The sequence below is a fragment of the Herpetosiphon sp. genome (genome assembly GCF_003512625.1).
Classification (GTDB): Bacteria; Chloroflexota; Chloroflexia; order Chloroflexales; family Herpetosiphonaceae; genus Herpetosiphon; species Herpetosiphon aurantiacus.
The window spans coordinates 347-58,017 of the sequence record NZ_DOPT01000103.1; the positions used below are offsets into that span (position 1 = coordinate 347).

Consider the following 57,671-nt stretch of genomic DNA (forward strand, 5'->3'; position numbering starts at 1 on the left):
AGTCGGGACATCGGTCGCTGTTGGTTCTGGCGTGTTGGTTGCGGTCGGTTCTGGCGTATTCGTCAGGGTTGGTTCGGGTGTATTGGTTGCTGCAGGAGCATCAAACACGATTGGGCTAGTACCATTAGCAAACTCGGTTGCGTTATCGTAGCTATCACCATCAGGGTTACCACTAGCACCATCATCACCAACTGAACTCAATGGATCTAAGCCATAATTTACTTCCCAGCCATCCGGCAAGCTGTCGTTATCACTATCGCTATCATTTGGATTGGTGTTGTTGGCAAATTCACCAGCATTACTCAAACCATCGTTATCAGGGTCGCCAGCGGCTCCATCATCACCAACTGAGCTCAATGGATCAAGGCTGTTGACAACTTCCCAACCATCGGGCAAGCCATCATTATCACTATCACTATCATTTGGATCAGTTCCAGCTGCGGCTTCCTGGCCATCGTTCAAACCGTCGTTATCACTGTCGGCATCTTGAGGATCGGTGTTGTTGGCAAATTCAGTAGCGTTGGTCGAACCATCACTATCAGGATCGCCAGCGGCTCCATTATTACCAACACTGCTCAATGGGTCGAGGCTGTTGGCAACTTCCCAACCATCGGGCAAGCCATCATTATCGCTATCACTGTCATTCGGATTTGTTCCAGCAGCGGCTTCCTGGCCATCGTTCAAACCGTCGTTATCGCTGTCGGCATCTTGGGGATTCGTGCCATTTTGATATTCTTGTAAGTTGGTCGAGCCATCATTGTCAGGATCACCATTGGCTCCATTGCCTTCGGTTGTACTGGTTGGATTAAGATTATTGCTGATTTCCCAGCCATCAGGCAAGCCATCACCATCGGTATCAGCATTATTGGGGTTGGTTCCCAAACCAGCCTCTTGACCATCAGTCAGGCCATCGTTATCGCTATCAGCATCGTTGGGATCAGTGCCATTTTGATATTCTTGCAAGTTGGTCGAGCCATCGTTATCAGGGTCGCCAGCGGCTCCATCATCACCAACACTACTCAATGGATCGAGGCTGTTGACGACTTCCCAACCATCGGGCAAACCATCGTTATCGCTATCACTATCATTCGGATTTGTGCCCGCGCTAATTTCAGCACCATCGTTCAGGCCATCGTTATCGCTGTCAGAATCCTGGGGATTGGTATTGTTGGCAAATTCAGCGCTATTATCCAAACCATCATTATCTGGATCACCAGCAGCATCGTTTGGATTTAGCGGATCAAGCCCGTTGCTCACTTCCCAACCATCTGGCAAGCCATCATTATCAGTATCGCTGTCGTTTGGATTCGTACCAGCAGCGGCTTCTTGACCATCATTCAAGCCGTCATTATCGCTGTCGGTATCGTTCGGATTAGTGCTGTTGGCGAATTCAGCGGCGTTGTTTGAACCGTCATTATCAGGATCACCTGTTGCGCCATCATCACCAACACTGCTCAATGGGTCAAGGCTGTTGGCGACTTCCCATGCATCAGGCAAGCCATCATTATCAGTATCGCTGTCATTTGGATCAGTTCCGGCAGCGGCTTCTTGACCATCATTCAAGCCGTCATTATCGCTGTCGGCATCGTTTGGATCAGTATTGCTAGCAAATTCAGCGGCATTGTTTGAACCGTCATTATCAGGATCGCCTGCGGCTCCATCATCACCAACGCTGCTCAATGGGTCAAGGCTGTTGGCTACTTCCCAACCATCGGGCAAACCATCGTTATCGCTGTCGGCATCATTTGGATCAGTTCCGGCAGCGGCTTCTGGACCATCGTTCAAGCCATCGTTATCGCTGTCGGCATCATTTGGATTGGTGCCTGCGGCAAACTCAGCGGCGTTGTTTGAGCCATCACCATCAGGATCGCCAGCGGCTCCATCATCACCAACGCTGCTCAATGGGTCAAGGCCGTTGGCTACTTCCCAGCCATCGGGCAAGCCATCATTATCAGTATCACTGTCGTTTGGATCAGTTCCAGCAGCGGTTTCTTGACCATCATTCAAGCCGTCATTATCGCTGTCGGCATCGTTTGGATCAGTATTGCTAGCAAATTCAGCGGCATTGTTTGAACCGTCATTATCAGGATCGCCTGCGGCTCCATCATCACCAACACTACTCAATGGGTCAAGGCTGTTGGCTACTTCCCAACCATCGGGCAAACCATCGTTATCGCTGTCACTGTCATTTGGATCAGTTCCGGCAGCGGCTTCTTGACCATCGTTCAAGCCGTCATTATCGCTGTCGGCATCATGAGGGTTGGTGCTATTTTGATATTCTTGCAAGTTGGTCGAGCCATCATTATCGGGGTCACCAGTAGCACCCTGGTTGCCAGTAGCATTCAATGGATTGAGACTATTCGAGACTTCCCAGCCATCGGGCAAGCCATCACCATCGCTATCAGCATTGTTTGGATTTGTCCCCAAAGCAGCTTCAGCGCCATCATTCAAACCGTCATTATCACTATCAGCATCATTTGGATGCGTACCAGCGGCAAATTCAGCAGCATTGTTTGAACCATCGTTATCGGGGTCACCAGCCGCACCATTGTTTCCTGTTGCATCCAATGGATTTAGGCCATGATTGACTTCCCAGCCATCAGGTAGCCCATCGTTATCGCTATCGTTATCCAATGGATTTGTGCCCGCACTATCTTCGGCACCATCATTCAAACCATCGTCATCACTATCAGGATCATTGGGATCGGTGCCATTCTGATATTCATCCAAATTACTGGAGCCATCATTATCGGGATCACCAGTCGCACCAGTCGCACCAGTACCATTGTTTGGATTCAAGCCGTTATCAACTTCCCAACCATCGGGCAAGCCATCATTATCGCTATCTGAATCGTTGGGGTTGGTGCCATTGGTAATTTCTTCACCATCGGTCAAGCCATCATCATCACTATCTGGATCGAGGGGGTTAGTGCCATTGGTAATTTCATCAACATCATTCACCCCATCATTATCGCTATCAGGGCGAAATGTTGTTGCTTCAACTGCATCAATTTGATATGCAGTCAATAAGGAAACAAAGCGCACGTACCGATAGGGAGTAGGACTTTGGGGATAATCAACTGTAGTCGTATAGATAGTACCAAGTGATAAACCAACAATATCTAATGATGACGAGGCAATCACTTGGCGGCTAGCATTCAGAAACTGAACGTTCGCTGCCAACTGCACGCCAATCCCGCCATAGTGCACCACTAGATCGCCAGTACCTTCTTCATTAGCACCCATATCGAGGGTCAGGTTTTGTCCGAGCAAACCAATCACTGTTGCTACAGTACCATTTGGTGCTCCAACAGAATTAGCAGCATTAACAATTAGACCACTAGTACTCGAATCAACCGCATTAGCGTAGGGAGTCTCTCCAGCAGCAGCGGCAGAGCGAACCATACCAAGGTGAAGAACCACGATTAAGGCAAGTAAAAGTCGCCCATAATTACGCCGAGACCGATCGAAATTCATACGATTGCTCCTCTGAAATGGCTACATGTCGCGTTCAATGATGGTGAAATCTGAGTGTAGTAGGTCTGCTAGCCGCATCACATTCGTTAATCGCTGCATTTGATAGTGATCAATCGCTCCGATTAGGTGGTGCAGCCTAAATGCTGGCTCACTCAAACTTCAAAGCTACGAATATCAATCACATAGACCACAAGACACTACATCAAATCATGGATGCATGCATATCAATCACAAGCTTGTTATCGATCAACATTGATCGTCAATTGGCTGAAAATGCAGCTATATCCTATACCATGCCAATTCAAATTCTGGTAATCTTTAGTCCTATCTCACCCAATAACCATGGTAATAGAGGGGATGGGCTAGTCCCACTAATTGTCTGGGAATATTCCCCTAAAGTGGGATATTCTAACCCTAGAGGGCTAGTTAGTTTTCGCTGCCCAAATCTGGCAAAATAGGGCTTCACAAATCAAAAATATTAAGGTATTTTTAGAATTGAATTGATTTGGGATGGCCTTTCTTAGGGATCGGTCTCAATCAAGATTGATCTAATCAGTTCTGCTATCATTTCAAATACGAGGGAGTATCTATGTCGCAGAAACAACGTTCGTTTCGCACCCGCCTAGCCATGATCGGCGGGCTAGTTACCCTACTCTTGGCTGGTCAGCCCGCTACTACCAAGCCAACCGCTGCCGCCGCTATCTGCGAGGTCACTTACACAATCTCGAATCAGTGGTCTACTGGCTTCACTGCTAATGTGAGTGTTAAGAATCTTGGGATCGGTCTCAATAATTGGCAGGTTGGCTGGACATTCGCGGGCAATCAGGCAATTACCAATCTTTGGAATGGGGTGCTCACCCAAACTGGCGCTCAGGTCAGTGTGTCAAATCCAGCATGGGCCGCCAGTTTACCCAGCAATGGTACTGCCAGCTTTGGTTTCCAAGCTTCGTATACTGGTAGTAATGCGATTCCAAACGCATTTACCTTGAATGGCGTTAGTTGCAACGGCGATCAGCCAAGCCCAATGCCTACAAATACTGCTATTCCGAGCATTCCACCTGCCACCAACACCCCTAATCCGCCAACCAATACGCCAATTGCTACCACAACCGGAACCCCTCGCCCAACCAATACGCCAACCAGCGTCATTCCAACGGTCACGAATACACCTCGCCCAACCAATACTCCAGTTCCAACCACGGTCAATCCAACGGCTACGAGTACCCCAACTGGTAATAACAATAATGATGATTGGCTCCACACCAATGGCAATCAAATTGTTGATAGCGCAGGTCGCCCAGTTTGGTTAACTGGAGTCAATTGGTTTGGCTTCAATGCAACTGAGCGGGTGTTTCATGGCTTGTGGTCGGCCAATTTGACCAGCATGATGCAAAGCATTTCGCAACGTGGATTGAACATTATTCGCGTACCAATCTCAACTGAATTGATTTTGGAGTGGAAAGCCGGGGTTTTCAAAACACCAAATGTCAACACTTACGCCAATCCTGAATTAGAAGGCTTAACCTCGTTGCAAATATTTGATCGCTTCGTGATGCTTTCAAAGCAATTTGGCATTAAGGTGATGATCGATGTGCATAGCGCCGAAGCCGATAATTCAGGCCATTATGCGCCACTCTGGTACAAAGGTTCGTTTACCAGCGAGCAGTTTTATCAGGCTTGGGAGTGGATTACTGATCGTTACAAAAATGACGATACGGTGATCGCAATGGATATTAAGAATGAGCCACACGGCACGGCCCACGATAATCAAACCAGCAGTCAATTTGCCAAATGGGATAACTCGACCGATATCAACAACTGGAAATACGTTTGCGAAACTGCTAGCAAACGAATTTTGGCGATTAACCCTAATGTCTTGGTGCTATGCGAAGGCAACGAGGTTTATCCAAAGGCCGGCGCAAGCTATACCTCAAGCAACAAAAATGATTACTACTTTACCTGGTGGGGCGGAAATTTACGTGGCGTGCGTGATTATCCGGTCAATCTTGGCAGCAACCAAGATCAATTGGTCTACTCGCCACACGATTACGGCCCGTTGGTCTTCAATCAATCGTGGTTCTACCCTGGTTTTACCAAAGAAACGCTTTACAACGATGTTTGGTATCCTAATTGGTTTTTTATCCATGAAGAAAATATTGCGCCATTGTTTATTGGCGAATGGGGTGGCTTTTTGGATGGTGGCGCAAATGAACAATGGATGAAGGCGTTGCGCGATTTGATCAAAGAGCACTATCTACACCATACCTTCTGGGTACTCAACCCCAATTCTGGCGACACTGGCGGTTTGCTCGGATACGATTGGGCCACTTGGGATGAGGCTAAATATGCCTTGCTCAAGCCAGCCTTGTGGGCAGATCGCAATGGTAAATTTGTCAGCCTCGATCATCAAATTCCGCTCGGTGGCACAGCTACTGGCACAACCATTACCCAATATTATCAACAGGGCAACCAAGCTCCAAGCAATCCCTAATTGATCGATGAGCAACAAAACAAAAGCCTTGACAATTCAAATTGTCAAGGCTTTTCGATTTATGTCAATAAAAATCTAGCGACAACCACAGCTGCTCGCTTGGCTTGAACCACAACAGTTGGTTTTTTCATCGGCTGAGCAGCAGGTTGCTTGTTCTTCGGCTGAGCAGCAGTCGTTGTTCGATTTGGTGGTTTCGGTCGTTGGCATAATCGTTCTCCTTAACATAAATTCAGTTGAAGCAGTATTCAAGCGCTTCTACTATTAAAGACGGCCAATTTGCCAAAGGACGCAGTTATTCGAATTGAATTAATTGGCGATGGGGATGACAACCCAAAACATGGCCCGCAGGATCACGCTCCACCACACAACATTGATCAAACAATACCCGCAACTTTTGACGCGCCCGCTGAACCCGTGATTTTGTGCCCGAAAATGATAAGCCCAACTCGCTACTCAAGGCTTGTTGGCTGATGCCCTCGAAGGCCGTGCGCTGCAAAACCCAACGATCTTGGCTGGGTAAGCGATCCAACATTTGCTGCACACAAGCATCAAAGCCTGCTAAAATTGGTGGTTGCTGGTTGTTTTCGGCTGCCTGCATTTCATCAAGTGGGCTAGTTTCACGCCGCACACGATAATGATCGATTAATTTGCGCCGCGCAATTTGCCAAAGCCAAGCCTCGCTGCGCTCAGAATCCTGCAATTGCGCAGATTTGAGATAGGCCGCTAGAAAAATATCTTGCAACAAATCTTCGACTGCTGCTTGATCGGCTAAACGAGCCTGCAAAAATCGCCGCAATGGCTGCGCTAGGTTTTGCCAAAGGTTAGTCAGATCAAGCTGGTTCATTGCCCCATCGCCCAGCGACAACAACCTGCTGGTTGCTGCATGCGAACTTGAATATGGCGCACCACTCGCGATGCATCCGGCCCAACTCCACGCAACGTAGCCGAGGCAAAATTAGTTTGTTGCTCCAAGCCAACGTAATACAAGCCCTCAACTGTGGTGCTCACACCTGCCCGATGCAAGGGCAAGCCAGCTTGATCAAGCGCATTGAGGCCTTGCAAATAGCTCAAATGAGGTCGATAGCCAGTCGCAAACAATACTATGTCAACTGCTTCGGGCTGTCCATCAGCCCAAACTACACCCGTTGCGCTAAAACGTTCGAACATGGCTCGGCGTTGGGGTTGGTTTTGATTGATTTTTCTGCTGTACAGACCAGTATCGAGGACAATTCCTTGGGTTCGTTGCTGAATCCAACGGCCAACTCGCGTGTTGAGTGCCAGCCGATCAAAACCTGTCAGCCACCACCACCAATGGATATCACGGCCTGCAATCCGTTGGGCTTGAAAGCGAATTGGCTGGCGCGTAGCTAGGGTCACATCGGCAACTTGGGCCAGCTCGATCGCAATTTGAATTGCCGAATTGCCTGCGCCAACCACCACAACCCGTTTGCCCACAAAATCTGCTGAATCGCGATAGCGAGCACTATGTAAAATCTTGCCTTGAAATGCAGCTTGGTTGGGCAATTCGGGCATAAATGGCCGCGCAAACGCTCCAGTTGCGGCAATAATTTGACCCGCATGAAATACTTGTCCCGCACTACTTGTCAGGCGAAAGCCACCATTCTGCGGTTCGATCGTACTAATTGCCGTATTCGTCTGAATCGGTAAATTGAAATGTTCAGCATAGCGCTGCAAATAGGCCACAACAGTATCGCGCTGCGGGTAGCTATCGGCGGGCGCAGGGAAAGCCATGCCTGGCAAACTTGAAAATCGCGCAGGCGAAAACAAGCTCAAACTATCGTAATAGGCGGGCCACGAGCCACCAACGCTGGCTTGAGCCTCGATAATTTGAAATGGAATTTTAGCTTGTTGCAGCCAATAGCCAGCCGCCAAGCCAGCCTGACCAGCCCCAATCACAATCGTTTGATTAGCCATTACTTGCACCTCGAATCAAATAAATTGCCGCTGCGCTGATCAAACACATCAGCAACAGCAAGCCAAACAGCGGTTGATAGCTATGCAACAATCCCACCAACAGGCTAGCCAAAACTGGAGCCAAGGCCCGAGCTGTTGTGGTCAACAATGCCAACGCCCCGCTGATACTGGCATATTGGGCTGTGCCAAAAACATCGGCAACCAATGCTGCTCGTGTCGGGGTCAACGCGCCAGATCCCGCCCCAAACAAGCAAGCAAACAGCAGTAGCCCTGTCACATTGGGCACAAACAGGAAGATGGCAAACGCAGCACTTTGCAGCAAACACAACATCCATGCTAATTGGACTTGGGGCCAACGTCGCCCAACACTTCCAATCACAATTCGGCTGGGAATTTGCGAACCACCCAGCAAGGCCACAGCCAAGGCTTGAATCTCTGGGGCATAGCCTTGGGCTTGAATCGCTGAAATCAAATGCACGCCTAAGGTGAATGTTGCCATCGTGGTCAGGCCAAAAGCCAGCGCCAACCACCAAAATGAGCTTGCTCGAATGGCATTTCCCAACGACATCGAAGGCTGAATCGTGGGATTTGGCGTAACGGTTGCCACTGCCAGCGATCCGCCATCAGGCAATAAGCCCAAATCGGCGGGCTTACCACGCAATACCAAGCCATGCAACGGAATCGTTAGCACTGCCAAAATCGCTGCCAGCCACAGCAACACCTCGCGCCAATTCAGTGTGCCGAGCAATCGCGTAACTAAGGGCACATATACGACGCTGGCCAAGCCACCGCCAACCGTCAAAATTGTCAGGGCATGTTGGCGTTTTTGCTGAAACCACGTTGCCACCACGGCAAACGCTGGCTCATATAAAATTGCCGCCATCGCCAAACCCAAGCCAGCCCAAATCAGATACCAAGCCAAGAGCGATTGAACATTGGCCCATGCCACCACCAAAATTGCCGCCAAACATGAGCCAAGTGTCATCAAACCGCGTGCGCCATGCTGGTCGAGCCAGCGGCCAACGGGCAAAGCCACAATTCCCGAAATAAACAAGGCCAGCGAAAATCCACCCGTAAAATGGGCTTGCGACCAACCCAACTCACGCTGCATCGGGGTCAAGAGCACGCTAAATGCGTAGTAAATCACGCCCCACGAAGTCATCTCGGTAAATCCCAGCATGCTCACAATCCACCAGCCATAAAACGGGCTTCGCCGCATAACCAAAATCCTTCAGCATTGCAAAAACGATGTTAAGCGGCCATTCTACAACTGCAAAAGAATCTCGCTGCGGGTTGGAGTTGTACCACAGCAGGCTTCGCCACCGAATTGGGTTTTGCAAACGCCAGTTTCTGGCAGCACCAACTGCACCTCACGCGCCGCTTGCCAATCGCCAACCAGCGCTGCCACCACCGAGCGTACTTGCTCATAGCCTGTGCGCATGAGGAAGGTTGGAGCGCGACCATAGCTTTTCATGCCCACAATATAGAAATTTGGCTCGGGCTGCTGCAATTCTTCTGCGCCGTGTGGGCGCACCGTGCCGCAACTATGCTCATTTGGATCAATCAAGGGGGCTAAAACCCGTGGACTTTCGACTGCCGCATCAAGATCTAAACGAATTTCACTGAGCATGCTTAAATCTGGGCGAAAACCTGTGGTTGCGATTAATTGATCAAAGCCTGTTAATTGGCGCTCACCTGCCTGCAAGTCAAGTTTGCCTTCAGCCTGAGTAATGCGCTCAATACCAAAGCCTGTAACCAGTTTAAAGCGCCCGCTTGCCACTAATTGCTCAACCCGACCACCTAAAAGGCCGCGTTGGACTAATTGATCATTAGCTCCGCCGCCATATAAAGCTGCATCAACCTGCCCACGCCGCATAATCCAAGTAACGCTGGTTTCAGGTGCTTGCTCAGCCAATTCAGCTAGATCGAGCAAGGCATTGAAGGCTGAATGGCCGCTACCGACGACCGCCACCGAGCGATTGGCATAACGAGCGCGATCATTGCCCAAAATGTCGGGGATGCCATAGTAAATTTGGTTGTTGGCCGCTGTTTCGCCCAAGGCTGGAACCCCTGCCACGCCCAAGGGATTCGGGTTGCGATAGGTTCCTGAAGCATCAATCACTGCTTTGGCATAGATTTGGTGGGTTGCACCAACAGTTTCAATCGTCAGCACAAATGGCGTGGTGGCGCGTCCAGCATTCTTCAATTTATCTAAGCCCAAACGGGTAATGGCCACAACTTTGCTGTTGAACTTTAAATGGAGCTGAATTTGCGGCAATTGAGCTAAAGGCTGCAAATAATCGCGTACTAATTCTGCACCAGTTGGAAATTCGGCCAAATTGGGAGTTTGCCAGCCTGCACCAATCAAAAGCTGCTCCGCCACAGGATCGATATTAAATTCCCAAGCCGAGAATAAGCGTACATGGCCCCAACGCTGCACCGAATCGGCGACCCGTGAGCCTGCCTCAAAAATAATCGGCGTTTCGTTACGGGCCAACAAATGGGCAGCCGCCGCCAAACCAACTGGCCCCGACCCGATCACCGCTACTGGTAATTGCGCAAAATCCATTCAAAGCCCCCTATAAACAGTAAATTGAAAATTTTCAATATAAAACCCGAAAGAAAATCCATCAGGCTGATGGATAGATTGAAAATTTTCGATTGAAATCTGGTAAAAATGCGCTAGCCCTTTTGTGGCTAACGTGCACGAATTGGCTGTTGCAGCAGCATAGCATAGAGATTGAAAAAAATCAATATCGAAAAACAAAGGTAGTTGCAACCACATGCTGATTGCTTCATACCATGGCGCTGTGTATACTACAAACACAACAAATCAGGAGAGAATCAATGAGAATCTATCTTTCAATCAATTCGGTTCCAGAACTTGATGGTTACCCCAAATTACAAAAGCGAATGCTTTGGAGACGTGCTTTAAAAGAAAATCGTTCAAACAAAATAGTTTGGCTTGGCTGTATTCTACTAATAATAGGCATAATTATACCAGACGTGATCTTTCCAGAGTTTGATAGCATTTGGCTAACAATGCTACTAGCACTAACTTTTGGCATAGTAATCGGATATATCAGTGGGCATATTATTGTCGCGGCGATTCGCCCAACTTTAGCCCGCTATCGTCGTGAGCTTGAGCAGGCTACTGCACAAAATGATCATGATTATTTTGTACCACATGCTTAATTAATCTAAATTCTAGTACAGGAATAGCAATGAAAATTTACTGGTCGAATAATTCAGTTCCTGAATTACAAGGCCTTGATAAGCATAAACAGCTTGATTTACGTTTTCGGGCAGTCAAAGCCAATCGCCATAATCCACGTTTATGGCTTGGTTTAGTAGCTGTATTCTCGGTCTATTTAGGAATATTAGCTTTTTTGTTGTATGCTATTCCTTTTTCAGGAATACAGATACTAATTCAAATAACTCTTATGCTTTTATTTCATTTTTGGTTCAATCAATATCTGATTTGGCTTATCCGGCCACATTTACGGTTATATCGTTTAGCATTAGATAAAACTTATTCAAATGATGATGACGATTATTTTGTACCGCCAGCTTATTAAATGAACGAAGCGCATCGGTTAGCCTTCCATTTATCGATGCGCTTCATTCGAACACATATGCTTGATTAGCATTGATAACAATAGCTAATCAACGCCATGGCTATCGCTCAACCGCTGTGCAAGAATCCATTGTAAAACTTCAGCACTTGCATCAACGCCGTTGATCAAGATATCGGCAGTTTCGGCCACCGATGGATGCGATTCGGGATTGATCACACCGATCGCCAAGGCTTGGCAACCGCGTTCACGCGCTGCCGCAATCGAGCGAAAGCCATCGACATCGGTCAGATCGTCGCCCAAAAAGATGGCTGCCTCAAGCTTGTGATCCTCGATCAGCCAGGCTACCGCGCTGCCCTTATGCCAATCAACGGGTGGGCGCACCTCGAAAATCATCAACCCTTCGGTGATGATCAAATTGTGGGCGGCGGCTAGTTCGCTCAAAACCTTGCGCAGCCAAAGCTCAGCCGCCGTTTGATCAGTCGCCAAGCGATAATGTAAGGTGGCCGTGATGCCCTTGGATTCAAGCACAACGCCTTCAGGTAGCTCGTAGCGCTGCATCGCTGCCACAAATTCGCGCACGGCGGCGCTATATGGTTGCGCAGCGGGCACGAGTACCCCACCATCTTGGCCCCAGATTTCCAAGCCATGGTTGCCGATGTAGCGCATCGCTGGCAGTTGCAGCATACGTTGCACATCGCGGGCGGCACGACCAGAAACTGCGGCAACGAGGGGTAAATGCTCAGTCAATTGGCTCAAAGCGGCCCGACATAAAGGATCAACGGTTGCACCATCAGGCGTTGGTGCAATTCGACTGATCGTACCATCAATATCGGTGATTAATCCCAAGCGCTCCGCTTTGATAATTGGCTGCAACCGTTGTTTAAGCGTCGTCGAGAGCAAGGCGCACTCCTTCGATTCGGAACCAGATAAAGCCATGCGGCGCTAGCGACAGAAAATAAGGTGTCGTCGCAATTGCCGGAAATGGCGTTTCACCAATTAATTCCACCAAGCGCATGCCCGCAAACTCAGCCAAATCCAGCTCAACTGGCTGGATAAAGCGCGAAAGATTATTGACAATCAGCACCGTTTGGTCGGCGTAACTGCGCAAATAGGCTAAAACTTTGCGATTTTGCGTTTCGAGAATTTGAATATCGCCACGCCCAAAGACTGAATAACGCTTGCGCACCCGAATTAAGCGCTTCATCCAATTTAATAATGATGATTGCACGCGCTCCTGCGCCTCAACATTGATCGCTTGATAGCCATAAACCGGATCAATAATCACAGGGCTATACAAACGGGCAAAATCGGCAGCCGAAAAACCAGCATTGCGGTCGCCATTCCATTGCATCGGAGTACGCACGCCGTTGCGGTCGCCAAGATAAATATTATCGCCCATGCCAATTTCATCGCCATAATAAATAATTGGCGAGCCTGGCAAACTCAACAGCATGCTATTCATCAATTCCATACGACGACGTGCATTATCCATCAAGGGTGCTAAACGTCGTCGAATCCCAATATTGATTTTCATGCGTGGATCAGCCGCATATTCACGATACATATAATCACGTTCTTCATCAGTGACCATTTCGAGAGTTAATTCATCGTGATTGCGCAGAAAAGTTGCCCATTGGCAGTTTTCAGGAATTTTAGGCGTTTGGCGTACAATATCGATAATTGGCGTACTATCTTCCTTGCGTACAGCCATAAACATGCGTGGCATCACTGGAAAATTAAAGGCCATATGAAATTCATCATCGTTGCCGAAATAATGGCGCACATCATCGGGCCATTGGTTGGCCTCAGCCAGCAGTACACAATGTGGATAGTGTTGATCAACAAATTCACGCATTTTACGCAAAATTACATGAGTTTCAGGCAAATTTTCGCAATTTGTGCCCTCACGTTCGATTAAGTAAGGCACTGCATCAACTCTGAACCCATCAACCCCGCGATCGAGCCAAAAACGCATAATATTGTACATTTCTTCCAAGACTGCGGGATTTTCATAATTCAAATCAGGTTGATGACTGAAGAAACGATGCCAGTAATACGATTCGGAAACTTCATCCCAAGCCCAATTCGAGCGTTCGGTATCGGTGAAAATAATTCGTGCATCGCGGTAACGCTGATTTGTATCACTCCAAACATAATAATCGCGATAGGGCGAGTCTGGTTGGCGTGCCGCTTGAAACCATGGGTGCTGATCCGAGGTGTGATTAACTACAAGGTCAATCATTACCCGCAAGCCACGTGAATGGGCTGCCTCGAAAAATGTAACCACATCTTCCATCGTGCCATAACTAGGATGCACATTACAATAATCTGCAACATCATAGCCATCATCTTTGCCAGGCGATGGATAAAAAGGTAATAACCATAAACAATCAACGCCTAAACTTTGTAAATAATCCAAGCGCGAAATCAAGCCACGGAAATCGCCATTGCCATCGCCATTGCTATCCTGAAAAGCTCGTACATGCAATTCGTAAAAGATTGCATCTTTATACCAATCGTTTTGCATAAAACTCCTTTAGTAGCATATATACTTATAAACTTGATCCTTGTTCAATTGCCCCCGAACGCTTGACATTGGCGGCTTGCAAAAATGTATCGACCCACCAATAAATATCATATTGATTGATCGAATGCCGTAGCTTGCTAATATGTTCAATCCGTTCTAAGCGGGGCATTGTGACCGCATTATAAAGTGCTTGAGCTGTGCCATTAATATCATAGGGATTAACCGTCAATGAGTGTTCGGATAATTGCATTGCCGCCCCAGCAAATTCACTTAAGATCAGTACGCCATCATCAGGCCCACAGACCGCATATTCCTTTGCTACAAGATTCATGCCATCCTTTAATGGTGTGATTAAGGCGGCATGAGCAGCGCGATAATAAGCTAATAATTCTTCGCGTGGTAATGAGCGAAAAATATAATGAATTGGCACCCAACCGATTTTGGTATATTTACCATTAATTTCACTGACTAATTGCTGAATTGTTTGCTTCAAATCGGCGTATTCACTAATATCTTCGCGGCTTGGTACAACAACTTGAGTTAATGAAATTTTTTGTTGTAGCTCAGGATAGGTTTCGAGCAATGCACTAAATGCTTGTAAGCGATCAGGAATCCCTTTGGTATAATCTAAACGGTCAACCCCAAGAATGATTTTACGTTCTGAAAAAGCCTCACGAATCTGGCTATATAAATTATCAACATTTGGCGTATGCGCTGCGGCGCGAAATTCTTGGGGATCAATGCTAATTGGAAAGAAGCCAACTTTGGTAGGATTTCGATCTGCATGCAAAATTAAGGGATACTCACCAGAGCGATCGATCTCAACATCAGGTAATAATGCTTCAACACAAATCAAAAAATTATTCAAATCACGATTAGTCTGAAAACCTAGTAAATCGTATTCCAACAAGCCATTCAGAATTTGCTCGCGCCACGGTAATTTCAGGAAAATATCGATATGCGGAAAGGGAATGTGCAAGAAGAATCCAATATGCGCATCAATTCCCAGCTGGCGCAACTCACAAGCAACATTAATTAATTGATAATCCTGCACCCAAATATAAGTATCATCACGATAATGTTGGGCGATTGTTTCAGCATATTTACGATTAACTTGCTCGTAGGTTGTCCAATAGCTTGGGTCGAAATTACAACGCGACTGCAAATCATGAAATAATGGCCAGATAATCTCATTCGAAAAGCCCAAATAAAATTTTTCCTGTTCCTCTTGGCTCAGGTGAATCGCATGCATGCTATAACCAATCGAATTGGCAGCATGTTCGAGTAATTGATCGACCGTTTGATCCGCCTCATTCGTGCCCGACCAGCCGATCCAGGTTCCACGTGCTTGGCGCAAAATCGGGTCGAGGGCAGTGACCAAGCCACCCGAAGCTGGCTTGATGGTAGGCGTGCCATCGGCTTGTTCGGCAATCGAAATCGGCAGCCGATTCGAGACGATCATCAGTCGATTTGGTAACTCTTGCATGATTTGCCATCCTCCTTAAAAACACAGTTTGATATAAATACACAGCACAATACACAGCAATACATTAGCATTGCAGGCAAATCCAGCACGACGTTGAGCAGATATATAGGTTGTTTAGCAGGGATAGTGCCAAAAGTATACGTTCATTAAATGCTCCAGATAAACGATTTAGCTCATTCAGAAGCGCTATTCAGCAATGTGAGGGGGTAAGAGAGTGCGAGCGATGTTAATGGATGTTCAAAGATCAATGAGGCTATAAGTTGATGCCCTCACCCCCTCTCCCGCCCAGCAGGCGAGGGGGAGCTAATTAATCGTTCTCCCCTCGCCCGCCGCAGTGGGAGAGGGGCTGGGGGTGAGGGAATGTTAGAACTAGTTATTAATGCTATAAATCATTACACCTATAGCCCATAGCCTAAACCCCATTCAAACCGAGAGCCACAGCATTGCCTCGCAACGCCGTGATCACTTCTTCGATCAAGGTTTCGAGTGGCACATCAAGCTCTTGGGCACCACGAATAATATCTTCGCGATTGACGGCGCGGGCAAAAGCTTTATCCTTCATTTTCTTCTTGACTGAACTGACTTCGACGCTATGCACGCTTTTATCGGGGCGCACGAGGGCGACGGCAGTAACAAAGCCCGAAAGCTCATCAACGGCATAGAGCGTTTTTTCCATGGGCGTAATCCGCTCAACATGGCAATAATCGGCATGTGATAAAATAGCCCGACAAATCTCCTCGCTCCAACCAAGTTCACGGAGCACCCGAACTGCTTCCGAAGGATGTTCAGCAGTAGGAGATTGGGCAGCATTCGGAAAACGCTCATAATCGAGATCGTGAATCAAGCCAACCGTTGCCCAAAGCTCGGCATCAACCTGTTGACGTTGCGCCATATGACGCATGGAGGTAGAAACCGCGAGGCAGTGTTTTCGTAAACTTTCGCTTTGCACCCACTCAGCGAGCAAAGCTTCAGCAGCAGCATAACTATTAACCATCGAGATCTCCTAAAAGCAAATTGCCAATAGAAGATTGTACCAAATTTGCGCTTGGGCTAAAAAGCAAAGAACACAGAACCAACGTGTTCTATGTTCTTCTTGTATCCATCGCTCCAGCCATATCCACGCAAATGAAACACGAGGCACTGGAAAACGCATTTGGGGTTATAGATGGGTCATTGGCTTTGGCAGCAAGGGTTATAAGCCTTCGCCGTCCAGCCACGTTTGAACCGCAGCATCATCAGCGCCGGTCTGACCACCTGAGATATAGCGAAAACGTTCGCCATAGCCTTCCATAATTTCGTTGCGCTTTGCTTCGGTATCAGCGTCGGCAGCCGTGTCATCAATGCTGATCACACTACCCGACTCAAGATCGAGATAACAACTAATCGTCGTATCGGCGGTGCGCAAGGCCTCCAGAATTTGTGCGCGGTCAATGGGCGCAGCCATGGTTGAGTCCTCCTAAGGGTTAGTTGAACGTCGTGGTTCAAACATAGCTTAACATACAAACGCGCTCCGAACGGATAATCGAGCGCGGTGGTACGTGCGGCATCGCGATCATACTACAGCACACGGTAGAAGTCAAAAAGAACAGGAAGCGTATGCGACAGCCTGCAATCACGCAGTATATCGATGCTTATTGGGACAAACTTGTTCGTCAACAGCCGGAAGATCAAAAAACCTTAATTGGCTTGCCCCATCAATTTATGGTGCCAACCCACGACCCTACCTTTCAAGAGATGTTTTATTGGGATAGTTTTTTCATTGCGCTGGGGTTGGGTGGCACGCGCTACGAAGCGGTAATCGAGGGCATGGCCGAAAACATGGCCTATCTCTACCAGCGCTTCGGGGTGATTCCTAACGCTAGCCGTTATTATTTTCTTTCGCGCAGCCAACCACCTTTCTGGACTCAATTGATTTGGCTGGCCTACCAAACCAAACAGGCCGCTGGCGATCCTGATAGCGCTGCTTGGTTACAACGCCTGATGGCACTCGCTGAGCAGGAGCATGCCAGTGTTTGGCTGGCTACCACCCATCCGCATCAGCGCCAAGTGCATCGCGGGTTGTCGCGCTATTTCGATATTAACTATTTGGATACCCTGGCCTGTTGCGAAAGTGGCTGGGATCATTCAACCCGCTGCAATGGCCAATGGATGAGCCATTTGCCAGTTGATTTGAATAGCATTTTGTATCTGCGTGAGTGCGATTTTGCCCAAGCCGCCCGTGTGCGCGACGATCACGCGGCTGCCGAGCAATGGCAATCCTGCGCCGATCAACGCGCCGAAACCATGCAAGCAGTTTTTTGGGATGCCGCTAGTGGCTTTTTCTATGATTACAATTATCTCAATGAAGTGGCTGACCTAGATAACCCTTCGTTGGCCGGATTTTACCCCTTGTGGGCTGGTTGGGCGACCGAAGTTCAGGCGGCGCAGGTGGTCGAGCAATGGTTGCCAAGCTTTATGCGAGTTGGTGGTTTGGTGACAACGCTCAAAACCCATGCTAGCTATCAATGGGCTAGCCCCAACGGCTGGGCACCATTGCAATGGATTGTCGTCGAGGGTTTGTTACGCTACGGCTATCAATCCCAAGCGCGTGAGGTCATGCAAGCATGGTGTACGCTCAACGAAACTGTCTTCGAGCGAACCAACGCCATGTGGGAAAAATATAACGTGGTTGACCCAACGGGCGAAGTTGAGGGCGGCAAATATGGCTCGTTGCCAGGCTTTGGCTGGTCGAATGCGGTTTATCTCGATTTCAAGCGCCGCTTAGCCCAACCAACTATCGAACGCTGGAAGCTTGGCGAATAACGCTTAACTAAATCAATCTACTTGATGGTGAGGAGCTTACGAGGGTGGTTTTCCGCTATGAACCACGGAATCGGTGGTTCATGAGTGGATGCTTGATCACCACTCTATGCAATTTAGGGGGTGCAGGGGGATTAAAGCCCCCTGCGTCTCCCGCCTTGAGGCGGGACGGAAGGGTGGTGATCGCCAATGATTGTAAAGAACCAACCCTTTTATAACCTATCGCAGCGTAACTTGATCGATTTAGCCAAGGCCGATAATCAGTTGTTGAATCAAACTAGCCATCGCTTTGAGATCGGCCAACTGAATATGTTCATTGATGACCCGAACGTTGCTATCGGGGCGTTGAATTCCCAAGGCAACGGCTGGCACATTCATCCCAGCGGTAAAAAGGTGTAGCGGCACCGAGAATGGCGCAAGCGGCACAATTTGCGGAGTTGAGCCATAAACCTGTTCAATTGCCGTCGCTAAACTATTGAGTAATGGTGTGCTCAACGCATTCATTGCGGGCGGATAGGCACCCTTGATAATCTCCAAATGCACATCATGGAAATCGGCACTATTGAGGTGCTCACGCAACAAACGGGCAACTTCGGTTGGGCGTTGCTCAGGCACAAGACTGAAATCGAGCAGCACTTCGGCACTGGCAGGGATGGTTGGAGGGGGGCTATGACCGGTATCAACCGTTAATCCGGCAACATTACAGGTTGGGTTGAAGGTTTCAGCCCGAGCCAGACCAGCCCCGGTCATGCCAAATAAAAATTGCGGCATGCCCCAAGCTTTTAGTCGCGTTTCCTCATCGAGCTGCAAGCCACGAGTGAGCTTATTGGCCTCGCGGCTTGGTGGCACAACCGCATCATAAAACCCATCAATCGTCACTTCTTCGCTATCATTTTTAATCCGATTGACCGCCCAAAGGATGCGCCAAGCCGGGTTGGGTACACTGGTCGCCATATCAGCACCGATCGGAATTTTAGCACCCTCAGCTCGCAAGCGTACCAACAAGCGCCCACGAACCCCAGCATACAAGTAGGGCAAACGCGCTTGATCGAGCATGCCACCATAGCCAACTACCAAATCGGCAGTTAAATGATTAGCTTGATCGGCAACCAAATTAGCTAATGATGGGCTACCACTCAGCCCGTCACCTTCAATTAAAAACGTCACACCAACTGGGAGATCGCCAGTTTCGGCCAAAATTTGAGCCACAGCAGCAATTCGCGCAGCTAAATTGCCTTTATCGTTGGCAACGCCACGCCCATAGAGCAGCCCTTCGCGCTCAGCCAAGGTAAACGGCTCATGAAACCAATCACGCCAGACCCCAGCTGGCATCACATCGTAGTGATTAAAAAAGAGCAAGCGTTGAGCGCTTTTGCCAGGCCGATGGGCCAAAATAATCGGTGCACCTTCAGTTGGGTGCACATTGACCTGAAACCCAAGGCCGCGCAATATATCAGCAATCGTCGGCGCAGCCTGTTCCAAGGCTGGGTCATCGCCAGTAACACTTGGTAAGGCTACCAAGGCACGGACATAGTGCAAAATCAGTTCATCGAGAGTGGATAGGGGAGCAACCACGGAGCTTCCTCGCAATCGCACGCCGAACAATATCAAGCGGGTATCTCCATTATAACGGATAACCGCCAAGCCAAAACGACAATCGCTAGCAAACTTTTGGTCTATCTTTGTTCGTCACTATCGAAAATCCGTCAGTTGTAAACCAATTTCTCAGCTATTGCTCTCTACTAAGGGTAAAATCAAGACTAAAGTCCTACTAGCATTTAGATAGCTAGGCTTGATGATTATTTTTACTGGTATTTAATGTTTTGCTGTGAGGATGGCATGATCGATTTTAAAACAGTGGGCTGGCAAAAACTCACTGAAACCACCAAGCAGGTGCACATTCGTCCGCTCGATTCGTTTGGTGAATTAAAGCAAGTGTTGGATTTACGCTATCGCGGCTATGGTCATTTTGCTGCACCCGATCAAGCGCTTGATATGCTCGATTTGGCTGATCATAGTTTAATCCTGGTGGCCGAATTAGCCAATCGCGGCATTGTCGGCACGCTGCGGCTGATCGATGGTGGGCCTGGCAAGATTGAGCTAGAGCAATTTGTGCCGATCACCACGATTCCCCAATTACATCAGCGCTCGTTTGTCGAGGCAACCCGCTTTACGATTCGCCATTGCCGCGAATTATTGGCAGTTAAGCTGCTTTTATGCAAGGCTTTGTGGATGTATGCGCTGCAACAAGGCCATGAACATGTAGTAATTTCTTCGACCCAGCGCTTGGCAAAATTCTATCGGATGTTGATGTTCGAGGATATTGGCTCGGCGGGAATCTATCAACATCCACGCCTTGGCCAAAGCGAACATCGAACGTTTATTTTGCCAGTGCATACGGCTTTAGATCGTTATCGTGAAATGCAACACCCGTTGTATGCGTTTATGCAACAGCCTCAACCGAATATTAGTTTGCGTCCAAGCAATAATCGCTATAATTAATCGCGATACCTTCCAAATTGGAGCAAATCTATGATTCTTTCGGGAACCCGCCCAGCCGTGATTCAGGCTGTTCAAGCAGTCAGTTTACATGGCAGCATCTTTTACGATGTCACGTTTGCCCACGACGACCAACCTGAGCGGTTGATCAAAGCGCGGCTTGGCAGCGAAGTTATGTATGCCAACCCTCAAGCTGGCGATCAGGTAACGATTAGCTACTTGATGAATATGCCAACCCAAGTTAGCAAACGCGACTAAGTTTGAGCGAAGAGCGCGGTAGTAAGGATGAAACACCACTAGCTATAACGGTTCATTAGGTTAACAACTAATTGTCACATGCCCTCAGCCCTTCGCCCGCCCAGCAGACGAGGGGCTGAGGGTAAGCCTTCTCTCCATGCATTGTTGGTCATTCAACCCCGTATAATTGAGGCTTCCTGCGTTTCTTCATCCCTCATAATTGATCCTTCACCCTTGTTAACAACTTACTCATCAAAAGCGGTTGACGCTACTAGGTAACTCAAGTAAGATTCATTCGCGGCTGGCATAGGCCGTACACCACTATCCACGGGAGATCTTTATGGATTTTAGCAGTTTGGCGTGGCTTGCGGTTATTCCCGCTTTAGGCTTTTTAGTTGTTGTTCATGAGTTGGGCCACTATTGGGTTGGCCGCAAAATGGGCATTAAGATCGAAGAATTTGGCATTGGGTTACCGCCACGCGCCAAAGTGTTGTTCGTGCGCAAAGGTATTCCGTTCACGCTGAATTGGCTGCCCCTCGGCGGCTTTGTGCGGTTTGCGGGGGAAGAAGGTGGCTTCGATGACCCCGATAGCCTGGCTTCGGCCTCGCCACGTCGCCGCATTCCAGTGATGGCAGCGGGTGTAATTGCCAACGTGATTACCGCAATCATTATGTTTGCGATCATTTTTGCAATTTGGGGCTACCCCAACCTTGATAAAGTGATGGTCGCTTCAACCGATGAATTTGCCGCAAACGCTGGGTTTCAAGTCGAAGATGTGTTTGTTTCAATTAATGGAACAGCGATTAGTACCGATGAACAGGTGCGGCTGTTGGTTGAAACCAGTGGTGGCGAGCCATTAGATGTCATCGTCCAACGGGCTGGCGCTGAACAAAGCCTGAAGGTCACGCCCCAATATAGCGAAGAAGCGCAACGCTATCGCTTTGGGGTTGGCTTAGGCAATCCACGCGAATCAGTTAATATTTTTCAAGCGATCATCAACGGGTTTACCTATAGTTTTCGGCTATTAGGCGAAATGTTTATGGGCTTTGCGATGTTGATCGGCGGTTTGCTGGGCACGAATGCAGCGCCGGAAGGTGGCTTAGCTGGCCCAGTTGGCATCGCTCGCTTGACGGGCCAAGTTGCTCGCTCGGGCTTGCGCGATTATCTTAATTTTACCGCCTTGCTCAGCCTGAATTTGGCCTTGATCAACATTTTGCCAATTCCAGCACTTGATGGTAGCCGGATTATTTTTGCCTTGATCGAAGCGATTCGCCGCAAGAAGATTCCACCTGAACGCGAAGCAGTTGTGCATGCGGTTGGGATGATGATGTTGCTTGGGTTGATGCTGCTAATTACCGTTTCCGACGTGCGCAATATCATTAGTGGCGAGCCAGCGATTACCATGCCGCCAACCCCAACGCCAATCGTTAGACCATAAAATCATGGCCGAGCGTAAGCCAATTATCCGCGCCAGCGAACTGGGCGAATATGATTTTTGTGCCCGAGCTTGGTGGCTACGCCGTGAGTGTGGCTGGGAAGGGCGTTTTCCTGAACGGCTAGCCCAAGGCGAAGCGGCCCATCAACGCTATGGTCAAGATTTGCAGCAAAGCCAGTGGTTACGCACCGTAGCCATTGGCTTGTTGGTGCTAGCCGCCTTGGCCTTGGTGTTGGCATGATTTGGCTGGCACTTGGTTTGGGCTTGCTGGCGCTCTGGCTCTGGCGACGCAGCAACCAACTGCGAGCTAGCACGGGCCTGCCTTGGCGCACAGTGGTTTATCACGATACCGCCCGCCGTGAATTAACCAAAGCCTTATTTTCAGCCCGTTATCAATTAACCGGCAAGCCCGATTATGTCTTGGCCGATGGCAAGGCTTTGATTCCGGTTGAGGTCAAGCCGCAGCGCCAAGCAACTAGCCCACGCCAAGGCGATATTTTGCAATTGGCCGCCTATTGTTTGTTGCTGGAAGAAGCGACTGGCGTGGCTCCGCGTTATGGTTTGTTGCGCTACGCTCAGCATACCTTCCAAGTCGATTGGACCGATCAACTGTATCAGGCCTTGCTGGAAGCGCTCGACGCGATGCGCGATGACCTTGAGCTAAATGATGTTGAACGTTCGCATGAACAACCATGGCGTTGTCGCGCCTGTGGATTTGGCGACCGCTGCACAGATGCGCTAGAATATGACTAGCACATCCCAAGCTTTTGATAATGACGTTGCTAGCAAGCGTTGTGACAAACTATGAAATTTAAAATTCGCCAACATCCACGCATGAAAGATATTTGTGTCGGTGATGAGGTCGTGTGGAATCCCCAATTGCTCTACGCCAATGTCGAGGAAATTTTTCCGGCAGCGGTCTGTGTTAAACTGGCGATTTTGCAGACGGAGCCAATTCCCAAATTAGAGCTACGCTCACAGCTTTGGCGGGCTGACGATATTGAAAATCTCAGTGTTTGTCGCTGCTGTGGCTCGCGTGAAAATCTAGTCACGCCCTGTCATACAGGCGTGCCTTTTCGGTTGTGCCAACATTGTTACACCTGCCACATTGAGGAGTCTCTGGCATGAGCCAACGTATTTACCGCTTGCAAGTAACTAAGGATCAGCTTGGTTTTGCGGCGGCGCATTTTATTACCATGCGCGGCAAATGTGAGCGGCTGCATGGCCATAATTATCGCGTAACGGTCGAAGTAGAAGGCTTTTTATGCGAAGATCAATATGTGGTAGATTTTGGGGTGTTGAAAAAACACGCCGCCGAAATTGCCCGCACGCTTGATCATCGGGTCTTGTTGGCCGCCGAGAATCCTAAAATCGAGTATAGCCAAAACGAGCAGCATTTAACAGTACGCTACGAAGATAAATATTATGTCTTCCCAATCGCCGAAGTGATTATGCTGCCAATTCAAAATACCACGGCTGAATTGTTGGCAACCTATTTTTGTGCCGAATTGTGCGAACGCCTGCGCCAAGATGGTGTTGATACGCTCAAAATGGTCGGGGTTTGGGTTTCCGAAGGCCCAGGCCAGCAAGCCTTCGCCAGCCGCGAATGGGTACAAAGCTAATGCTGAGGGATACGTTATGGATGGAATGAGCGCTTTGGTGGTGATTATCGGGGCAGTTGGCTTAATTACCCTCTTGATTATGCGCACCAAAACCTATCGCGAACGCTTACGCTTTCAGGCGAGGGCGATGGATCGCCATATGCGAACCACCAATATTCGCGATGACGTGCGCCAAGACATTTTGGATCTGTTGATTCGTGGCGATCGTTTGGCAGCCATCCAATATGCCCACGAACAAACCCACCTCGATTTGTTAGAAGCGCGAACTTTGGTTGATGATATTGAAAAAGCGCTGAAAAAACACGACCAAACCCAAGGAGCCAGCAGCGATGGCCATTGACCTTGCCCCACACAACCCCTATGGTTTAACCGTGCGCAGCGCCGTGCTTGGGCGCTGTGGCGGTTTCGGGGCGGGCACCGATCGCTTGGCGAATCTCAGCAATCTTGGGGCAATTATCACCGATCCGTTGGGCACACGCGATCAAGCTATTCAATTAATTTCAACGACAGGCGGGTTGTTGTATCGCTCATCAACCCGCACCTGGCGACGCGCCCAACGTGACGCAGCCCATTGGCAAACCCTCGATCTACCAGTGTTGCTCTGCTTACAACCTCGTAGCATTCAGGATCTCCAAGAATTGTTGCGCAATTTGCATGAGGGTGAATGGGCGGCGGTGGTACTTGATCTTGAGCAAAGCAGCGAATTAAACCATATGGCGCGTTGGTGTGAGTTGGTGCGCAATCAATGGGAAGCTCCACTATTAATTCAAGTCGCCACCGATCAAATTAGCCAACTGACTGCCATTCCTCAAGCCGTTGATAGTTTGTTGCTTGGTTCGGGGCCACGAGCAAAACATGAGTCGCACTATGGACGCTTGGTTGGCCCAGCCATTGAGCCACTGCTGGGCTGGGGGCTTGAGCGTTTGCGCGAACTCACTGAAAAACCACTGATTTGCAGCGCACCCAGTCTCGCCAGTATCGCCGCTTTGCCTGAAATTGGGGCACAAGCAATTGTATTAGATAGCCTTTTGTGGACAACTACCCCACAACAGTTACCCCAAATTAATCTCTAATCCTTACAATTCGCATAGCTCAAGTGTTTAACCATCGCACGACCTAGGCCAATTGTCCCCCCTACTGCTATTACTTTGCCTACACCAAAAACAACACTATTGCCCCTCATTTCAGCCTATGGCTTAGGGGTAGACTATCTGTATTGAAGTTGTGCTCATTGGAAAGCAACAGCAAAGGTTGCTTTTAGGAGTGGAAGCAGCCTTGGCAAAGGAAGAATTGTATGGCAAACATTTTAGCAATCGATGACAGTGGCTTGATGCAGGCGTTTTGGGTGCGAATTCTGTCGCGTTCACAGCATAATGTGATTACCGTGAGCAGCGGCGACGAGATGCGCGGCGTTTTAGCCACTATGAATCCTCAATTAATCTTCTTGGATCTCTCGTTTCCTGGCGAGAATGGCTTTGAGCTGTTGCAGCACATTCGCAGCTATCAGCATTGCCTTGAAATTCCGGTGATCGCGGTTAGTGGCTATGCTGGTGAAGATACGCGGCAGGCTTGTCGAGAAGCAGGCTTTACCGATTTTTTAGCCAAGCCGTTTTCATTAGCCGAATTGCGGGGCATGCTCGCTCGCTATCTCGACCATGCCACCAATCCACGGGCTTTGGCTCGCTAAACGTGGGTGTGAATCATGCGATTGCGCAGTTGTTTGCGCAATGCTGCAATGCCCAAGGCCAGCACAAAGCAACTGGTTTGGGTCAAAACAATCGTCGCACCTGAGGCCAAATCGAAAAAATAGCTCAAATACATGCCGATGCACCCTGTTAAACCACCAATCAACGTCGATAGCCCAAGCATGCGATGAAAACTATCAGTCAGCAAACGGGCAGTAATTGGTGGAATAACCAAGGCAGCGGCGATTAACGTCACGCCCAAAATTTTCATTGAAACGATTAATGTGGCAGCCAGCATCAATGAAAACAGTGTATCGAGCCAGTTGGTACGAACTCCATAAACTTGGGCTACATCATTATTAAAGGTCATAAACAGTAATTGCTTATAACTGAAGAACACCACCAGCCCAACCATAATGCAAACACCGCCAATCGCCCAAAGATCGTCGCTGGTTACCCCGAGAATATTGCCAAACAACGCGGCATCAAACGAGCGGGTGAAATTGCGGTAGCGACTAATGAGGGCAACTCCAACCGCAAAACTCGCGGTGGTAATAACCCCAATTGCCGCATCAGCATTAATTTTGGTGCGCCGAGCAGTTTGGTTGATTAACACGGCAGCAGCAAAGCCCCATAAGCCCGCGCCCAGATAGAAATTCCAGGCGAGCACAAACGAAACGACTGCGCCGCCAAAAATTGCGTGCGATAATCCATGGCCGATATAGCTCATGCCACGCAACACAATATACACGCCCAACAAGCCACACAAACTGCCAATCAATAAGGCGGCCAAAATGCCATAGCGAAAAAAGCTAAAGCTCAGCGGTTCTAAAAGCTGGTTCAATCGGGTTCTCCATGGCTGGGTTCAGCACTTCACCAATTACTGGGTTGGGAATCAAATCGCGATAGCTATGGCCATGCGGGCGTTGTTGAATTAAGAGCATGCCTTCATGGTGCACCACCACCATCTCACTATGGTAGGTTTGCTCCAAAACGATCGGGGTAAAGACTGCTTCCGGCGTGCCTTGGGCAATAATCGTTTGGTTAAGACAAATAATCCATGGCACATGATTGGCTGCCGAATTCAAATCGTGAGTTGTCATCAAAATCGTCATGCCTTGTTGATTCAAATCGGCCAGCAAATGCAAAATTGTTTCAGCCACCCGTGGATCAATCCCAGTTGTCGGCTCATCGAGCACCAACATGGCGGGCTTGGCAACCAAAGCTCGTGCCAAAAAGACTCGCTGTTGCTGACCACCCGAAAGATTGCGAATATGCTGCTGGGCCAAATGCTCAATTTCAAGCTGGGTCAGCACGGCCTGCACTGCTTGACGTTGATGTTTGCGTAACCATGGCCATGGATTGCCCTGACGCACTAAACCCATAGCCACAACCTGCTCAACCGTCACCGGAAAATTCCAATCGACAGTTTCAAGTTGTGGCACATAGGCAATCGTCGGAACTTGGTTATCAACTGGATGCTTGCCATGGGTCAGAATCTGGCCATGGCTGGGAGCATGCAAGCCCAAAATCAAGCGTAACAGACTGGTTTTGCCAGCGCCGCTTGGCCCGACCAGCGCCGCAAACTGGCCATGGTGCAGATGAATATTAATTTGATCAAGCACCAAACGGTCGGCATAGCGCAACCCAACATCGCGCAACTCAATAATTGGCTGCATCCAAACTACTCCCTATTGTTGTTGAACGACGCTGCTATCGCTGCCAGGAATATTGCTGGTATCGAAATTGGCAATCAAGCTGGGGTCGCCACCCAAATTTTCGGCCATAATCCGCAGATCTTCGGTCAGCAAGCCTAAATATGAGTGATTGGCAGCCCCGACCTCGCCAGGTAAATCGTCGTCGCGCAGGCTATCAATATATTTTACGCCTGTTTCGCGGCCAATTTGCTCTAATACTGGCGATGGAAAAACTTCCGAGCCAAAAATCGCTGGCACTTTTTGCTCACGAATCTGCGTGATCAAATCGGCAACATCTTTGGCCGATGGCTCGGCAAAATCAGCAGGCTGAATTGCCCCAATCACGGTCATGCCATAGTGCGGGGCGAAATAAGCCCATGAATCGTGGTAGGTCAGCAATTTGCGATTTTCAGCCGGGATACTCTCGATCGTTTTTTTAACTGCCAGATCAAAGGCTTCGATGCGGGTTTTGAAGCTGGCATAATTGGCGTTGTAATACTCAGCGTTGCTCGGGTCGCGGCGCACCAAGGCATCACGCACAATTTCGGCGTAGCGCAAGCCATGCAGCGGGTGTGTCCAGAGGTGCGGGTTGGGGCTACCAGCCTCTTTAGGAAACGAGAAATCGTAGACATATTGCTCAGGCGTGATCGTTTGCTCGCCCAGCAAGATAATTTCGGCACTTGGTTGTTTGTTGGCTTCGGCCAATTTGTGGGTTGGTTCCTCTAAATTAAGGCCATTGATAAAGATTAAGTCGGCCTCGGCCAAGGTTTTGGCATCTGAAGGCACTGGCTCGAAGGTGTGGGAATTCACACCCTCAGGCACAATTCCGGTTAGGCTAATTTTATCGCCTGCAATGTTGTAGATAATATTGGTAATTGGCGAAACCGTACTGACGACGTTGAGTTTGGCGGTTTGGCCTTGGGTGGTTGGGGCGGCTTGTTCAGCACCGCAACTTGCCAAGATAAACAGCGAAAGGAAGCTAATAATCCACCAGCGCCGCATAGCGTTATCCATCCTCGACTACATGAATCCAACGAGTATTCTACCATCGATCGTTTGGCTATCTCGGATATACTACTATTCTCTGCAAAAACGCTGCTTCTGAGCGAGCGCTGAAGGTTGTATGATCAGTACGTTTTACAAGGAGTCTTAGGATGGATATTAAACGGGTAACGGTGATTGTTTTGGATGGTGTGGGAATTGGCGAAGCACCTGATGCCGACGAATATGGCGATGTAGGCAGCCACTCGTTGGCCAACACAGCCGCAGCTATCAATGGGCTTGATCTGCCCAATATGGCAGCACTAGGGCTTGGTTGCATTAGCGAAATGCAGGGTGTCGCCTGCCCTGAATCTTTTAGTGGCAGCTATGGCAAAATGCAACCGCTATCAAAAGGCAAAGATACAGTTTCAGGTCACTGGGAGATGATGGGCATCGTCTTGCCAACACCATTTCCGGTGTATCCCGATGGCTTTCCGGCAGCAGTAATTGAGCCATTTAAACAAAAAATTGGGCGTGGCGTGCTGGGCAATAAATCAGCCTCAGGCACTGATATTCTTGAAGAATTAGGCATGGAACACATTCGCACGGGTGATCCAATTGTCTATACCTCAGCTGATAGTGTTTTTCAAATTGCGGCCCATGAAGACGTGATTACTCCCAAAGAGTTGTATGCAATGTGCGAAATCGCGCGTGAGATCTTGGTTGGAGAGCATGCGGTTGGGCGGGTGATTGCGCGGCCATTTATTGGCGATAGTCCCGAAACCTTTAAGCGCACCATTCGCCGCCACGATTATGCCCTGACCCCAGAAACCCCCACCATTTTGGATAAAGTAGTAGCGGCAGGCAAACAAGTCTATTCAGTTGGCAAAATCGATGATATTTTTGGCAATCGCGGCATCAGCGTTTCCAACCATACCGTTGATAATGCGGCCAGTTTAGAGGCAGTGCTTGAATTTCTCGATGTGGATTTTGAAGGGCTGTTGTTTGCCAACTTCATCGAGTTTGATATGATCTATGGCCATCGCAATGATCCGGTTGGCTATGCCAACGCCTTGAAGGCAGTTGATCAGCGTTTGCCTGAGCTACAAGCCAAATTACGGGCGGGCGATCTGGTGGTAATTACCGCCGATCATGGCGTTGACCCAACCACCCCTGGCTCGAACCACAGCCGTGAATATGTTCCGCTATTGGTTTTTGGCCCCGAAGTGCGTAGCGGAGTCAATTTGGGAACTCGTCAGACCCTGAGCGACTTGGCGGCAACGATTGCTGAGATTTTCGGGCTAGAGCAACCACTGCATGGCACAAGTTTCCTCAGTGAACTACAATAATTTAGCATCGATCAAATTGGTCAAATGCAAAAACCTATCTCGCACGAGGTAGGTTTTTTGCGACAACTGGCGTGATACCGTATGACTTCAGATATCTCTAGTGATACCATGCTAGTACATCGTTCATCCAGCAACCATGCTGTGGGTCTAGAAGGAATCGTACTATGCAATTACGTCAACTCGGTAAGTCGGAATTACGGATTCCTAAAGTAGTGATTGGGGGCAATGTATTTGGCTGGACGGTTGATCGCGCCCAAACATTTCGTTTGCTTGATGCCTTTGTTGCTGCAGGGCTTAACACAATTGATACTGCCGATGTTTATTCGGCATGGGTCGAAGGTAACCAAGGTGGCGAATCGGAAACGCTGATTGGAGAATGGATTAAGCAACGCCAGCGTCGCGATGATTTGATTATTCTGAGCAAAGTTGGAGCTGGCACAGGTTTAGCCAAGGCGCATATTGCCCAGGCAATCGATGCCTCATTACAACGGCTTCAAACTGACTATCTTGATTTATATCAAGCGCATGTTGATGATGCCAATACTCCGTTAGATCAAACGCTTAGCGCATTTGCCGAGCTAATCCAACAAGGCAAAATACGCGTGATTGGGGCATCGAACTATAGCGCTGAACGACTACAAGCTGCCTTAGCAATCAGCCAAGAGCTGAATATACCACGCTATGAAAGCCTTCAACCGCTATACAACCTATACGATCGTGAAGCATACGAAGCACAGTTAGAAACAGTTTGCCAAGAAGCAGATTTGGGTGTTATTCCCTATTCAACCTTAGCATCAGGCTTTTTAACCGGCAAATACCGTAGCGAAGCCGATTTGAGCCAAAGCGCCCGTGGTTCGCGAGTGCGGAGCTATCTCAATCCACGTGGCTGGATTATTCTTAAGGCGCTTGATGAGGTGGCGGCTGAAGTTCAAGCGACACCTGGCCAAGTTGCCTTAGCGTGGCAAATTGCCCGTCCTAGCATCACCGCGCCAATTGCTAGTGCCACCAACCTCGATCAAGTCAACGATCTGATTAAGGCGGCCCAACTTGAATTAACCTCAAGCATGATTGATTATTTAAACCAAGCTAGCCAAGCCTAATTAGTTAACTACGCTGCATTGCTAGACTGTCAACAGTTAACGACATGTCTAGCAACAGCACATGCAGTAATTAGCAGCTTTGGCGATATCAATGATTGGCGATCAAGTATTTGCATAAGTGTAGAGTTCAGTGCATAATGCTAGCCATCTGCATTTTAGCGCCGCCTACCTCAATGAACCAACCACAGGTAATTCCAATGACACCCACAATCATTTGGTAGGGTTTGGCATAGCGCTCAAGGAGGACTGGTGAATCGTTTCCTACCACGTTGGGCTGTGTTATTGAGCTTACTCACCTTGGTGATTAGCTTATTTGCGCAGCCATTAGCCACGACAGCTCAAAAAGCTCCACTAACAACTGATTATGCCCCTGCGACGAGCGACAGTGTTGCCCCAGTCGCAACGCCTTCGCATCGCTTGATTATCGAGTTGCAATCGCCAGCATTGGCTGCATGGAGCAAAAACACCAATAAAGCTCGCAACGCCAACCAACGTTTGGATCTGAAGGCGGCTGATGCCCAAACCTACCTGGCGCAACTCGAAGCTGAACAAAATCGCTTCGTAACTGATATGCGCCAAGCCTTGCCTGGAGCCAGCGTCGAACGCTTTGTCAATGAATTTGGCGACCTCGACGAACTGCGCTATAGCGTGGTGTTTAACGGGATGACCGTCAACGTTGGCAATACCAAACGTGATGACGCTCGCAAAATTCTGGAAGCCTTGCCCAATGTCAAGGGTGTCTATCTCGACTTACCACAGCAAGCCGATTTGCATGTAAGCAACACCCTAATTGGTTCGCCAGCCTTGTGGAGCAGCTCGGCAATTGGTGGCCGCAACAACGCTGGAGCAGGCATCAAAATTGCCTCGATGGACGGTGGCGTGCATAAAGATGCCCCTATGTTCAGTGGCACGGGCTACAGCTACCCTGCGGGCTATCCAGCCAATGGTTTGGGTTTGACCCAAAACAACAACGGTAAAATTATCGCCTCACGCACCTACTTCCGCACTTGGGATGGCCCCGCTGATGGCGACCAAAACCCATGGCCAGGCACGAATGGCACACCGCACGGGGTGCACACCGCTGGGATTGCCGCTGGCGATGTCGTAACCGCAACCTTTGGTGGCCTGAATTTGCCATCAACGAGTGGGGTTGCGCCTAAAGCATGGGTTATGAGCTATCGCGTGTTCTATGCCAGCGTCAATGGCATTGGCTCGTTCTACAATGCTGAAGGGATTGCTGCACTCGAAGATATCGTGGCTGATGAGGCTGATGTCGTTAATAACTCATGGGGCGGTGGCCCTGGCAGCATCGGCGGCGAATTCGATGCGCTTGATACAGCCTTGATCAACACCTCAAATGCTGGAATTTTTGTTTCAATGTCGGCAGGCAATGCTGGCCCCAACAAAGGCACCAGCGATCATCCTTCCGATGAATATATTGTGGTGGCGGCCAGCACGACCCAAGCAACCTTTGCTGCTGGGCAGTTGAATGTGACCCAACCAACCCCAATTTCACCAACCTTGCAAACAATTCCGATTGCGGCTGCGAGCTTTGGCGGGCCAATTAATGCCCTTGTTAGCAACAACTACCTGCCTGCTAGCGTGATTTCGCCAACCAATGCGCTTGGCTGTAGCCCATTCGCGCCAACGACCTTTACCGGCAAGATCGCCTTGATTCAACGTGGTACGTGTGAATTCGGGGTTAAAGCGCTGAATGCTCAAAACGGCGGCGCAAGCTTTGTGATTATTTACAACAATGCTGCCAATGGCAACACCTTGATCAACATGGGTGCTGGTGCAGTTGGTGCGCAAGTCACTATTCCGGCAATTATGATTGGCTTTAACCAAGGGACTGGTTTGGTCAATTGGTACGCTCAACATGGCGCTGCGTCAGTTGCCGAAATCAACCCATCGACCTATCTTGCCCCAAGCACTGCCGATGTGATTGCTGGCTTTAGTAGCCGTGGCCCTGGCGTTGGCGATGTGTTGAAACCAGATGTTACCGCACCTGGGGTTAATATTCTTTCCCATGGCTATACACCTGGGGCCAGCGGCGAAGCCCGCCACCTTGGCTATGGCACTGCCTCGGGCACGTCGATGGCTGCGCCACACGTTGCTGGTGCTGCTGCCTTGTTGCGCCAAGCTCATCCCAGCTGGACCAATGACCAAATCAAATCGGCTTTGATGAGCACCTCAAAGTATATTGGGGTGACGGTTGCTGATGGTTCGCCAGCTCAACCCTTGGATATGGGCGCTGGTCGGATCGATTTGAGCAAAGCCAGTGATCCAGGCGTTTTCTTAAGCCCACCAAGCTTGAGCTTTGGTCAAGTATTGACCGGTACAACCAAGTCGATTCTGGTGACGGTGACCAACGCTACCAATGTTGCTGAAACCTACAACATTAGCACCCAATACACGGGCGGCGGTTTTAACAACATTACCCCAATGGCTGGGGTAACACTCGCTTCAAACACCATTGCCGTACCAGCCAATGGTAGTGCCCAATTTACGGTTACCTTCAATAGTATGGCTGGGCGTGGCTATGGCGATAATCAAGGCTTTATTGTGCTTGATGGCCCAAATCACGATGCCCACATGCCTGCATGGGCACGTGTAACCAAGCCAATGGCCAATGTTGATGTGTTGGTGATTGATAACGATGGTAGTGCTTCGCTTGGCGGTGCCTATATCGATGTTACCCGCTACTACACCGAGACCCTTGAAGCAATTGGCTTGACCTATGACGTTTTGGATGCTGATGATTTGGCTGGCAGCGTAACGACCTTCTTGCCACCAGCTGAACAACTCTATCCATACAAGGCGATTCTCTACTTCACTGGCAATTACAACCGCCGCAATGGTGAGTTTACGGTCGCCACACCATTAACCGCCTTGGATATGGATCGCTTGACCGAGTATGCCAACAATGGCGGGACGATCATCGCCATGGGTCAGAATTTGGCGCAAGTGCTCAACTCAACCAGCTCCACCACCGAATCATTCTTCTATAGTACGGTGTTGAGTGGTGAATACGTTCGGGCCAATATCAACTCATCGAATGCGATGACGGTTACATCGCTGATCACTGCCACAACCCAAGCACCACAAGTCTTCCAAACCATGGAGATTGATATTGATGCTAGCGAGACTGCTGGCGGCGGCGCTCGTAACCAAACCAGCGTTGATGCGCTTGAGTCGCTCTATGGTACCGACTTCGATCCCAATCGCGATCCATTAATTCGCTCATTGTTCTCAATCGAAGGCGAAGAAGATGTAACGGCTGGGCGGCTGCATCGTGCCCAACCAAGCCTGGAAACCCCAGGTATCAGCTATCTCGGACGCACCATCTACACCACCTTTGGTTTAGAAGGGGTCAATAACTTGGGTGATACCACCAGCCGTGAAGCGTTGCTCGAAACCTTCTTCAAGGTCTTGTGGGATGATGCAACCAGCATGATCATGCCAACCTCAGTCGGCTCAAAAGTATGGCTCGACGTTGATTTGACCTCGGAATATGATGCTGTGCCAGTTGAATATCGCTGGGACTTCGGCGATGGTTCAGCCTATATGACGGTACCAGCAGGTACTCCGGTGGCTCATAGCTATGCAACACCAGGCCAAGTCTACACTGTTCGGGTGGAAGTAACCGACAGCTATGGCAATAAGACCTTGGCAACCCGCCAAGTTACCGCACCATGGGGTGTCTACTTACCAGTGGTTACCAAAAACTAGCCATTGATCGTTAGTTGATTCCTGCGACAGGCGTTTGGTGTTGTACCAAACGCCTGTCAGTTTTTAGTCCATTAAATAAAAAAAGCCCCGCGACCAATGGCTGAACACTGATCGCGGGGCTTCGCTTAATTATTGGTAATTGGCAACTTCGTCCTTGATCCGCGCGATGAACTCATCGACGCTAATGGAGCCGAGGTCGCCACCAGAGCGTTGACGCACCGCCACAGCTCCCGCTTCCTCTTCTTTATCGCCCACCACCAACATATACGGAATCTTCAGCTTTTGGGCATCGCGAATCTTAGCATTCATCCGGTTGTTGCTGGCATCAACTTCAACCCGCAAGCCTTGAGCATTCAATTTGGCCGCCACCGACTCCGCATAGGCCACATGCCGATCGGTAATTGGCACTAACGTTACTTGAACTGGAGCCAACCAGACCGGAAACGCCCCTGCATATTGTTCGATCAACGTGCCCACAAAGCGCTCGATCGAGCCAAACGGCGCACGGTGAATCATAATTGGCCGATGCTTTTGGCCATCTTCGCCCGTGTACTCAATTTCAAAGCGCTCAGGCAAGTTGTAATCGACCTGCACCGTGCCAAGCTGCCACTGGCGACCAAGCACATCACGGAAGATAAAGTCGAGTTTTGGCCCATAGAATGCTGCTTCGCCTTCGACCACAATATAATTGAGGCCTTTCTTTTCGGCAGCATTGATGATCGCATTTTGAGCTTTTTCCCAGACCTCATCCGAACCGATGTACTTGGGATTGCCCACCTCGCGCAAGCCGACCCGCGCTTGGAAATCCTTCAAGCCCATCGTGCCAAACACGAAGAGAATCAAGTCAACGACTTTCAAAAATTCTGCTTCGAGCTGATCGGGCGTGACGAACAGGTGCGAATCATCGACCGTGAACGAGCGTACCCGCAGCAAACCCGTTAATTCGCCACTATGTTCGTAGCGATACACCGTACCAAATTCGGCCAAGCGCAAGGGCAAATCGCGATACGAACGTGGTTCGCTAGCATAAATTTCAATATGATGCGGGCAGTTCATCGGCTTGAGCAGATAAATTTCGCCCTCTGGATTTTCCGTGTCATCATTTTCAATTTCGCGCATCGGCGGGAAAATGCCATCGCGATAGGTATACCAGTGCCCGCTCGTTTTGTAAAGATCGATCTTGCCCATATGTGGCGTGACGACTGGCAAGTAGCCGCGTTCGATTTGAGCTTGGCGCAAAAATCGCTCCAAAACATCGCGCAAAATTGCACCTTTGGGCAACCACAAAGCCAAGCCAGCCCCAACTTTTTGCGAGAAGGTGAACAAGCCTAATTCGCGGCCAAGCTTGCGGTGATCACGCTTTTTAGCTTCTTCTTGCTGCCACAAATAATGATCAAGCTCCTCTTTTGATGGCCAGACCGTCCCATAAATCCGTTGCAACATTGGGCGTTTTTCATCGCCACGCCAGTATGCGCCCGAAACTCGCAGCAACTTAAAGCCATTCGGCGGAATATCGCCCAAACTTTCGACGTGTGGGCCTTTGCACAAATCTTCAAACGAATCGTGTTTGTAGGTTGAGATGATCGTATCGCTGGCAGCGGCTTTCTCACCATATTCATCCTCGCCCTTCGCCAAGCCTGCGATCAACTCAAGTTTGTAGGGCTGATTCTTAAACAATTCGCGGGCTTCATCTGCTGAAACTTCACGATAAGCAAAGCGATGTTTGGCCTTGATAATTTTGCGCATCTTGGCCTCGATATCTTTGAGATCATCGGGCGTTAATGGCCGTGGCAGATCAAAATCGTAGTAAAAACCATTTTCAACCGGCGGGCCGATCGCAATCTTGCCCTCAGGGAAAATTTCGAGCACAGCTTGGGCCAACACGTGCGCCGTCGAGTGGCGCAAGCGATACAGTGGATCATTATCTGGATTGACTGGTGGCATAAGAAAACTCCTAGAAAGTCAAAAGGCAAAGGTCAAAAGGCAAAATGCCTACGATGTTAATTTTTGGTTATTGACTGATCAGAAGGTTTTATAAAAGCTTTTGACTTTTGCCTTCTGATTTTTGACTTTAATCTTACCAACATGGCATGAGATGGCGTGGTGCTTCTGGTTGGTGGGCCAAATCGCGCTGATAGACCAATTTGAGCATAGCGGCGCGATACTCAGCACTTTCGATCAGTTGCCAACCTTCGGCTAATAATTGCGCATCCATCGCGGCGCGGTCGGGCCATTCGCGAGCCTCGGCAGCACAGGGAGCATCGCCCTGAACTGGGGCATAGGCAATTAAATATTCCAACATTGTTCTGCTCCTTTAAGTGATTAATTGTGGCAGTATCACTTTCGTCCAGAACGATCACCCCCCTTCTTATAAGTCAGAAGGCAAAAATCAAAAGGCAAAATAGGCTAACCTATGTTCTATGCTCTTTGTTCTATGCTCTGTTATTGGGCTTCGACGGTGGCGGTGAGCACGCCTTCGCCGACTTCGATTGCGGTAATTCGTTGGCCATTGGCGGTTAATTGGCTGTTGAGTTTGGTTTCAAGCGTTTGCGCCAATTGCTCAGCATCAAGGAAAAAGCCCAGAGCGCCATCAATTTGGGCATCAACCACATCAATTCGGCCATCGGCGGTTACCTGCACCCCAGCGCTGGCACTCCCAGTCATGCCATAGGCACCAACGGTCGCGCCCAAACGACCTGGCGTAAAACGCACCGTCGCACTATCCAAGGGGCTAATTTCATTGGGATTAGCCTGAATATACTGGTTGATTTCAGTATCGGTCACTTGAACTACGCCTTGAAAACCAGCCGGAATTTCGCTATTGGGGCCGCCAAGTTGCTCATCGAGCTTGCGATCAATTTGCTGTTCGAGTTGGCCGCCCAAGGTATTGCCTGCTTGTTCGCTGAGCATTGGCCGTAAATAAAAATAAACTCCCAACAGGCCACCCAAGGCCAAAAATACAAAAATCGTCAGGGTGGTCAAACAACCAAACAGACAACCGCGGCGGCGTGGTGGCGGTGGTGGTGCATAGCCATAGCCGTAACCCATACAAAACCTCCTGTGGTGCTGTTAAACAAAAAAGCCCCGTCCATCACACATAGGACGAAGGCAAACATAAACCTCGTGGTTCCACCTAATTTCCAAATTAGCAAGCACTAATTTGCTTAAGTTGTCCGTTAGCGGGGACAAAGCGCATCGGTCTACTAGCCATATGGCGTTGGGCGATGAACTCAGAGGGGGTATTGGTTGAATCCGTGCCAGCAACGCTCGCAATCTATGGCGCTGCTTCCCTGATGGTGTGATTCAAACAACATGGCCTCATCACAGTTGGGTTATTGAATTGTGCTAGATGCTACCACACCTTGGCTTGCTTCGTCAATCAGCCGTTTGAATGAGCGTTCATCCAAGCGATCTCCGATAGCCAATAGTCCGATGCTCTTTTGTGGCCTGTAAGCATTGATTGACAACCCCAATTACAAAATGCTATAGTCGCTACGATTGATAGAGAAAATACCACCCCAACACGACCAACCCTCATTCAATCTCGATCTTTTTAATTCCGCTCAAAAAGGAGTCGGGTGTATGTCTGCGACCGTTGTAGAGATTAATTATGCGCAGATGCAACAACTTAGTCAGCGCTTCCAACGTCAAGCTGAGGTAGTAAGCCAGTTACAGCAACAACTCAATCACACTTATCAACAATTACAAAACGATTGGCATGGCGATGCCGCTAAAAGCTTTTTTAATGAAATGCAAACCAGCATCTTTCCAACCTTTGGAAAATTAAAAGAAGTTTTAGTAACAGCGCAACAAGTCACATTAAACGTTAACTCGATTTTACGCGAAGCTGAAACCGAGGCTGCCAACTTGTTCCAAGGAGCATTTGATGGCGGGGCCGCAGCAGGCAACGGCAAAGGTATCTATGAGGCTAATCCTGCTGGAAAAAGCAAATTGGTAACCGACCCAGAGTATCGCAAAATTGAGCAGCCAGCGTTTGCTCAAGATGCTGACGATAGCGCCGATATTGCCATTGATGATGTTAAACAAGGTCAGTTGGGTGATTGCTATTTGATGGCCGGAACCGCAGCAATTGCCAATACGCGCCCTGATATTATTCGCAATGCGATTCGTGATAATGGCGATGGAACCTATACCGTGACGCTGTATCCAGAAGAAGGTGTTTCAGGCTTTTTTGGGATGCGCTCCAAGGTAGAGGTAACTGTAACCAATGAATTTGTTCATTCAAAAGGTAGCGGTGCGCTTGGTTATGCCCAATTAAGCGACGAATTTGAAATTTGGCCAATGCTCGTCGAAAAGGCCTATGCTCAACATAAAGGCGGCTATGCCAATATTGTCAGTGGTAATGCAGGCGAGTTTATGGCAATCCTGACTGGCAACGATTCATCGCATACCGATGTAGAAGATGTTGATTTTGCCGATCTCAAAAGCCGCTTGGACAACGGTGCTGCAATTACTGCCGGAACCCCCGATTCGCTGACGAATAAACCAGCCGGAGTCCATGCCGATCATGCTTATGTCATTAAAAGTATTGATCCAACCAATAAAACCGTTACCTTATATAACCCTTGGGGTTATGATCACCCAACAATTACCTTTGATGAATTTAAAGCCAATTATGAAACCGTATCAATTAATGAAAAGGATTAAGGGTTATGCGGAATGTTGTCCAATGGTTTGTTTTTGCTAGCCTATTAATCGTATTAGGAGCATGTGCTATGAACAGCACCCCGACACCAATTGTTAACCCCGCCCCAATCGAATATCCCCAAACCAAGCCCGATAGCTTAATCTTGGCCTATGGCGTGCCACACGTCCAATTTGCCCAGCATTGGGTTCGGATCGCAAGCTATGATCGAGTGAGCGAATCAATGCTGGTGGAAATTCGCCCTCATCGCGATACAACCGGAGTCGAACAGTCGCTCAAAGTTGGCGATAGCTTAACAATTGGGAATCAGCACTATCGTGTTTTGGCCTTACAAGCGCCTCAGTCAGGCCTGGGCTGGCTCGAAATCGATTCACAGCCACAGCCATAATTGATCCACGAAGGGCATGAAGGACACGAAGCTAAGGATTCCAAACCTAATCAGCTTCGTGGGTCTTCGTGTCCTTCGTGGATCAAAACGGCCCCTAACTAGAAACTTGCCAAGCGTTCACGCAAGGTTGTAGCGGCCAACTCTTGAGCAGCTAAAGCCTCACGCTCTTTTTGCACAACTTCGGGCTTGGCTTTAGCCACAAAATTTTCGTTAGCCAGCTTCGTGCGGCGGCGCTCGACATCGGCCTCGACCCGTTCAAGCTCCTTGTTGAGCCGTTCGCGCTCGGCGGCCAAATCGACCATACCCGCCAATGGCAAGACAACTTCGGCTGGAGCAAATACCAAGGTTGTGGCTTGCTCAGGCCGTTCGCTCAGGCTTTCGCTAATCAGTAGTTTGTCGGGAGCGATCCGCGCCAGGCGGCTGATAATTGCAGTTTGTTCGGTTAACATCGCTGTGGCTGAACCAGCCGCGATCAATGCCTCGATCCATTTAACTGCTTCCACGCCTGTTTCAGTACGCACGTTGCGCACGCCGCGAATGATATTTTGCACCAAGTCCCAATCACGCTCAGCTTGCTCGTTAAGCATGGCAGCATTAATTAAAGGATACTCAGCGATAATCAAGGCTGCTGGAGTTGGCGTGGTTTGCTCGCTATTGTGTAATTTTTGCCAAGCGGCCTCGCTCACAAACGGCATAAATGGGTGCAGCAACCGCAAAGTTCCTTCTAAAACGCTGTAGAGCGTTTCGCGGGTGCGTAATTGCTGTTGTTCATCGCCAGTGTCAATTTGAATTTTGGCGGTTTCAATATACCAATCAGCAAATTCATCCCAGAAAAAGGTTTGGATTTGGCGACCAGCTTCGCCCAAATTGAAGCTGTTCATCAAGCGTTCAACATCGCCCGCTAAGCGATTGAACCGCGAAAGAATCCAGCGATCAGCGACGGTATAGGCTTGGGCATTCAAACGTTCAGCATCAACTTTGCTCTCGGCAGTGCGCGGCAAATCGCCCAACTTCGAAATCACAAAGCGGGTGGCATTCCAGATTTTGTTGGCGAACGAACGCGCCGAATCCAAACGGGTTGGTTGCAGCGCAAAATCTTGGCCTGGCGTTGATGAGGTGGCGAAGGTAAACCGCAGCGCATCAGTGCCATATTGCTCGATCAAATCCATCGGATCAACCTGGTTGCCCAACGATTTTGACATCTTGCGGCCATGTTCATCGCGCACAAGGCCATGCAAATATACCCATTCAAACGGCTCTTTGCCCGTAAGATAAAGCCCCAACATCATCATCCGCGCTACCCAGAAAAACAAAATGTCGTAGCCGGTTTCGAGCAGTGTGGTTGGGTAAAATTGTTTGAAATCAGGATTTTCAACATCGGGCCAGCCCAAAATGCTGAATGGCCACAAGCCCGATGAGAACCACGTATCCAACACATCTTCGTCTTGGCGCAACTCAACCACTTGACCATAATGCGCAGTTGCCGCAGCCATCGCATCAGCAGCATTCAACTCGACAAACATCTGGTTATCGGGGCCGTACCACACCGGAATCCGATGGCCCCACCAGAGTTGGCGGCTGATACACCAATCCTGAATATTTTCCATCCAATGGAAATAGATTTTATTGAAGCGTTCGGGCACGATTTTGGTGCGGCCTTCACGCACGGCGGCCATCGCTGGCTCAGCCAATGGTTGCGTTTTGACAAACCACTGGGTGCTAATTAATGGCTCGATGATTGTATCGCAGCGCTCGCAGCGGCCAATCTTCATCAAGTGCGGCTTGGTTTCAACCAAATTGCCAGTTTCAGTCAAATCGGCGACCAAGCGCTTACGAGCCTCAAAGCGATCAAGCCCAGCGTAACTGCCACCCTCAGAATTGATCGTTGCATCAAGATTCATGGCATTGAGAATCGGCAAGTTATGACGTTGACCAACAATATAGTCATTCGGATCGTGGCCTGGAGTGATTTTGAGCGCACCCGTGCCAAACTCACGCTCAACATAGGTGTCGGCGATAATTGGAATTTGGCGACCCAAAGCTGGCAGCACCACAAATTTGCCCACCAAATCGGCATAGCGCTCATCTTCAGGATGCACCGCGACCGCCACGTCGGCTAGCAAGGTTTCGGGTCGAGTCGTGGCAATCGTAATTGATTGATCGCCCTCGCTGATCCGCCACTCGGTATCGTTGGCATCGTTAGCAACTTTATAGCGAATGTGCCACAAATTGCCTTGCTCTTGCTCATCGCGATAAACCACTTCAAGGTCGGAGATCGCCGAAAGACAGCGCGGACACCAGTTGACCAAGCGCGTGCCCCGATAGATCAAGCCATCGTCGTACAAGCGCTTGAAGGCCACAACAACCGCTTGCGATAGACCTTCGTCGAGGGTAAAGCGTTCGCGCTGCCAATCGACCGATGAGCCGAGGCGACGAATTTGGTTGGTGATTGTGGAATGCGAACGGCCCTTCCATTCCCAAACAGCGTCGAGAAAATCCTCGCGTCCGAGATCGTGGCGAGTTTTGCCAACTTTGGCAAGTTGCTTTTCAACCACATTTTGAGTGGCGATCCCCGCGTGGTCGGTACCTGGAACCCACAACGTTGGTTGGCCGAGCATGCGATGCCAGCGGGTTAAAATATCCTCGATCGTGTTGGTCAAGCCATGACCAGTGTGCAGCACACCAGTCACATTGGGCGGCGGAATCGCAATCACAAATGGGGCTTTCGTATTGGCAGCAGTTGGCTTGAAATAGCCCGCCGCTTCCCACCACTTGTACAAATGTTCCTCAACCTTGGCGGCCTCGTAGGCTTGGCCAAGATCGGCTCCGGCTAAGGCATTGTGTAAATGTTTGTCAGCAGACATTGTTTAAACCTCAAACTAGAAATTAATTAGGACAGCGTAAATTAACGCATTCAGGGCCACGGGCAATATGTTCACTGAAAAACGTGTTGACTGCATCGAGATTAACATTATCGCGCAGCATCAAACGATATTCCCACGCAGTCATTGCCACAGTTGCATCCAAATCGAAGCGTTTTTGCAAAATTGTATGATGTTCGCGTTGATAAAGATTTTCAAAAGTTGCTTCTAATTGGCCAAGCTCATTTGCAGTAATTAATTGTGGGTTATAAAAAATAATCACCGCACCATGCTCTAAGTTATGTACCATTGCCTCATCAGTAATAAAATTATCGTAATGCCCCCATTCTGCTGGCACCATCGCATGATAGCCTGAGGTTGGCGGTAATGTTGGATATTCAACAATACCTTGTACATGATATGGTGGATCAACCTCTGGAATATATTCACCTAGCCACATTTGATCGATCTCAGCCTTTTTAGGCTTAATAGGGGGTTGTTGACTAAATGTTGCTAAAGTAAATGCAGGCACAATTTCAACCCGATCGACCTCACTCGTGCCCCAAATAATGGGATAGACCATCGTTTCACCACGGCGAGTATTTGGCAATGAAGTTTTTTTATTAATGTAATCGATATAGCCCGAACCAGCGCCAATAATTTGATCGTTCGTATCGTAAAACAGCATTGATACCAAGGTTGAAGTAACCACACCACTATCGGTTGCAATCGCGCTAACATGATAAGTTGGGTATTCGTAGCCCCAACTTTCCTGCAAACGCCCACGAAAGGGCATGCCAAACGTGGTTGGAGTAAGCGCCTCAACTTGTGGAATTGGTTGATCAATTGTGATTGGATAGCCCTGGCCTAGGCTAATTTCGACGCTTTTGGCGCGAAAGCTATCCCCAGTAAAAATCCCATCAACAACCACGATTTTTTGCTTGGGCAGCAATAATTCAATCGTATTGGTATTTTTCAGCACTTTATCAAATTGGCTGGTCAAGGTCATGGTATAGGGAATGTTATACAGTGCTTGATCACTGGGATTTTCAATTTCAAAATAGACCATGGCCTGATCGGTCATCGGCACTTGACCAACGCCCGATCGTACAATCGTGAGTTCAACCACGGCTAGCAGCGGTTGTTCGCTAGCGGGCGTTGAGTTGATATCATTTAACAATGGCCAAAATTGTAAACCAAGCAAAAGCAACAAGCCCAAACCACACAAACTTGCTCCAATCAACATTAACATTTTAGGCAACGAACGAGCAGGTTGCGGCATTGGTTGATCCAGTTTCTGGGTTGCTTGGCCCATACTGTAATTGGCTGGCAGCGTGAAACTAGCTTGTGAATCAAATAATGGCTCAGTTTGAATGCTTGATGGCGTAAAATTAGGCGTATCCTGTACAGCAACCAAGGGCGTGGTTGGGCTAGTGCTTGGATCGCTTGGTAGCTCAGTGCTTGGTGCTACGGCAGCAATTGGCTTAATTGGCTTAATCACAGTTGGCGTGGCGGCATCAATTGCGGCAATTCGGCGCAAACACTCGGCCTGTTGGGCTGGATCATTGACGATGCTCGCTAAAATGCGCCAGGCCTCGCGTTCATGCACATTTTGGCGAATCACGGCGGCTAAAAGCTGTTTGGCTCGATTGTGGTCGTTTTGAGCTAAGGCTTGTTCAACCTCGCGCTGCCAGTTGGTTGGTTCCATCACATTCCCTCAAATTGAAATAATTGCCGCTAAAAACAAAAACCCCACGCCCAACAAGGACGAGAGGAAACTCGCGGTACCACCTTGATTATGTTGCGATTGCAACATCACTCATTGGCGCGATAACGGGCGCACCCGAACCAACTTACTTATGTTCAGTTGATCGACTTCCAAGCCACGTTCAATTATTGCTCAACCGAGGGTGCTTTCAGCCGCCGACACCCAATCTCTGGCGGGAACCAATAATTTACTCATCTTGTTCAACGTCGTTTGTAGTTGCTCAAATAATAGCTATGCTTGCGGTTTGTGTCAAGATTGGAACGAGGTTATCGGCTGATGGCTATTGGCTAGAGGAAAATATGGCCCTCACCCCAACCCCTCGCCCACTGCGGCGGGAGAGGGGAGATCAAGGGTTCCGATAGGTGGTTCCCCCTCGCTCGCTCGGCGGGAGAGGGGGCTAGGGGGTGAGGGAACAACATTGGCTCCCAATCTAACAGCCCATAGCCTCTAGCCAAAAGCCTCTAGCCATTGACATGCTGGCTATAAATCTGTAACCTATAACCAGCAACCCACGTACCAACCCCAGCAAACCCGTTGTATGGAGAACAACCATGACCATTGTCCTTGATCAGCGCTCCGATCAATCACTTGCCGTCTACATCGACGGCGATTTGCAGTTTGATAGCCGTGATGAAGGGGTGTACCACGAGCTTTTGGCCTTGCCAGCGCTCGCGCTTGCCCAAGCACGCCGCCCCAAACGCCAACTCCGAGCGTTGATTTGCGGCGGTGGCGATGGCTTCGTTGCCCGTGAATTGCTCAAATCCTCAGCCATCAAGCAGATCGATTTGGTCGATTATGACCCAACCATCCTCGATTTGGCCCAAAACGAATGGCCTGAACTCAATCAGCATGCCTTAACCAACCCACGCCTAAAATTGCATATCTGCGATGCTGTGCAATTTGTCGATCTGGCGGCGCAGGCAGCCGATGAATACGATTTGATTATTTGTGATTTTACAGTGCCACGTGATCAAGCTGGCGCTCGTTTACACAGCATCGACTGGTATCAGCAATTGGCCTATATTTTGCATCCCCAAGGCTTGATTGCGGTCAATGCTGCTTCGCCATCGCAAACGCCAGTCGCTTATTGGATGATGTATAACAGCATTCGCACTGCCGATTTGAACCCAAAGCCTTATCGTTTTGCCTTGCCTTCGTTTACCGAAGCAGGCTACGGCGATGATTGGGGCTTTTTCATTGGTAGTCGTCGCGCGTTACGCCCACGTGAGTTTGATCATTTGGCCTTGGCTGAGCCACGCGAATTTTTGCACGATATCGAGCAACTGAAACGCGCCTTTGCCTTTCCCGCCGCGCTTGCCGAAAAACGCACCACCGCCCAACCAACCAAACTAGCGAGCGATGCGCTGTTGCACAGTTTATTCGCGCCAACCTGGGATGAAGCCAGCGGCACCGATTGGACATCACTCGATTTTGTGCATGATCCAGCGCCGTTGCCCAAACCGCATACTAGCCCAACCCTAGTGCCAAGTGCTGTCCAGCAGGCATTGCAAGCCGATCAAGGGCTTGATGAAAGCCAAGTTTTCGAGCAAGTGGTGCAAGTGATGCCCGCTTTACGAGCCGAACAAACCCGCAGCATGGTACGTGAATTTATCGCCAACCCCTTGCGATTTCTCAATTCGCTGGATTTGCGCAGCTTGGTTGAGGCCTTGTTGCGGCGTAGTCGCGAATTACCACGCAAACTTGTGACCGAATTACGCTTGCTGCGTCGCCATCTGCAACGCACGTGGGAGAATCCCCAATTGTTGCTCAGCCGTGGCCTACGAATCGTCTCGGTAATTGCCTTGGTGATTATTTTGGCCAACTTGCTACACCCCGACACAACCTATGCCAAAGGCGATACCTCACCAGGCTCTGGCGCAACGTCAAGTCAATCGATGGTGCGTACCAATTCGCCCTATGATGTGGTGCAAGCGCCGCCTTCCACGGTGGCTGGGCGCGGTTTCGCAAGCTCGACCTACGGGCGCGGACCGGTCGATGAATATGGAACCTATATTCCAACCACTCGGCGCTATCGCTACTATGGCTCATATTATGGCGGTAGCTCCTATCGCAACTATAACCGTAACCAACGCCCAAGCGAAGATCCTAACGAGGGCGGTGCACTCTATCGGCTGACTCCCGAAACTGATATTTTGGCCAATGGCGAAATCGTCATTATCTTGACCGATCAAGCCTATTTGTTGCTTGCTGACCAAGTAATGACCGTGGTTGATGCCGAAGATGGCTTGCCGATTGTCTTTTTGCAGCGCGACGAAGCCTTGATTTGGCGTACTCATCGTGAGCTTGACCGCCAACGACGCGGGCTTGATGGCAGTGTCAAAGCGAAACAAGATTGGATCGATTGGGTCAGTTGGGCCGGCTTTGTGCCTTGGCGCAACGATGATCAAGCCGAATTGAACAACATTGTGCAAACGCGGGGCACACTCGATCAAGCAATCAAAAGCTTAGGTTCGATTCCGGCCAATCAGCCCGCCATTCGGGTTGCGCCAACTGCTGGGGGATTTCAATTATTCTCCAGTGTCTGGATGAATGCTGAAGGCAGTTTGGCGATTCTCGAACAGCCAGATGGTAGCAAGGCCTATCTCAATAAAACTGGCTGGTTCCGTGATGCGGCACTAACCCAACCGCTTAGCGAGCCATACCCTGATGAGTTTCGCACGAAAGTTCTAGTGCCATTCTTGACCAAGCAGACCACGGAGTATGAGGCAATCAAAAAGCGCATCGAGGCTGATTTGACCAGTGCTAAGAGCGACTTAAGTTTGTTGAATTCAGACAAAACCGAGTACACGTCAATTCAAACGAGCTATGGCCCAAGCGATATTGTTGATTATGGCACGACCGAAATCCGCGTAGATGAAGCCTTGCGCCGTACCAACGACGATATTGCCCGAACCCAACAGCTCATCCAAATCTTGAATGATCAACTAAGTTCGTTGCCCAAGCAAAACGACGCGGCCAAGAAGTTTTTACAGAGCTTGAAATAATGTACGTCGCGATTCTGCCACAACTGAGCGTCAGCAGTGAACTTGGCCAGAAGTGGGAAGCTTTAGTTCAAGCCAATCCCGCTGGTGGCGTGATGCAAAGCTTAGCTTGGGGTCAATTCAAACAACAACGCGGTTTGAATGTTGTGCATTTTGGCCTATTTGCTGCTACTGATCAACTAATTGGTGGCATGCTCTGCACAATTCCAGCGCAGAGTGGGGTTGGCAGCAATTTGATCGCCGCCGATGGGCCAATTTTGCCCTGGCACGATCAAGCGCTTGCCCGCCAAGGGCTGCGTTTATTGCGCGAGGCGGCTGAGCACCATGCCAGCGCTTATGGCGCGGTTGGTTTGCGGATCGAGCCACGGCTTGAACGTCCAGCATCCAATTTGCTACGCGATTGGCGACGTGCACCCGTCGATATGCTGGCCCGTGAAACCCTTTATTTGGATTTGCGGCCTTCCGCCGAGCAATTGTTGGCAGCCATGAAACCCAAAGGCCGCTATAACATTCGCTTAGCGGCGCGACGTGGTGTCACAGTGCGCATCTCGCATGATCTGGCTGATATTCCCTTGTTTTATCGCTTGATGGATGAAGCAGGCGAGCGCGACGATTTCTATGTTGAGCCAATCGACCATTTTAATGATCTGTTGGCGACCTTGGCTCCGCTTGGTTATGCCCATTTGTTGTTTGCCGAGTATGCTGGCCAAACCTTAGGTACGTTATTGTTAATTACCTATGGTCAGCGGGCGGTGTATCAATATGGTGGCATTAGCAACCAATTGCGCGAGCAGATGGCGGGCTACGCCTTGCAATGGGCCGCCATTCAACAAGCCCAACGCTTGGGTTGCACCAGTTACGATTTTTATGGATTTGAACCAACAGGCGATCCGCATCACCCATTTGCAGGCTTTTCGCGCTTCAAGCGAGCCTTTGGTGGGCAAGCAATTGCCTTGATTGGCGCATATGATTATTATTTCACCGAACAACTAGCCGATGTGATTATTCGCGCAGTGCGCGAATTGGCCTAGCTCGTTGTTATGAGGAAACGCCTTTTAGTGCTTCCGAGGAGGCTCAATGAGTCAACCGCCACGTTTTGGCCGGATACCGCCAAACACAGCTCAATTGGTAGCGGGCCTTGCCCAAACCGTTGCAGGCCAAGTTGTAACAGCCTTGCCTAACCATGCAGGCCATGCAACTCGCGCCGCAGCTACCGAAATTATTCTGGGGATTGTGTTGCGCGACTGGCGCGAAAATGAAAACACTTCAGGTTTATTGCCTGATGATGTGGCCGACTTACGTTCATTTGTGCAGCTTGCCGCCACGTTAGCCGGCAACGATCTTGAAAATCAGGGTGCGCCGGTTTTTCGGGCGGTGCTCACTGGCTTGATGGAAGATTGGCTGGCAAATTGGAATGCTCCAGGCGACCCTGGCGCACCTGGCCCATACTAAGCCCCCACTGGTGGATAAATCGCTTTTTTTGAGCTTCAAGGAGCATGCATGTCTGGTGATGAAATTATGACGTTGGTGGGTCGGGTCGCTGCTTCGGTTGGTTGGACGCTCGTCAGTGTCTTGATTTTCTACGGCGGCGCTCGGCTGTACGATTTGCTTGATCCAATTGATTATCGTGAAGAAATTAAACGTGGCAATGTGGCCGCAGCGATTCAATTAGCAGCAGTGACAATTGCCTTAGCCGCAATTGTTATCATGGCAGTGGCAACCTAACATGGATACACAAACCCAACCATTTTGGCAACGCTTCGGCATCCATACGCTTAGTCTTGGCTTGGGTGGGGCTATTGCTAGCCTTGTATCGTTGTTGCTAGGAAACATCATTTTTGGCCGTTCAAGTCGGGTATTAACTGGTGGTATGCCCGTATTTTTGGTCATAATGATGGTCATTGTAGGTTGTGTATCCTACTTTATCATCAAACGTTGGTTTCGTGGTTGTTCTAGCTTTTTGGTGATTGGCGGCTGGTTTCTTGCCCACTTCGTTGTGAATGTGATTGCTGTCGTCTTCTTTGATTCAGATATGTCGATTGTTTCCTACGTAATCACTTGGCTGATTATGGGAGCACTTGGCGCACTGATGTTCAGCAATTCCACCTTTGCTCGGAGCATTGGGATGGTTGGGGCAGGCACCGCAATCGGCGCAGGAGTGTATGCGGCTTCACGCAACAACGAGGTGCTCAAGGCCTCAGGGTACGGGCGGATTCCGCCATCGACCGTGATTTTGCTAACCCAGCATGTTCGCTTTGCCAACGATGCGGTCAATCAACTACCAGCTAATGCCCCTGCTAATATCCGTAAGATCGCAGTCAATGTTGTGCTCGAACACGTGATTCGCGATTGGTGGTCGAACGGCAATAACGAAGGCCTGACTCCCGCCGATGTCAACGATTTGGGCGCGTTTGTCCAACTGGCTTGGTTTGCGGCGCGTGGTCAAAGTCACTTGTTGCAAGCTGAAGCCGTGTTTCGGGCAAGCTTGATCGCATTAATGGACGATTGGTTTAATTCGTGGAATGCCGAAGGAGTTGAAGGCGCACCACGCTGGCAATCCAAATCATGAGCAATTTCATCCAATCGCCAATCTATCCCGCTGCTGGGCGACACCTACTTGCAAATTTAGGTGGCTGCTCAGCAGCAATCCTCAATGATCGCGATTTGCTGCAAACAATTGTGATGCAAGCAGCCAATGCGACCAATGCCACCGTGCTCGAAATTGTTGCCCATCAATTTACGCCTCACGGTGTTACCATCGTGGCCGTGTTAGGCGAAAGTCATGCCTCGCTACATACCTATCCTGAGCATGGAGCGGCCTTCTGGGATTGTTTTACCTGTGGCGAGCAATGCCAACCGGAAGCTTCGTTGGGTGTGCTCGTTCCTGCGCTGCATGCGACAAATGTCCATTCTCAGCTTATAGACCGTACTATCAGCGAAGTCACCCAAACAGCCCCCTCGACAGTGGCTTAACGCTATGTCAAGATCGTACTAGCCTTTAGTTTCCAGCGATCTTAATTTTAGCGAGGAGCCGCCATGCGTACTCAATACCCTACAAACGAAGCCCAACGTCTTGCTGCCCTGCAAAGTTATGGCTTGCTGGCCCGCCCCTATATTCACGAATTCGATGAATTAGCCCGCTTAGCGGCGCTTTTTTGTGCGACACCGATTGCGATTATTTCGTTGATCGATCATAAATATCAATATATCAAAGCGGCTTTTGGCAGCCAACTCAAAACAATTCCGCGTAAATATTCGTGTTGTGCGCAAACGGTAGTTGAGCGTGAGCTGGTTGTTTATGATCAAGCCAGCCTTGAGCGTAGTTTTGGGCATCATCCCTTAGTGCAGCAGGGTTTTCAGTTCTATGCGGGCATGCCGATTATCAATCAACAAGGCTTTGCTCTCGGTTGTATCGCGGTGATCGATCACCAACCTCGCCAACTTAGCTCACAGCAACGTGAAAGTTTACAATTGATCGCTCAGCAATTAAGCCATCAATTTGAGCTGTTTCGTCAAGTTCAGCAATTAACGGCCTTGCCTCATGATGTTTTCCATTCGAGCATCGCCAGTGATCCCCAAGTGCCGAGCAAAACGCCCTTAATTGCTAAAATGAGCCAGCAATTGCATAAACCGCTGCATACGATTATGACCGATAGTCAGCTTTTGGCTGATCAGTTGATCGAAGCGGGAGTAGCCGAGTTGGAGCCAACTGCCCATCACATTCAAGAAACCAGCGCCCAGCTTTTGGCATTAATCGACGATATGATCGATTTGGCCAAGATTGAACATGGCCAACTTGATGTGCATTATGAAGAGGTTTGTCTGGGGCCGTTGATCGATCAATTAAATGTGATTGTTGCGCCATTGATGGTGCGCAATCATAATACGTTTCATGTGCAAATTGGCACACGCCAACGCATTTTTTGGAGTGATAATCGCTTGGTACGTCAAATTTTGGTAAATGTGGTTGGTAATGCTGCCAAATTTACCCACGCTGGCTCAGTGCGCATCGAAGTCAGCGAAGAACAGCGCAACGGTCAGCATTATTTGGCCTTTCATGTGATCGATACAGGCATTGGCATGACTCCTGAGCAACAAGTCCAATTGTTTCAAGAGCAACCGCGTTTGGGAAAAAGCCTGGGCAGCCAACCAAGCACTGGTTTGGGTTTGGCGATTAGCAAACGCTTGGCTTTATTGCTTGGCGGCGATATTACCTTGAGCAGCAATCCTGGGATCGGCAGTCATTTCACGCTTTACCTACCCTTGAAAGCAACCCCGCAAATTACACAGCCGCAGGCCGCTTAATGCTAAACTTGATTGGCAATAAATTTTAGTATTCTTGAGGATTCACCACCCTTCCGTCCCGCCTCAAGGCGGGAAACGCCGGGGGCTTTAATCCCCCGGCACCCCCTCAAGGGCAATCAGTGGCAGTCATTCCTCCACCGATGAACCAGCGTATCCATGGTTCGCAGCAAAAACCGACCCTTGAACGCTACCACCCCGCGCCCGCAGAGCCAGGCGAGGAGGAACCGCCAAACCAAACTCCCCTCGCCCGCCGCCGTGGGAGAGGGGTTGGGGGTGAGGGCATGTAGCGATTAATTGTGCTATACTCGCAAGCGCTGCATCGATTTAGTCCCTCCGTTGCAGAAAAAATCTAACTATACCAATTCAAAGAACAGTGTTGTTCATGGGTGCTGGTTGCGGCATCCCTAGAAAAGGAGCGATTTCGATGCGAGATAGTCTGCCTTCATTTGATGTTGCCAAAAGTGCGACGATGCAGGTGGTTCAGGCCGAGCCATTTAATGCTGGCACACCCTTAGATGAGCTGGCCAGCAGCTACATTCAACCCACCAGCCAATTTTTTGTGCGTACCCATGGCACGATTCCTAGCCTCGACCCTGAAACCACCACAATTCAACTGCAGGGCTTATTGGCTCAACCATTGAGCATCAGCATTGCCGACATTAAGCAACAATTGCCCTATGTTGAGCAGGTTTCGACCTTGCAATGTGCTGGCAACCGCCGCCAAGAGATGCACGCCTACCAGCCAATTTATGGCGAATTGCCCTGGGGGGCCAATGGCTTGAGCACAGCAAATTGGGGTGGTGCACCCTTGCGATCACTGCTAGAGCGCTGCGAGATTGATTCGACTGCCCTGCATTTGGTGTTTGAAAGCTACGATCAGGTTGAGCGCCACGGCCAAACCTTTGGCTATGGCGGCTCGATTCCACTCAACGAGCCGATGATCGAGCATGCCTTGTTGGCCTACACGATGAACGGCACAGCCTTGCCAGCGCTGCATGGTGGCCCGTTACGTTTGGTTATTCCTGGAATTGTTGGTGCTCGCAGCGTCAAATGGTTGCGCTCGATTGAATTCAGTAGCGAGCCATCACACAACTATTTTCAGCGCCGCGCCTATCGTTTGGCCCAAAGCAGCGAGCCTGAAGCTTGGCAAAACGCGCCAATGTTGCACGAATTGCCAGTTAATGCTGTGCTGTATTTGCCGACAGCTGACCAAACCTTGCTGGCAGGCACGATCACCCTAGCGGGCTATGCGATTACTGGGGGCCAAGCGCTGGTTGAACAGGTCGAAATTTCGCTTGATCACGGCCAACATTGGCAACATGCTCGCTTGATCGACCCACCAAGGCTTGGTTGTTGGAGTCGCTGGCAAATCGAGCTAGAACTGACGGCGGGTGAATATCAATGTTGGGTTCGCGCCACCGATTCGCTTGGTCAACAACAACCAGAGCAGCCAGCTTGGAATGTCAAAGGCTATCATCACAACGCAATTCAACGAATCCAACTAAGCGTTTGCTAGATCAGCGATCATCGCTAACGATTTTGTTAGTGATGATCAGCGAAATTGCTGCTCTAAATGCGGTTAAATCAACGGCGTTCCTATCAGCGCGTGGTACTATAGTTGCAGAAGAAAATATGAGCGTCAGCACGGCTGGGTGGAAGACGCAACACGTAGGACGACGAGGAAATCTTTCATGCACGAAACAACACTCGTGTCACGCTCGGCGCAAGGATTGCGCTGCGAGGTCTGTCAATGGCGCTGTCTACTCGCTGATGGTGAATGGGGTCGTTGTGGTGTGCGCCAACGCCAAGATCAAACAATTACAGTTCATAACCATGGTTTAGTGTCAGCAGCCACGATTGGCCCGGTTGAGGATTATGGGTTTCGCCATTTTTTTCCTGGGGCTAGCGTGTTTGCAATTGGAGGTTGGGGCACATCGTTCCCCGCCCATCACGATGCAGCCTATCACGCCCAAATTCCGACTGATCCTGCCAAACAACGTTCGATTGATCCGGAACGGGTGGTGGGATTTTCGCAAGAGCGCATGACGCGTGGGATTGTTTGGGCCTATAACGAGCCAACCATGAACTTTGAGCATGTGCTGGAAACCGCCCGTTTGGCTCGTTCCACCAGCCGCATGACTGGTATGGTAACCAATGGTTATTGGTCAAAAGCGGCGCTCGATCAGCTTGCACCCTATATCGATGGCTTAATGCTAACGGTTTATGGCTTGAGTGATGCCAGTTATCAAGCATTAACCGGAGTTGAACAATGGCAAGGGATTTTTGCGGGAGCCGAGCATGCGGTCAAACGCTGGGGCTGTCATCTTGAAATTACCACGCCAATTGTCACTGGAGTGAATGATAGTAGCGCCGAAATTGAAGGTATTGCCCGCTGGATCAAACGAAAATTCAATGGCCTGATTCCATGGCGGATTATCCCAAGTCGTGATGCTGATACCAATGCTGCGACTTCGGTGCGCAAAGTAGCCCAAGGCTTGGGCTTGCCGTTTGTCTATGGAGCACAGCCCACCGAAACCACGCGTTGCCCCAAATGCGAATGGGCGGTGATCGAGCGCTTCGATGGTCAGCCACGGGTGGTTGGGGTTAACGACAGCCAGTGCGAAAACTGTGGCAGCGAAGTCTACATTCGCTCATCATTATTCAAACGCAACAAATTAAACGACTAAATACGCAGCTAAGGAGCCTGCCAATGCCCAAACAAGCAGCCCTGATTGTGCAAGATCCTTTGGTTGTGCTGGCGCGTCAAGCGGTCAATCGCTTTATTCGCCAAGGCGAGTTGCTGCCTGTGACTGAGCCATTGCCGAGCGATCAACGCCGCAGCCAAGGCGTTTATGTCAGCTTGATCAAAGCTGGGCAGTTACGTGGTTGCGTTGGCAGCGTGCAACCACAACAAGCCTCGTTAGCCAAAGAAGTGATTTATATGGCGGTTGCGGCAGCAGTGCACGACCCGCGATTTAGACCAGTGCAGCTTGATGAGCTTGATCAATTGAGCTACATCGTTGATTTAGTTGAAAACTTGGCTCTGCTGAAAAATAAAGCTGCCCATGATCCGGTGGCTGAGGGCTTGCGAGTGCAACGTGGGCGCAATCAAGGGGTCGTGCTGCCGAATACCACTGGCATTACGACGTTTGAGCAACAACGCCAATTGGCCTATCAACGGGCCGGCCTTGAACTCACTATATCTGCAACGCTTGAACGTTTTCAGGTTAGGCGGATTATTGAGTTATCAGGTAATTATCAGGAAACTATCAGCTTATAACCAAGCCCTGTAATTTGCAGAAATAGCAAAGCAGCATATAATCTAGCAGCCATCACATGGATAGGACGCACCAACATCAATTGTTGATCAGCTTGCTCGGCAAAAGTCATGGGTCTGCTATACACAAACGGCTATTGTGCGCTGCCCAAGCAATCAGCATAATTGAACTGCGCCCAGCAAAATCACCCAAGCTAAACCTAATCGATGGCATATCACTTGCATTCCACAACGCTGTGTGAACCGAGGAATGGATTCAATTCGTTTTTGAACTTTTTATTTGAGGAGCGCCCTAGTATGTTGACTATCGTGTTTTGGGCATTTATGTTGCTCTGCTGTGCTGTGGCTCCGGTCGTGATCGGCTTGCGCAGTTTTAGCGAGCCAGTCGAAGCTCAATACGAAGCAAACCAAGCCTCAAACCAATAAGTACGCAAATTGACCAAATACCCACAGCGGCGTATACTACTGCTACAACCCAATATCGCTGAATGAAGGACGCGGAAGAGTATCCCCACAGGGATCGCCGACGAAGCAAATTACGGGTAGCCAACCCGTTGATGAATCTTTCAGGCTCCAACACCGTGTCTCGACAGCGCTCTGGAGAGCAAGCATTCACTTGCACCGATGGAGTAACTTGCAGCGCAAGGAATCTCTCAGGTCAATGGACAGAGATCAGGCATTTTGTATGTCGTGATCTCTTTTTTATTTAAGCGATTTTGCTCATGTGGCGTTACATTGTCTCAGCCGCCGCCGATGGCGCAACCAATATGGCGATTGATCATGCCTTGGTGCTGCATGCCAATCAATCGCCATACCCAACCCTACGAATCTATCGTTGGCAGCCTGCTTGTCTTTCAATCGGCGCATTTCAACCCTATAGCGATGTTAATGTGGCGGCTTGCCAACAAGCCCAAATCGAGATTGTGCGACGGCCAACTGGTGGTCGTGCGATTTTGCATGATGCTGAATTGACCTACTCGATCACGGCCCCCAACAGCAACCCACTGCTTGGGGGTCGGGTTTTAAAAACCTATCGCACCATCAGCCATGGATTATTGGTTGGTTTGCGCCAACTGGTAAGTACTGTCGATTGGGCTACTAGCACTAGCGATGGGCCAAAATCAGCCGCCTGCTTCGATACTCCCAGCGATTTTGAGATTACGGTAGCTGGGCGTAAATTGGTTGGTAGCGCTCAAACTCGCACGCGGGGCGCAATTTTGCAGCATGGCACGGTGCTATTGCAGGCAGATCGCCAGCAGTTGAGCCAAGTGTTGCATTTACCAACTGAGCTTGATTCAGCAGCGTTGGCCGAGCGTTTGATTGCGCTCGATGAAGCGGCCCAACGCCCCGTGAGCTTTGACGAGGCGCAACAAGCGATTGTTGCAGGCTTTGCTACAGCTTTCAATCTCGAATTCCAACCTGATCAATTGACTGAGCAAGAGCTGGCCACAGCTGAGCGCTTGCGCCATGAACGCTATACCAACCCTGAATGGTTACAACGACGCTAAGTGATTTACGAGGTTTTTTGATGAAACAAACACCACTCAATGCACGCCATCGCGCCCTTGGAGCCAGAATGGTCGAGTTCGGCGGCTGGGACATGCCAGTCCAATATGCGGGCATCATCGCTGAACACAAGGCAACCCGCGAAGGCGCTGGCCTGTTCGATATTAGCCATATGGCGCGATTTTGGGTCACTGGCCCCGATAGCGAACGCTTTATTCAGTTGATCGATACCTTTGATATTAGCAAAACCGCGATCGGCCAATCCGATTATGGGATTATGTGCTACGAAGATGGCGGGATTGTTGACGATATTTTCACCTATCATCTTGGCCCCGACGAATGGATGGTTGTGGCCAACGCTGGCAACGCCGAAAAAGATTGGGCTTGGCTCAATCAACATACTGCTGGCTACGACGTGGTGCTAACTGATCGCTCTCAAGAGTTGGCGATGATCGCATTGCAAGGGCCAAAAGCTGAAAGCCTGTTGGCTCCCTTGACTGATGCTGATGTGGTCAATTTGGCGTTCCATGGCATCACCAAGGCTACAGTTGAGGGCGCTGCTGGTTATATTTCGCGCACTGGCTACACTGGCGAAGATGGCTTCGAATTGTTCTTGCCTGCTGGCGAGATCGAACGAATCTGGGATCGTTTGTTGGAAGTTGGGGCTACGCCGATTGGATTGGGTGCTCGTGATAGCCTGCGTTTCGAGCCAGGTTTGGCGCTTTATGGCCATGAAATTGAGCGCGATATTAATCCTTATGAAGCCAAATTGGGCTGGGTGGTCAAGCTCGATAAAGGCCCATTCATCGGCTCAGAAGCCTTGCACGATATCAAGGCCAATGGTCCAGTCCGCACTCTAGTTGGCTTAGAAATGACTGGCCGCGGGATTGCCCGTCAAGGCTACCCGGTTGTGGCGCTCGATGGCAGTGAATTGGGCGTTGTAACGACTGGCATGCCTAGCCCAAGCTTGGGCAAAAATCTGGCCTATGCCTTGGTTAAGGCTGGTAGCCTCAAAATTGGCGCTGAAGTCGATGTGCTGATTCGCGAAAAGCCAGTGCGGGCAACCGTAGTCAAAACGCCGTTTTACAAAGCACGCTACAAAAAATAGCCTGCTGCTCTTGCATAAAAAGCCGCTTTGCTTGATAGTAGCGCCTAACAATCTATGCTGATTGTGTGCTGTTTTGGCGTTATTGAAGGAGGACCACCGAATGTCCAATGTACCACATGAATTGCTGTATACCAAAGAACACGAATGGGTGCGCATCGAC

General features: G+C 49.5%; 52 protein-coding genes, 1 pseudogene, 1 riboswitch and 1 other annotated feature (1 of these 55 cut by a window edge). Of the genes and pseudogenes, 33 read left to right on the forward strand and 20 right to left on the reverse strand.

The features are described from left to right. Positions 1-3,477 (reverse strand): annotated as a pseudogene (locus tag DEF47_RS23475) (hypothetical protein); the annotation flags it as partial. Between the two features lie 589 nt (positions 3,478-4,066). Here DEF47_RS23475 and DEF47_RS23480 point away from each other — a divergent pair. Then, positions 4,067-5,968 carry a cellulase family glycosylhydrolase gene (locus tag DEF47_RS23480; protein WP_012190359.1) on the forward strand — a complete coding sequence of 634 codons (1,902 nt, stop codon included), beginning with the start codon at positions 4,067-4,069 and terminating at the stop codon, positions 5,966-5,968. A gap of 75 nt (positions 5,969-6,043) precedes the next feature. On the opposite strand, the gene DEF47_RS23485 is transcribed toward DEF47_RS23480, so the two are convergent. The 5 genes from DEF47_RS23485 to DEF47_RS23505 all read right to left on the reverse strand — a co-directional run bounded on the left by DEF47_RS23485 (position 6,044) and on the right by DEF47_RS23505 (position 10,472). Beyond that, the gene (locus DEF47_RS23485; RefSeq protein ID WP_287045365.1) at positions 6,044-6,175 is read right to left on the reverse strand and encodes a hypothetical protein; all 132 of its coding nucleotides are present in this window, start codon (positions 6,173-6,175) and stop codon (positions 6,044-6,046) included. An 85-nt stretch (positions 6,176-6,260) separates the two neighbouring features. Next, entirely contained in the window at positions 6,261-6,812 is a 552-nt protein-coding gene (locus DEF47_RS23490) for a sigma-70 family RNA polymerase sigma factor (protein ID WP_012190360.1), read from the reverse strand. Continuing rightward, entirely contained in the window at positions 6,809-7,903 is a 1,095-nt protein-coding gene (locus DEF47_RS23495) for a flavin-containing monooxygenase (protein WP_012190361.1), read from the reverse strand. Before DEF47_RS23495 ends, DEF47_RS23490 begins: the two co-directional genes overlap by 4 nt. Further along, on the reverse strand, positions 7,896-9,122 hold the full coding sequence (locus tag DEF47_RS23500) for an MFS transporter (RefSeq protein ID WP_012190362.1): 1,227 nt from the start codon (positions 9,120-9,122) through the stop codon (positions 7,896-7,898). Before DEF47_RS23500 ends, DEF47_RS23495 begins: the two co-directional genes overlap by 8 nt. A gap of 45 nt (positions 9,123-9,167) precedes the next feature. After that, complete coding sequence (locus tag DEF47_RS23505) at positions 9,168-10,472, reverse strand: NAD(P)-binding domain-containing protein (protein ID WP_012190363.1); 1,305 nt, start codon at positions 10,470-10,472, stop codon at positions 9,168-9,170. 278 nt (positions 10,473-10,750) lie between these two features. Between DEF47_RS23505 and DEF47_RS23510 the strand changes: the two genes are divergently transcribed. Together DEF47_RS23510 and DEF47_RS23515 are read left to right on the forward strand one after the other, a co-directional pair. After that, positions 10,751-11,098 (forward strand): hypothetical protein, encoded by a 348-nt coding sequence (locus DEF47_RS23510; RefSeq protein ID WP_041304543.1) that lies wholly within the window; start codon positions 10,751-10,753, stop codon positions 11,096-11,098. A 29-nt stretch (positions 11,099-11,127) separates the two neighbouring features. Next, the gene (locus DEF47_RS23515) at positions 11,128-11,481 is read left to right on the forward strand and encodes a hypothetical protein (protein WP_012190365.1); all 354 of its coding nucleotides are present in this window, start codon (positions 11,128-11,130) and stop codon (positions 11,479-11,481) included. An 84-nt stretch (positions 11,482-11,565) separates the two neighbouring features. On the opposite strand, the gene otsB is transcribed toward DEF47_RS23515, so the two are convergent. The 5 genes from otsB to DEF47_RS23540 all read right to left on the reverse strand — a co-directional run bounded on the left by otsB (position 11,566) and on the right by DEF47_RS23540 (position 16,938). Then, the gene (otsB, locus tag DEF47_RS23520; RefSeq protein ID WP_287045366.1) at positions 11,566-12,381 is read right to left on the reverse strand and encodes a trehalose-phosphatase; all 816 of its coding nucleotides are present in this window, start codon (positions 12,379-12,381) and stop codon (positions 11,566-11,568) included. Then, the gene (treS, locus tag DEF47_RS23525) at positions 12,362-14,008 is read right to left on the reverse strand and encodes a maltose alpha-D-glucosyltransferase (RefSeq protein WP_012190367.1); all 1,647 of its coding nucleotides are present in this window, start codon (positions 14,006-14,008) and stop codon (positions 12,362-12,364) included. Before treS ends, otsB begins: the two co-directional genes overlap by 20 nt. A gap of 25 nt (positions 14,009-14,033) precedes the next feature. Continuing rightward, positions 14,034-15,494 (reverse strand): alpha,alpha-trehalose-phosphate synthase (UDP-forming), encoded by a 1,461-nt coding sequence (locus DEF47_RS23530; protein ID WP_012190368.1) that lies wholly within the window; start codon positions 15,492-15,494, stop codon positions 14,034-14,036. Positions 15,495-15,906: 412 nt separating this feature from the next. Further along, on the reverse strand, positions 15,907-16,488 hold the full coding sequence (locus tag DEF47_RS23535; RefSeq protein ID WP_012190369.1) for an HDIG domain-containing metalloprotein: 582 nt from the start codon (positions 16,486-16,488) through the stop codon (positions 15,907-15,909). Between the two features lie 198 nt (positions 16,489-16,686). Continuing rightward, the gene (locus DEF47_RS23540) at positions 16,687-16,938 is read right to left on the reverse strand and encodes a hypothetical protein (RefSeq protein WP_012190370.1); all 252 of its coding nucleotides are present in this window, start codon (positions 16,936-16,938) and stop codon (positions 16,687-16,689) included. Between the two features lie 152 nt (positions 16,939-17,090). Here DEF47_RS23540 and DEF47_RS23545 point away from each other — a divergent pair, with 152 nt between their 5' ends. After that, positions 17,091-18,296, forward strand: coding sequence for a trehalase family glycosidase (locus DEF47_RS23545; RefSeq protein ID WP_012190371.1), 1,206 nt, complete (start codon positions 17,091-17,093; stop codon positions 18,294-18,296). 240 nt (positions 18,297-18,536) lie between these two features. On the opposite strand, the gene DEF47_RS23550 is transcribed toward DEF47_RS23545, so the two are convergent. Next, the gene (locus DEF47_RS23550; protein ID WP_012190372.1) at positions 18,537-19,868 is read right to left on the reverse strand and encodes a M20/M25/M40 family metallo-hydrolase; all 1,332 of its coding nucleotides are present in this window, start codon (positions 19,866-19,868) and stop codon (positions 18,537-18,539) included. Positions 19,869-20,132: 264 nt separating this feature from the next. Here DEF47_RS23550 and DEF47_RS23555 point away from each other — a divergent pair, with 264 nt between their 5' ends. The 10 genes from DEF47_RS23555 (at position 20,133) to DEF47_RS23600 (ending at position 25,773) form a co-directional block, all read left to right on the forward strand. Further along, positions 20,133-20,795 carry an N-acyl amino acid synthase FeeM domain-containing protein gene (locus DEF47_RS23555; RefSeq protein ID WP_012190373.1) on the forward strand — a complete coding sequence of 221 codons (663 nt, stop codon included), beginning with the start codon at positions 20,133-20,135 and terminating at the stop codon, positions 20,793-20,795. Positions 20,796-20,825: 30 nt separating this feature from the next. Then, a complete protein-coding gene (locus DEF47_RS23560; RefSeq protein ID WP_012190374.1) occupies positions 20,826-21,050 on the forward strand; it encodes a hypothetical protein in 225 nt (74 codons plus the stop codon). Between the two features lie 319 nt (positions 21,051-21,369). Then, a complete protein-coding gene (locus DEF47_RS23565; RefSeq protein WP_012190375.1) occupies positions 21,370-22,467 on the forward strand; it encodes a M50 family metallopeptidase in 1,098 nt (365 codons plus the stop codon). A 4-nt stretch (positions 22,468-22,471) separates the two neighbouring features. After that, positions 22,472-22,705, forward strand: coding sequence for a hypothetical protein (locus tag DEF47_RS23570; RefSeq protein WP_012190376.1), 234 nt, complete (start codon positions 22,472-22,474; stop codon positions 22,703-22,705). Further along, positions 22,702-23,217 carry a CRISPR-associated protein Cas4 gene (locus DEF47_RS23575; protein ID WP_012190377.1) on the forward strand — a complete coding sequence of 172 codons (516 nt, stop codon included), beginning with the start codon at positions 22,702-22,704 and terminating at the stop codon, positions 23,215-23,217. Before DEF47_RS23570 ends, DEF47_RS23575 begins: the two co-directional genes overlap by 4 nt. A gap of 51 nt (positions 23,218-23,268) precedes the next feature. Beyond that, a complete protein-coding gene (locus tag DEF47_RS23580; RefSeq protein ID WP_012190378.1) occupies positions 23,269-23,592 on the forward strand; it encodes a hypothetical protein in 324 nt (107 codons plus the stop codon). Further along, a complete protein-coding gene (locus DEF47_RS23585) occupies positions 23,589-24,086 on the forward strand; it encodes a 6-carboxytetrahydropterin synthase (protein WP_012190379.1) in 498 nt (165 codons plus the stop codon). Before DEF47_RS23580 ends, DEF47_RS23585 begins: the two co-directional genes overlap by 4 nt. A gap of 16 nt (positions 24,087-24,102) precedes the next feature. Continuing rightward, the gene (locus DEF47_RS23590; RefSeq protein WP_012190380.1) at positions 24,103-24,426 is read left to right on the forward strand and encodes a hypothetical protein; all 324 of its coding nucleotides are present in this window, start codon (positions 24,103-24,105) and stop codon (positions 24,424-24,426) included. Beyond that, a complete protein-coding gene (locus DEF47_RS23595) occupies positions 24,416-25,159 on the forward strand; it encodes a hypothetical protein (protein ID WP_012190381.1) in 744 nt (247 codons plus the stop codon). The genes DEF47_RS23590 and DEF47_RS23595 overlap by 11 nt, the downstream gene beginning before the upstream one ends. Positions 25,160-25,380: 221 nt before the next feature. After that, complete coding sequence (locus DEF47_RS23600) at positions 25,381-25,773, forward strand: response regulator (RefSeq protein WP_012190382.1); 393 nt, start codon at positions 25,381-25,383, stop codon at positions 25,771-25,773. Here DEF47_RS23600 and DEF47_RS23605 read toward each other — a convergent pair. From DEF47_RS23605 to DEF47_RS23615, 3 genes are read right to left on the reverse strand one after another with little or no spacing between them, the layout of a single operon-like run. Further along, positions 25,770-26,615, reverse strand: coding sequence for a metal ABC transporter permease (locus DEF47_RS23605; RefSeq protein ID WP_012190383.1), 846 nt, complete (start codon positions 26,613-26,615; stop codon positions 25,770-25,772). The two genes, DEF47_RS23600 and DEF47_RS23605, sit on opposite strands and share 4 nt — an antisense overlap. Further along, the gene (locus tag DEF47_RS23610) at positions 26,584-27,450 is read right to left on the reverse strand and encodes a metal ABC transporter ATP-binding protein (RefSeq protein WP_012190384.1); all 867 of its coding nucleotides are present in this window, start codon (positions 27,448-27,450) and stop codon (positions 26,584-26,586) included. Before DEF47_RS23610 ends, DEF47_RS23605 begins: the two co-directional genes overlap by 32 nt. Positions 27,451-27,462: 12 nt before the next feature. After that, the gene (locus tag DEF47_RS23615) at positions 27,463-28,470 is read right to left on the reverse strand and encodes a metal ABC transporter substrate-binding protein (RefSeq protein ID WP_012190385.1); all 1,008 of its coding nucleotides are present in this window, start codon (positions 28,468-28,470) and stop codon (positions 27,463-27,465) included. 152 nt (positions 28,471-28,622) lie between these two features. Here DEF47_RS23615 and DEF47_RS23620 point away from each other — a divergent pair, with 152 nt between their 5' ends. From DEF47_RS23620 to DEF47_RS23630, 3 genes are all read left to right on the forward strand, one after another. Continuing rightward, the gene (locus DEF47_RS23620; protein WP_012190386.1) at positions 28,623-29,798 is read left to right on the forward strand and encodes a phosphopentomutase; all 1,176 of its coding nucleotides are present in this window, start codon (positions 28,623-28,625) and stop codon (positions 29,796-29,798) included. A 164-nt stretch (positions 29,799-29,962) separates the two neighbouring features. Further along, positions 29,963-30,898 carry an aldo/keto reductase gene (locus DEF47_RS23625; RefSeq protein WP_012190387.1) on the forward strand — a complete coding sequence of 312 codons (936 nt, stop codon included), beginning with the start codon at positions 29,963-29,965 and terminating at the stop codon, positions 30,896-30,898. Positions 30,899-31,147: 249 nt separating this feature from the next. Then, a complete protein-coding gene (locus DEF47_RS23630) occupies positions 31,148-34,630 on the forward strand; it encodes a S8 family serine peptidase (RefSeq protein WP_012190388.1) in 3,483 nt (1,160 codons plus the stop codon). Between the two features lie 129 nt (positions 34,631-34,759). On the opposite strand, the gene thrS is transcribed toward DEF47_RS23630, so the two are convergent. The 3 genes from thrS to DEF47_RS23645 all read right to left on the reverse strand — a co-directional run bounded on the left by thrS (position 34,760) and on the right by DEF47_RS23645 (position 37,678). Continuing rightward, positions 34,760-36,574 carry a threonine--tRNA ligase gene (gene thrS / locus DEF47_RS23635; RefSeq protein WP_012190389.1) on the reverse strand — a complete coding sequence of 605 codons (1,815 nt, stop codon included), beginning with the start codon at positions 36,572-36,574 and terminating at the stop codon, positions 34,760-34,762. A 133-nt stretch (positions 36,575-36,707) separates the two neighbouring features. Then, a complete protein-coding gene (locus DEF47_RS23640; protein WP_012190390.1) occupies positions 36,708-36,932 on the reverse strand; it encodes a hypothetical protein in 225 nt (74 codons plus the stop codon). 140 nt (positions 36,933-37,072) lie between these two features. Then, positions 37,073-37,678, reverse strand: a complete 606-nt coding sequence (locus tag DEF47_RS23645) for a hypothetical protein (protein WP_012190391.1) — start codon at positions 37,676-37,678, stop codon at positions 37,073-37,075. Between the two features lie 534 nt (positions 37,679-38,212). On the opposite strand from DEF47_RS23645, the gene DEF47_RS23650 reads away from it, so the two are divergent. Further along, complete coding sequence (locus DEF47_RS23650; RefSeq protein WP_012190392.1) at positions 38,213-39,298, forward strand: WXG100 family type VII secretion target; 1,086 nt, start codon at positions 38,213-38,215, stop codon at positions 39,296-39,298. Between the two features lie 68 nt (positions 39,299-39,366). Next, entirely contained in the window at positions 39,367-39,684 is a 318-nt protein-coding gene (locus DEF47_RS23655; protein ID WP_041304546.1) for a hypothetical protein, read from the forward strand. 98 nt (positions 39,685-39,782) lie between these two features. On the opposite strand, the gene DEF47_RS23660 is transcribed toward DEF47_RS23655, so the two are convergent. Next, positions 39,783-42,548: a valine--tRNA ligase gene (locus tag DEF47_RS23660; RefSeq protein ID WP_012190394.1), complete on the reverse strand. Its 2,766-nt coding sequence runs from the start codon at positions 42,546-42,548 to the stop codon at positions 39,783-39,785. Positions 42,549-42,570: 22 nt separating this feature from the next. After that, a complete protein-coding gene (locus tag DEF47_RS23665) occupies positions 42,571-44,253 on the reverse strand; it encodes a thioredoxin-like domain-containing protein (RefSeq protein WP_012190395.1) in 1,683 nt (560 codons plus the stop codon). Positions 44,254-44,305: 52 nt separating this feature from the next. Further along, positions 44,306-44,526, reverse strand: a binding site (T-box leader). A gap of 338 nt (positions 44,527-44,864) precedes the next feature. Here DEF47_RS23665 and DEF47_RS23670 point away from each other — a divergent pair. The 14 genes from DEF47_RS23670 to gcvH all read left to right on the forward strand — a co-directional run. Next, complete coding sequence (locus DEF47_RS23670; RefSeq protein WP_012190396.1) at positions 44,865-47,318, forward strand: spermine/spermidine synthase domain-containing protein; 2,454 nt, start codon at positions 44,865-44,867, stop codon at positions 47,316-47,318. Next, positions 47,318-48,346 (forward strand): lipid II:glycine glycyltransferase FemX, encoded by a 1,029-nt coding sequence (locus DEF47_RS23675; protein WP_012190397.1) that lies wholly within the window; start codon positions 47,318-47,320, stop codon positions 48,344-48,346. Before DEF47_RS23670 ends, DEF47_RS23675 begins: the two co-directional genes overlap by 1 nt. Positions 48,347-48,392: 46 nt before the next feature. Then, positions 48,393-48,767 carry a hypothetical protein gene (locus DEF47_RS23680; protein WP_012190398.1) on the forward strand — a complete coding sequence of 125 codons (375 nt, stop codon included), beginning with the start codon at positions 48,393-48,395 and terminating at the stop codon, positions 48,765-48,767. Positions 48,768-48,815: 48 nt separating this feature from the next. Continuing rightward, a complete protein-coding gene (locus DEF47_RS23685) occupies positions 48,816-49,040 on the forward strand; it encodes a DUF350 domain-containing protein (RefSeq protein ID WP_012190399.1) in 225 nt (74 codons plus the stop codon). A gap of 1 nt (position 49,041) precedes the next feature. After that, on the forward strand, positions 49,042-49,884 hold the full coding sequence (locus DEF47_RS23690; RefSeq protein WP_012190400.1) for a hypothetical protein: 843 nt from the start codon (positions 49,042-49,044) through the stop codon (positions 49,882-49,884). Continuing rightward, positions 49,881-50,288, forward strand: coding sequence for an adenosylmethionine decarboxylase (gene speD / locus DEF47_RS23695; RefSeq protein WP_012190401.1), 408 nt, complete (start codon positions 49,881-49,883; stop codon positions 50,286-50,288). The genes DEF47_RS23690 and speD overlap by 4 nt, the downstream gene beginning before the upstream one ends. 63 nt (positions 50,289-50,351) lie before the next feature. Beyond that, positions 50,352-51,620 carry a sensor histidine kinase gene (locus DEF47_RS23700; protein ID WP_012190402.1) on the forward strand — a complete coding sequence of 423 codons (1,269 nt, stop codon included), beginning with the start codon at positions 50,352-50,354 and terminating at the stop codon, positions 51,618-51,620. 424 nt (positions 51,621-52,044) lie between these two features. Continuing rightward, complete coding sequence (locus DEF47_RS23705; RefSeq protein ID WP_012190403.1) at positions 52,045-53,136, forward strand: molybdopterin-dependent oxidoreductase; 1,092 nt, start codon at positions 52,045-52,047, stop codon at positions 53,134-53,136. Between the two features lie 175 nt (positions 53,137-53,311). Then, the gene (locus DEF47_RS23710; RefSeq protein WP_012190404.1) at positions 53,312-54,307 is read left to right on the forward strand and encodes a radical SAM protein; all 996 of its coding nucleotides are present in this window, start codon (positions 53,312-53,314) and stop codon (positions 54,305-54,307) included. 23 nt (positions 54,308-54,330) lie between these two features. Continuing rightward, a complete protein-coding gene (gene amrA, locus DEF47_RS23715; RefSeq protein ID WP_012190405.1) occupies positions 54,331-54,900 on the forward strand; it encodes an AmmeMemoRadiSam system protein A in 570 nt (189 codons plus the stop codon). 294 nt (positions 54,901-55,194) lie between these two features. Beyond that, positions 55,195-55,323 carry a hypothetical protein gene (locus DEF47_RS23720; RefSeq protein ID WP_287045367.1) on the forward strand — a complete coding sequence of 43 codons (129 nt, stop codon included), beginning with the start codon at positions 55,195-55,197 and terminating at the stop codon, positions 55,321-55,323. A 161-nt stretch (positions 55,324-55,484) separates the two neighbouring features. Next, positions 55,485-55,576: riboswitch (glycine riboswitch) on the forward strand. Between the two features lie 43 nt (positions 55,577-55,619). Further along, entirely contained in the window at positions 55,620-56,405 is a 786-nt protein-coding gene (locus DEF47_RS23725) for a lipoate--protein ligase family protein (protein WP_012190406.1), read from the forward strand. 20 nt (positions 56,406-56,425) lie between these two features. Beyond that, positions 56,426-57,511 carry a glycine cleavage system aminomethyltransferase GcvT gene (gcvT, locus tag DEF47_RS23730; protein ID WP_012190407.1) on the forward strand — a complete coding sequence of 362 codons (1,086 nt, stop codon included), beginning with the start codon at positions 56,426-56,428 and terminating at the stop codon, positions 57,509-57,511. A gap of 100 nt (positions 57,512-57,611) precedes the next feature. Further along, on the forward strand, positions 57,612-57,671 hold the 5' end (the start) of the coding sequence (gcvH, locus tag DEF47_RS23735; protein ID WP_012190408.1) for a glycine cleavage system protein GcvH. Its footprint extends 330 nt past the window's final position; only the first 60 of its 390 coding nucleotides appear in the window; its start codon is at positions 57,612-57,614; the stop codon falls past the right edge of the window.

Bases quoted from the DNA above. Each gene is read 5' to 3' on its own strand.
- DEF47_RS23650 (WP_012190392.1), top strand. From the start codon at position 38,213: ATGTCTGCGACCGTTGTAGAGATTAATTATGCGCAGATGCAACAACTT.
- DEF47_RS23540 (WP_012190370.1), bottom strand. From the start codon at position 16,938: ATGGCTGCGCCCATTGACCGCGCACAAATTCTGGAGGCCTTGCGCACC.
- DEF47_RS23700 (WP_012190402.1), top strand. From the start codon at position 50,352: ATGCGTACTCAATACCCTACAAACGAAGCCCAACGTCTTGCTGCCCTG.
- DEF47_RS23535 (WP_012190369.1), bottom strand. From the start codon at position 16,488: ATGGTTAATAGTTATGCTGCTGCTGAAGCTTTGCTCGCTGAGTGGGTG.
- DEF47_RS23545 (WP_012190371.1), top strand. From the start codon at position 17,091: ATGCGACAGCCTGCAATCACGCAGTATATCGATGCTTATTGGGACAAA.
- DEF47_RS23580 (WP_012190378.1), top strand. From the start codon at position 23,269: ATGAAATTTAAAATTCGCCAACATCCACGCATGAAAGATATTTGTGTC.
- DEF47_RS23660 (WP_012190394.1), bottom strand. From the start codon at position 42,548: ATGTCTGCTGACAAACATTTACACAATGCCTTAGCCGGAGCCGATCTT.
- DEF47_RS23675 (WP_012190397.1), top strand. From the start codon at position 47,318: ATGTACGTCGCGATTCTGCCACAACTGAGCGTCAGCAGTGAACTTGGC.
- DEF47_RS23555 (WP_012190373.1), top strand. From the start codon at position 20,133: ATGATCGATTTTAAAACAGTGGGCTGGCAAAAACTCACTGAAACCACC.
- DEF47_RS23530 (WP_012190368.1), bottom strand. From the start codon at position 15,494: ATGCAAGAGTTACCAAATCGACTGATGATCGTCTCGAATCGGCTGCCG.
- DEF47_RS23570 (WP_012190376.1), top strand. From the start codon at position 22,472: ATGGCCGAGCGTAAGCCAATTATCCGCGCCAGCGAACTGGGCGAATAT.
- DEF47_RS23625 (WP_012190387.1), top strand. From the start codon at position 29,963: ATGCAATTACGTCAACTCGGTAAGTCGGAATTACGGATTCCTAAAGTA.
- DEF47_RS23725 (WP_012190406.1), top strand. From the start codon at position 55,620: ATGTGGCGTTACATTGTCTCAGCCGCCGCCGATGGCGCAACCAATATG.
- DEF47_RS23575 (WP_012190377.1), top strand. From the start codon at position 22,702: ATGATTTGGCTGGCACTTGGTTTGGGCTTGCTGGCGCTCTGGCTCTGG.
- DEF47_RS23590 (WP_012190380.1), top strand. From the start codon at position 24,103: ATGGATGGAATGAGCGCTTTGGTGGTGATTATCGGGGCAGTTGGCTTA.
- DEF47_RS23620 (WP_012190386.1), top strand. From the start codon at position 28,623: ATGGATATTAAACGGGTAACGGTGATTGTTTTGGATGGTGTGGGAATT.
- DEF47_RS23645 (WP_012190391.1), bottom strand. From the start codon at position 37,678: ATGGGTTACGGCTATGGCTATGCACCACCACCGCCACCACGCCGCCGC.
- DEF47_RS23670 (WP_012190396.1), top strand. From the start codon at position 44,865: ATGACCATTGTCCTTGATCAGCGCTCCGATCAATCACTTGCCGTCTAC.
- DEF47_RS23710 (WP_012190404.1), top strand. From the start codon at position 53,312: ATGCACGAAACAACACTCGTGTCACGCTCGGCGCAAGGATTGCGCTGC.
- speD (WP_012190401.1), top strand. From the start codon at position 49,881: ATGAGCAATTTCATCCAATCGCCAATCTATCCCGCTGCTGGGCGACAC.
- DEF47_RS23610 (WP_012190384.1), bottom strand. From the start codon at position 27,450: ATGCAGCCAATTATTGAGTTGCGCGATGTTGGGTTGCGCTATGCCGAC.
- DEF47_RS23585 (WP_012190379.1), top strand. From the start codon at position 23,589: ATGAGCCAACGTATTTACCGCTTGCAAGTAACTAAGGATCAGCTTGGT.
- amrA (WP_012190405.1), top strand. From the start codon at position 54,331: ATGCCCAAACAAGCAGCCCTGATTGTGCAAGATCCTTTGGTTGTGCTG.
- DEF47_RS23595 (WP_012190381.1), top strand. From the start codon at position 24,416: ATGGCCATTGACCTTGCCCCACACAACCCCTATGGTTTAACCGTGCGC.
- DEF47_RS23505 (WP_012190363.1), bottom strand. From the start codon at position 10,472: ATGGATTTTGCGCAATTACCAGTAGCGGTGATCGGGTCGGGGCCAGTT.
- DEF47_RS23560 (WP_012190374.1), top strand. From the start codon at position 20,826: ATGATTCTTTCGGGAACCCGCCCAGCCGTGATTCAGGCTGTTCAAGCA.
- DEF47_RS23615 (WP_012190385.1), bottom strand. From the start codon at position 28,470: ATGCGGCGCTGGTGGATTATTAGCTTCCTTTCGCTGTTTATCTTGGCA.
- DEF47_RS23510 (WP_041304543.1), top strand. From the start codon at position 10,751: ATGAGAATCTATCTTTCAATCAATTCGGTTCCAGAACTTGATGGTTAC.
- DEF47_RS23685 (WP_012190399.1), top strand. From the start codon at position 48,816: ATGTCTGGTGATGAAATTATGACGTTGGTGGGTCGGGTCGCTGCTTCG.
- DEF47_RS23640 (WP_012190390.1), bottom strand. From the start codon at position 36,932: ATGTTGGAATATTTAATTGCCTATGCCCCAGTTCAGGGCGATGCTCCC.
- DEF47_RS23490 (WP_012190360.1), bottom strand. From the start codon at position 6,812: ATGAACCAGCTTGATCTGACTAACCTTTGGCAAAACCTAGCGCAGCCA.
- DEF47_RS23680 (WP_012190398.1), top strand. From the start codon at position 48,393: ATGAGTCAACCGCCACGTTTTGGCCGGATACCGCCAAACACAGCTCAA.
- DEF47_RS23655 (WP_041304546.1), top strand. From the start codon at position 39,367: ATGAACAGCACCCCGACACCAATTGTTAACCCCGCCCCAATCGAATAT.
- DEF47_RS23480 (WP_012190359.1), top strand. From the start codon at position 4,067: ATGTCGCAGAAACAACGTTCGTTTCGCACCCGCCTAGCCATGATCGGC.
- DEF47_RS23690 (WP_012190400.1), top strand. From the start codon at position 49,042: ATGGATACACAAACCCAACCATTTTGGCAACGCTTCGGCATCCATACG.
- DEF47_RS23705 (WP_012190403.1), top strand. From the start codon at position 52,045: ATGCGAGATAGTCTGCCTTCATTTGATGTTGCCAAAAGTGCGACGATG.
- DEF47_RS23720 (WP_287045367.1), top strand. From the start codon at position 55,195: ATGTTGACTATCGTGTTTTGGGCATTTATGTTGCTCTGCTGTGCTGTG.
- gcvT (WP_012190407.1), top strand. From the start codon at position 56,426: ATGAAACAAACACCACTCAATGCACGCCATCGCGCCCTTGGAGCCAGA.
- thrS (WP_012190389.1), bottom strand. From the start codon at position 36,574: ATGCCACCAGTCAATCCAGATAATGATCCACTGTATCGCTTGCGCCAC.
- DEF47_RS23515 (WP_012190365.1), top strand. From the start codon at position 11,128: ATGAAAATTTACTGGTCGAATAATTCAGTTCCTGAATTACAAGGCCTT.
- DEF47_RS23565 (WP_012190375.1), top strand. From the start codon at position 21,370: ATGGATTTTAGCAGTTTGGCGTGGCTTGCGGTTATTCCCGCTTTAGGC.
- DEF47_RS23665 (WP_012190395.1), bottom strand. From the start codon at position 44,253: ATGGAACCAACCAACTGGCAGCGCGAGGTTGAACAAGCCTTAGCTCAA.
- DEF47_RS23495 (WP_012190361.1), bottom strand. From the start codon at position 7,903: ATGGCTAATCAAACGATTGTGATTGGGGCTGGTCAGGCTGGCTTGGCG.
- DEF47_RS23485 (WP_287045365.1), bottom strand. From the start codon at position 6,175: ATGCCAACGACCGAAACCACCAAATCGAACAACGACTGCTGCTCAGCC.
- DEF47_RS23500 (WP_012190362.1), bottom strand. From the start codon at position 9,122: ATGCGGCGAAGCCCGTTTTATGGCTGGTGGATTGTGAGCATGCTGGGA.
- DEF47_RS23600 (WP_012190382.1), top strand. From the start codon at position 25,381: ATGGCAAACATTTTAGCAATCGATGACAGTGGCTTGATGCAGGCGTTT.
- treS (WP_012190367.1), bottom strand. From the start codon at position 14,008: ATGCAAAACGATTGGTATAAAGATGCAATCTTTTACGAATTGCATGTA.